Source organism: Marinospirillum insulare DSM 21763 (assembly GCF_000686905.1).
Taxonomy (GTDB): Bacteria; Pseudomonadota; Gammaproteobacteria; order Pseudomonadales; family Halomonadaceae; genus Marinospirillum; species Marinospirillum insulare.
Genome location: NZ_JMLW01000006.1, coordinates 1 through 57,671 on the forward strand (window position 1 = coordinate 1; position 57,671 = coordinate 57,671).

Genomic DNA, 57,671 nt, shown 5'->3' on the forward strand with positions numbered 1-57,671 from the left:
TTCGGCCTAAAACTTTAGATAACCTCAAAGCCATTTCAGTAGAAATGGAACTTTTGCCTTTTATCACCCGATTAAGAGTAGAAGCTGCAACCCCCAGCTGCTCTGCAAGGTATCTGCAACTAATATCGTGCGGCTCCATATAAATGGATTCAATAAATTCACCAGGATGCGATGGGTTGTGCATAGACATTAGTGATAATCCTCATAGTTAAGGATGTACGCATTGCGCAACACGAAGCAATCTTTTCTACTATTCACTTATTAACACTGGGTTGGTCTAACGCCCGCAGCACGCGCGGCTTTGTAGTGGAGGCGAAGCCGCAACGAAAAAGCCGTCGCTGTGACTGCGATTGTTATGTGTTTTTGGCTTCACTGCAGAGTCTCAAAATACCAGAAACTTCAACCCAATTATAATGAGTATTATACCGCCCAAAAGCTCTGCCTTGCTTTCTAGCCATGTCCCACTTCTAGCACCAATAAACACACCAACCAAGCTGAATATAAATGTCGTAACACCAATGATTCCGCAAGCAACTATCGGGTTGACTTCGAGTAGATTTAATGTAAACCCAGCAGCCATTGCATCTATACTCGTAGCAATAGCTAAAATAAGCATCACTTTATGAGTGATTTGTGCAATATCTTCTTCAACACCCTCGCTAATGGCTTCATAAATCATCTTTCCTCCAACTGTTATAAGAAGGAAGAATGCAATCCAATGTGCATAATTCTCAACCCAGCCGAGCACACCTTTTCCACCAAAGTAGCCTATAAATGGCATTAGCGCTTGGAATAACCCGAAATATATTGCAGCAATTATAGCTAGCGACTTTGTCTTCTTGACACGCTTTGATCCAAGCCCTATAGAAACCGCAAATGCGTCCATGCTCAGTGCTACTGCCAAAATTAAGACTTCAATCATTAAAATATCTCACAAATATACTCGGGTGTTTATTGCTTACGAAACTTAACGCCGCGCTCTGTGGCAAGTTTGAAGCGCAGCGGAAAACTTGTCTAGCAGCAGCGCCTTGTTAAATTATTACCGCTCACCTTCCAAGCTATGCCACACCCTAAGAATAATAATGGCACTGGTATGAACCGAATAGCGAACAACGTATTTTCCAAAAACCATATCTCGAATGGAGTCAGGCACCGGCGCCATTTCAACTGGTGTGCCCATTTTGGGGAATTCTGGAAGTAATTCGATTTTGCCAACCAGTTCGGTGGCAATCCTGGCTGCCGCCGACGGGTTGTACATCGCAACGAACTCCCTGAGGCGTTTCAAATCATCAATAGCCTCATCCGTGTAAGCCAGCTTCACTTACTTGACCTTGGCGCATCCTGCTCGTTTTCGGTTCCCCAGCTATTAAGCCAACTGTGAACCTCGCTGGCATCAACAACCTTGCCTTGGGCAGCAGCCTCCATTGCCTCTAACGTTTGTTTCCAACGCTCTTGCTCAAGCTGCTGCTTTTCTATGTATTCCGACAGTGCCTGGTTGATCACCCAGCTTTTGCTACGGTGCAGCCTGCTGGCGATTGCTTCCAAACGCTGTTCAACTTCTGCCTGAAGGCGAACCGTGGTGACGCTCATGACTATGCCCCCTCATACCTAGTGACTACAACGTATTACAGCATGGTCTGCGAGGTTAGGCAAAAAATTTAACGCTTTGCTCACCGGAAAATTAGGAGCGCAGCAACTTGTTAGAAGGCATTAGCCACCAACCTTGTTATACGCCATTGTTATAAATTCTTTTACTGGCTCAAACTCGGCTTCCGAAGAAACGGTAAACTCAATATCACCAGTACCGTAATGGCCTATGGATGTCACATCTCGATAGTTTTTGGTGCCAGCTGGAACGTCCGATGGCTTGAGCTTCAAGAACAGCTTGATGTTCTTACCTTTGACTTCCATACAAGCAATGTTCTGTGAGACTTTGTAAGCAACGTAGAATTTTTTTGGTACTTCTTCAATTGATTCATCTAAGCCAAGAATGAACTCTCGGATCGTCGCAGTTAGCTCATGAATTTGTTCACTTTTACCCTCAAGTCTTTCATCGAACGTATAGGTCGCCGTGGCGCGAGTTAGTGCGGCTTTTTTACCTGCTTCAACCATAACAGGATTTTTATATCCATTATCACTTGGAACTACTGACGTAGACGAAGCTGTTGACTTAGTAGTATGAAAAACCTCTTCAAGATAGAGTGAATTATTGGAAAATAGCCGATATTTCCAAAGTTCTATATTTGCTCCCATGACTTGAACAGCGTGTAAGTCATACTTTTTGTAGTTTGGCGCAATGCAAATTACCCTAACATCAGACCAATCTACTTTGGCCTCATTTCCCAGTTTTTTTTGCACTGCAATTTCAAAATCACCTTTATGATCTTGTATCCAATGCAGATAAAAAAGACTTTGATTGATTAGCTCTGAAGATTCGACTTTTTTGTATTCGATAATAACCGGATTATCTTCTTCTGATAATGCAAGGCTATCAATTCTTCCTGCGTGTTGAGCGCCAGTTGAAAACTCACTCGCAACAAACCGGCAATTGAAGACGGTTTCGAGGTTTTTCTCAATCAGGGACTGCAAGTCCTTTTCCAGTGCGAAGTTTTTCTGTTCTACGGCAGATAACTTGTCACCTGAAATATCGAAAATTGGCACTTGATGATTACTCCATTGTCTCTTTGGCTTCTAACGCCCGCAGCACGCGCGGCTTTGTAGTGAAGGCGAAGCCGCAACGGAAAAGCCGTCGCTGTGCCTGCGTTTGTTAGGCATTGTATTTCTTGATTACAAAATAACACATTGAAGAACACATATTACGCCCTAAGCGAACAAACTCTTCATGACTAAAACCAAGCGGAATGTGTGCTCCATTGCTAATAAAGGTAAATACAGATGCAAGAGCTTTTTCTTCATTTTGATCTATGAAGCTAGCGGTTTTTAGATATGCAAGTGACGGCCCCCATGTATTTCCACTACCTGTAGGGCTAAACCCTTTTGAACATGCAATTTCTCTAACCAGGGTCTCAAGTGCAATACGAATATTCGTTAAGCTCCCATTGTAATCAGGCTGAGCTTTTACAAAATCATCAGCAGAAGCATTAATAGAACGCTTTATATTATCACTATTTTGTAGAGCAGAGTTGTCCAGCTCTTTTAGTAGAGCGTCCTCCACCGGCTCGTGCCCTTTAAAATTTGGGTCAAGGGATTCAATAGCATCATTTTCGATCTTGTAACCATCTAGCAATAGAGATTTTTTAAGAATTGAGTACTGATCATCAAATTTGTACTTCGGAGACGTTTGATTTCTCAATGTTTTATTGGTGTGGGCAATTTCGATAAGCATCTCGGCCAGAACATCTTCTGATGCAAATGTGACTTCATTGCTAATACCGGCAGGCGAAGAAGCCATTTGAGGATCAAAACCAAACTTATCCAAAATCACAGAGACCGTTGGTTTTTCTATCACTCCCAAAAGCTGACTTAATGAAAACTTAGTTCTTCTAGATACCTGCATATGTCCTCAGATCCTTGTGATGCTTAACGCAAAGCACACGGGTGACGACCGCGCAGCGGTTGGCATCCCAGCGGCCGCAGGCCGCGAGTGATGCGCCTTGTTATGAGTTTATTTTCTGAATCCATTGCAGGGCATCCTTGCGAGTTTTCTCAGAAACACGAGGTGAATCAGACGAAACGATAATTTTCAGCGCGGCTTCTGCACGACCTGCATTTATAATACTCCGAGCGTGGCCAGTGCGAGAGATACAAGAGCCCTCAGTATAGTCTGTCTCTGCTCGTAGCTTTTCGACTATATCCTCACGCGATAATGCGTTCGACGAAAACTCACCAAAAAATCTCACGAAACAAGCCTGACCAACCGATTGAAGAGTTCTTGAAAGTTGCTCATCATTCATGGGTTAACTCCTAACCAAAAACTCATAACAGCGTATTAGTAAGCATGCTCATTTTGCAGCTTTTGTTTACTTACTAAAAACTAATATATAACCCTGAATGCTAAAGATTTTACCAGTAAAAACAAGCTAACCTTTAGTTACAATTCAAGCACGCCGCCTATCCCGCTCACTGCATGCACACTATCCTACTCTATAATTCTGTAAGCATCTGTTTCTTAAAGCTTTAAATAAATATCTAGCAGAAGATTGAGCAGGGTCAAGGTTTAAAACAGGCACATTTCAAAACATCAACCAAAATAGACTGTATAAATAAACAGCTATATTAAAAGGTGGTATTTATGTTGAAAAGCCCATTTTTAAACTCGATACGTATGGATTTGCGTCAAAAAGGTTATGCGCTTAAAACTGAAAAAACTTACTTGTATTGGATTAAATACTTTATTTTATTTCATAAAAAACAGCATCCTCAGAATTTAGGTAATTTAGAAATGCTTAAGCTTTTAACCCTAAAAACTCACCTTCACTGCTGCGGCACTTCTACTGGCTTTTTCTTTTGCTGCCTCTAGTGTATCGGCCAGTGCTAAAGCCACGCCCATTCTGCGGCTACCGTTGATATCGGGTTTGCCGAATAAACGTAGTTGGGTGTCTGGTTCTGCTAGGGCTTGTTGCAGGTTGCCAAAAGTGGTGGTGTTAGATTTACCTTCAGGAAGTATCACTGCTGATGCGGCTGGGCCGTATTGGCGAATATTTGGAATGGGCAGATCTAAAATTGCGCGGGCATGTAACGCAAATTCAGATAAATTCTGTGAAATAAGCGTCACCAAACCAGTATCGTGCGGTCTGGGTGACACTTCACTAAACAACACTTCATCACCACGAATAAACAGTTCGACCCCAAACACGCCCTGCCCACCTAAAGCCGTGGTTACTTTTTCTGCTATTTGCTGTGAAGTTTTTAAGGCGGTTTCACTCATGGGTTGTGGCTGCCAAGAAGTACGGTAATCGCCGTCTTCCTGCAAATGGCCGATAGGTTCACAAAAGCTGACGCCACCCACATGGCGCACTGTCAGCAGGGTAATTTCATAATCAAAGTCTACAAAACCTTCAACTATTACCTTGCCACCACCGGCACGGCCACCTTCTTGGGTATATTGCCAAGCCGCCTCTATTTGGTCTGCATTTTTTAGTGTGCTTTGGCCTTTGCCTGAAGAACTCATAATCGGCTTTACCACACAGGGCATACCAATTTGGGCAACTGCGGTTTTAAAATCGGCCAAGTTGTCGGCAAAACGGTAGGGCGAAGTTGCAATGTTTAATTCTTCTGCAACTAAGCGGCGTATGCCTTCACGGTTCATGGTCAGTTGCGTAGCACGAGCGCTAGGAATGACCTTAAAACCTTCTTGTTCTAATTCTGCCAAGGTGTCAGTGGCTAGGGCCTCAATTTCTGGAACTATCAGGTGTGGTTTTTCTAATTCAATAACCTTTCTTAATGCAGCACCATCTAGCATTGAAATTACGTGTGAGCGGTGGGCCACCTGCATGGCGGGTGCGTTTTCATAGCGATCAACTACGATGACTTCAACACCTAGGCGCTGTAGTTCAATCACAACTTCTTTACCTAGTTCGCCACCACCACAAAGCAAAACACGGGTAGCAGTGGATGTTAAGGGCGTTCCTAAGGTTGGCATGGGGCTATCCTTTATAAGTTTTAAACTTATGCATGGCTTTTTTACGCTTTTCTTCAGCACGGCGTGTAAAGAACCATAATAAGAAGGTAATAATAGAAATAAATAGCAGTATTAAGCTGGCAATGGCATTAATTTCTGGTTTAACCCCCATACGCACCGCAGAGAATATTTCCATCGGTAAGGTGGTTGAGCCTGGACCAGATACAAAACTGGCCAATACCAAGTCATCTAAAGACAAGGCAAAAGACATCATCGCGCCAGCCGCTAAAGAAGGTGCAATCATGGGTAGGGTAATTAAGAAAAACACCTTCCAAGGCTTAGCACCTAAATCCATCGCCGCTTCTTCCATAGAGCGGTCTACTTCTCTTAACCTTGCTGACACTATGACTGAAACATAGGCTGTACAAAAGGTGGTGTGAGCTATCCAAATGGTCATTAGCCCTCTTTCTACTGGCCAGCCAATGAGTTGTGCCATGGCAACAAAAAGCAGCAGTAAGGACAAACCGGTAATCACTTCTGGCATAACCAGAGGTGCAGTTACCATGCCGCCAAATAGGGTACGGCCTTTAAATTGCCCAATGCGAGTTAGCACCAAAGCAGCTAAAGTACCTAAAGCTGTCGCAGCTATGGCTGTGTAGCTGGCAATTTCTAATGAACGCAATACCGCATTCATTAGCTGGGTATTATCTAATAAGCCCGCATACCATTTGGTTGACCAACCTCCCCACACGGTGACTAGGCGTGAAGCGTTAAAAGAATAAATCACCAAAATAAGCATGGGCAGGTAAATAAAGGCTAAACCTGCAAACAGCATAAAACGTGAAAAGCGAAAACTGGTCATTTATTTGCTCTCCAGTTCACGTGCTTGGTTACGGTTAAATAAAATAATGGGGATAATTAACAACAACAGCATAATCACCGCTAAAGAAGAAGCCACTGGCCAGTCACGGTTATTGAAGAATTCTTGCCACAACACCTTACCTATCATCAAGGTTTCTGGGCCACCTAAGAGTTCTGGAATAACAAACTCACCCACCACGGGAATAAACACCAGCATACTGCCAGCAATTATGCCGTTTTTAGATAAGGGCAAAGTAATCTTCCAAAAGGCCGTATAACTTTTAGCACCCAAGTCAGAAGCAGCTTCTAATAATGATGAGTCATGCTTAACTAAATTGGCGTAAAGCGGCAAGACCATAAAGGGTAAATAGGCATAAACAATACCGATATACACAGCGATATTGGTATTTAGAATTTGTATCGGCTCGTTAACAATACCCAGCCATATAAGGGTGTTATTCAATAGGCCATTATTGCTTAAAATGCCCATCCAAGCATAAACACGAATCAGCAAGGCAGTCCAAGTGGGCATCATCACCAACAAAAGCCAAACGGGGCGCATGTGTTTATCAGAACGGGCAATTGCTAGCGCCATAGGGTAGCCCACCAATAAACATAGCAAGGTGCTGAAGAAGGCAATTTTTAATGAACCTAAATAAGCCGCTAAATACAAGCCATCTTCACTTAGCAATACATAGTTGCCAAAATTCAGCAGCAGCGTTAATTGGTTATCCGCCCAAGCGGTTAGGCTGGTATAGGGTGGAATAGCAATATCAGCTTCGGCAAAGCTTATTTTTAAAATAATCGCAAAAGGTAATAGAAAAAATAACAGCATCCAGAAAAAAGGTACGCCTATCACTGCATGGCGGCCTTTGGGCAGCAATCCTAGTAATTTATTGCGTAACTTTTTCATGATTGGAATACCACGCCGCTATCATCTACCCAATGCACATAAACTTCATCGTCCCAAGTCGGGCGTTTTACATTACGTTCGGAATTAGCAATAAAAGCCTGCACTAGTGCACCAGAAGCTAGTTTTATGTAATAAACCGAATGACCACCCAAGTAGGCAATATCATCAACACTACCCTTAGCCCAGTTATAATCTTGGTGCTCTAGTTCGGGTAGCTCACTGCTTAACAAAAGCTTTTCTGGACGCAAGGCAAAAGTAACGCGTCTGTTTTCCGCCAAGCTAGTAATACCATGACCTATATAAATAGGACGCTCTAACTGGGTACAGGCAATCACGGCATGATCAGAATCTTCAGCAATAATTTCACCATCAAATAGGTTTACGTTGCCAATAAACTCGCACACTAAACGGCTGGCCGGTGTTTCGTAAATATCCATCGGGCTACCCACCTGGGCTATCCAGCCTTGGTGCATAATGGCTATACGCTCTGCCATGGTCATGGCTTCTTCTTGGTCGTGGGTTACCATTACGCAGGTAACACCCACTCGCTCGATAATTTCGACTAGCTCTAGCTGCATTTGTGAGCGCAATTTTTTATCTAGCGCACCCATGGGTTCATCTAACAGCAATAACTTAGGACGCTTAGCCAAAGAGCGTGCCAAGGCAACCCGCTGACGCTGACCACCTGAAAGCTGATGGGGTTTGCGTTTGGCGTAGTCTGTCATCTGTACTAGCTTGAGCATTTCTGCAACGCGTTCAGCAATTTCATCTTTTGGTAGGCGGTCTTGCTTAAGGCCAAAAGCAATGTTTTGTTCAACACTCATGTGCGGAAATAATGCATAAGACTGGAACATCATATTAATTTGGCGTTCGTAAGGCGGCAGCTGAGTAATATCCACCCCATCCAACCAAATACGGCCTTCACTGGGTGTTTCAAAGCCTGCCAGCATACGTAGCAAGGTGGATTTACCCGAACCTGAGCCACCTAGCAGCGCAAAAATTTCGCCTTTGTTAATTTCAAGAGTGACCTCATCAACGGCTAGGGTTTCATCAAAATACTTAGTAACCTTCTCAATTTTAACTAACACGTTTTTTGGCTTTTTCATGTTCGCCAGTGCTTTTTTATAAGCGCCCGAAGCTAGTGCCATAGAGTTCTCCAAAAAAGAAAGCCCAGCTAAAAAGCTGAGCTTTTAATCTTATAGTAAATAAAACTAACGCCCAGATTTAAAACGTGTCCAGCTACGGGTTTTTATGCGCTGCACTTTGCTTGGCAAAGGCTTAGAAATAAATAAACTGTCTAAAACCGCTTGGGCTGGATAAACCGCTGGATTATTCAGCACGTCTTCATCCATAAAGTCATCAGCATAGCGGTTAGGGTTAGCATAACCCACATAGTCACTGACCTTAGCTATCACGGCCGGCTCTAGTAGGTAGTTAATAAAAGCATGGGCTTCAGCTTTATTACCTGCATCGGCTGGAATGGCCAGCATATCAAACCAAAGGTTAGCGCCTTCTTTGGGAATTACATAAGCGATATTAACGCCCAGCCCTGCTTCATCTGCACGGTCTGCGGCTTGCATTACATCACCTGAAAAACCTGCAGCCACACAAATATTGCCATTGGCTAAATCAGCCACGTATTTAGATGAATGAAAATAAGTAACGTAGGAGCGTACTTTAGCTAGTTTTTTTTCTGCTGCTTTATAGTCAGCGGTTTTGTGGCTGTTAGGGTTAAGGCCTAAATAATTCAAAACAGCAGGTAACATTTCATCGGGCGAATCTAAAAAAGAAACCCCACAACTACTCAGCTTCTGCATGTTTTCTGGCTCGAATAACACCGCCCAAGAGTCGATGCTATCTACGCCTAGCACTTCTTTAACTTTATCAACGTTGTAACCTATGCCATTAGTACCCCAAAGGTAGGGAACAGCATACTGATTACCCGGATCATTATTAGCCACCTGCGCCATTAGCTGCGGCTGAAGATTATTTATATTGGGCAGCAGGCTTTTATCTAGCTTACCAAAAGCGCCAGCTTGCACTTGCCTTGACAAGAAGTGGTCGGAAGGAACTACTAGATCATAACCACTGCGCCCAGCTAAGAGTTTGCCTTCTAAGGCTTCATTAGAATCAAATACATCGTAAACCACCTGTATTTGTGTTTTTTCAGTAAATTCTTCAAGCACTTCTTTACTGATGTAATCTGACCAGTTGTAAACATGCACTTTTGAATTGGCCTGAGCTAGCGTACTTAGAGTTGCTACCAGTAAAAAGCTAGTGATTTTTATAAGCTTTCTTTTTTTTGTTAACACCACACTGTGTATCAATTTAAGCAATAGTACACCCTCCTAGTTTTAAAGGTGGGCCGCCTTTCAACAGCCCTAGTTTGATAGTTATAGCTTCTAGTTAAGCTACAGGCTTATTTTCCAGATTTGATTTTAGTCCAACTACGGGTTAGCAAACGCTGGGTTTTAGCTGAAAAATCAGGAAAAGTGTAGAGCTTGCTCATTAAATCTGCAGGTGGATAAATACCCGGATCAGTCCGTATTGCTTCATCAACCAAAGGTGTTGCTAGGTCATTAGCGTTAGGAAACTGTAGGTAGTTAGTTAAATCTGCCATCACTTGAGGCTCTAATAAGTAGTTAATAAACTCATGGGCTTCTTTAACATTCTTAGCATCTTTAGGAATGGCAATCATATCAAAAAAAGTACCCGCACCTTCTTTGGGAATTTTATAAGCTAAGCTAAGTTTATTTTTAGCTTCTTCTGCACGGGCTTTGCTTTGATACAAATCACCCGAATAACCGACCGCTACACAGATATTGCCACTGGCTAAATCTGAAATGTATTTAGAGGAGTGAAAGTAAGTAACATAAGGGCGAATGCTTAACAATAAAGCTTCGGCTTGCTTAATATGCTCAGGGTTTTCACTGTCGGTTGGCAAGCCTAAATAATGCATAGCCGTTGGTATAATTTCGGTTGGCGAATCTAAAATGGCTACACCACATTCATGCAGTTTTTTGATGTTTTCAGGCTTAAAAATGACACCCCAAGAGTCAATAGACTGGTCACCTAAAGCCGCTTTTACTTTATCAACATTGTAGCCAATACCAATAGAGCCCCACATATAAGGCAAGGAATACTGGTTACCAAGATCACTTACTTCTAGCGTGCGTAATAAGTCTTTATTAAGATTTTTCCACAAAGGAAGCTGGCTTTTATCTAAGGGCTGATAAACACCGGCTTTAATTTGCTTAGCTAAAAAGGGGTTAGAAGGCACCACAATATCATAGCCAGAACGCCCTGAAAGCAGCTTAGCTTCTAGCACTTCATTGCTGTCATACACATCAAAAACAACCTTAATACCGGTTTGCTTTTCAAAGTTGCTGATTGTATCGGGCGCTACATAGTCGGACCACTGATAAACATTGAGCTGACGTTGCTCTGCCTGCACACCTAAACTAACAGCCATGCTTAAAGCAGTGGCCAACAACATTTGCTTAGTTTTTTTCACTTGCACAGCTCCTTTACAGCTTAGGTTAATAACAACAATAAAAAATCGCAGGATAGAAGCTAAAGCTTTTTCCAGTTAAATGAATCAAGTAGTTGAGCTACTGGTAACAAAGCTTGCTGAGCAAGGGTTAGCCAGGTTTAATTTTCAGGACAATCAGGTTCAGAACATTCTTCAAGCGCATCTACAACGCTTTTAAACACTTCTTTATTTCGCTCATTCATTGCCATTAAAGTCAGGTGAGCATCCAGTACCTGGGCTTTTATATGCTCTTCTGAACCTGCTAGCTGAGGTACTTCGTGGAGTTCTTGGCTAGTGGTTAAGGGCTGTTTAAGCAAAATAAAGTACTGACGAAAACCCATGGATTCTAACAAAAGGGTTATGTCTTGGTTAGGTGAGATAATACTCGGTTGTGCCAGCCCATTACTAGAGGCTTGCACCGCTATTTTTGCTAACAATCCTAAAGTAGTGCTATCTAGGTTTTCTGTTTGTGATAAATCAATCACAAAACTGTCAATTTCTTTATCTGCAAAAATGCGTTCTAACAATTCATCTAAGGTACAACAAAGTGTTAGTCGTACATCACCCACTAATTTCAGTATAAAGGTGCGCTGCGATTTAGCCGACAGCAACTTACCTGTATGCATAGTTAACAACCACTTAAAGTCATCAAGGTTACATCATCTGGCCAACCAACCTTTGGGTTAGCCAAGCGGTGTAAAAGGGTTTCTACGTCTCCGCTTGTAGCGGCCACCAGTTGCTGCCATTCCTGTTGCCTAGCTTGCAAACCCTGCCCTGGCAAAACTTCTAGCACGCCGTCACTGGCCATACATAACTTTGCCTTTTCAGGAAAGGTGCAAGTGTAATCCTTGTAGGCGGCTCCTGGGAAGAGGCCAACAGGTAATCCTTCACCTTCTAGCTCTTTTACTTCATTCCCGTCCACAATTAAAGGAACGGGTAAGTGAGCTGCTAAAGTATAAGTGAGTTTTTTTGTAGAAATATCAAGACATCCCAACACTAGGGTTAGGTGTTTTTCTAGCCCTGAAGCCAAGAGCTCTTTATTAACCCTAGCACAGAGTTTGGCAGGGCTTAGTTGACCATGACTGGTGTATTTTTTAAGCAGGTACCTAAGCAGAATGGTCACTAAGGCTGAAGCAGACCCACTCCCCGAAACATCGGCAATGTAAAAAACCAGTTTGTTGGGCTGGGGTGACCAAAAATCTAAAAAGTCACCTGAAAGGTGCAATGCAGGTTGCAAGAGGTAATTTAACCTATAGCCTTCAATTAGCACATGATTAGCAGGCAACAATCTATGTTGCATTTGGTAAGCAGCTAGCTGATCTTGCTCTAAGGCTTCAATTGATCTTTTTAGCTCAGCATTTTCTGCTCTTAGTTGCTGATAATCCAAAGCGCCATTTTGCTCTGGTTTGCTCATGCACACCTCTTTACGCTTTAACTAATAGCCGGTTAATCGGCAAAGTCAGCATCGTCAAAATCAAAGTCATCATCCTCTAAAAAAGGATCAGACTCAAGGCGACCATCGTTTACTAAAAAAGTACGCCTCTGCAAATAGGCATCACGAATAAAAGAATAACGGTCACCTTGAATTAAATGTTCTTTATCTAAAAGACCTTCACGTAGCTGTACAAGCTGCAAAGCACTTAAGCCCCAACGCACCTCTTTGTTATCAACAACATAAGGCAGGGGGTTAAGGTAGTAATAATCAATAGGCAAAGAAACCGTATGGCTCAAGGTTTGCCCACCCAAAAAAGGCCAAACCAAATAAGGACCTTCTGCTAGCCCCCAGGTATTTAAGGTTTGCCCAAAATCTTCATGGCTTCTTTGTAAATCTAACAGGGGGGTGGCTACTTCAAATAAACCTACCACACCCACTGTGCTATTCAGAGTAAAGCGGGTTAAGTCTTTACCAGCGCTAAGTGGCTTAACCTGCAGTAGATTATTTACAAAATTAGAAGCTTCGCCTAGATTAGCAAAAAAGTTTTTAACTCCCTTGCGTACAAATTGAGGGGTAATAAACCTATAGCCTTTCGCTAGAGGTTTAAGTGCCCAAGTATCGACGGTTTCATTAAAGCTAAATACTTTACGGTTCCAGCTCTCATAAGGATCATCGTTGTACCTAACTTGTTCTTTTGGTGCTGATGCTGAACAACCAACTAAACTTAAAAAAACCAGTAAAAACAACCAATTAAAATACTTGGGCAGCCGCATATATTTAAGCTACCTTGCGAACCAGTAAGCAGCCGGCTGAATAACCTGCACCAAAAGAGCAAATAACACCTAAATCACCAGTTTTCAAATCTTGGTTATGCAAATGGAAGGCAATAATTGAACCAGCCGAGCTGGTATTTGCATAGCGGTCTAAAATAACTGGAGCTTCTTCGGCAGTGGCTTCGCGACCCAACACACGACGAGAAATCAACTGATTCATACTTAGGTTAGCTTGGTGTAACCAGAGTCGTGACAGTTGCTCAGCCTTTATATTATTCACTTCTAATTGCTCGGTAATCATGGCGGCAACCATAGGACAAACTTCTTTAAATACTTTGCGCCCTTCTTGCACAAACAATTTATCTAGTTTGCCAATACCTGCTTCGTCACAGCGATTTAAAAAACCAGCATTATTACGAATATTGTTAGAAAACTGAGTGATTAGCTTGGAAGCAAAAACTTCGAAAGTATTGCTTTTTTCTTCGGCTAGTTCGGCGGCTTCTAAAATAACTGCTGTACAAGCATCACCAAAAATAAAATGACTGTCTCGGTCACGGAAATTTAGGTGGGCACTACAAATTTCTGGATTAACCATTAAAACACGTTTTGCCTGACCTGCTTGAATAGCGCTATAACCGGCTTGGATACCAAAGGTGGCGCTAGAGCAAGCCACATTCATATCATAAGCATAACCACCAGCCCCCAAGAGCTGTTGAACTTCAACAGCAACGGCTGGGTAAGCGCGCTGTGGGTTAGAGCAGGCAAGAATGACTAAGTCTAGGTCTGAACCCTTTAAGCCGGCTTTTTCTAGGGCTTCTTTAGCAGCAGTCACTGCCATTTCAGCTTGAATAGAAGGTTCATCGTTGCTGCGCTCTGGTAGGTAGGGCTTCATTCTATCTGGGTTGAGCACTCCGTCTTTATCCATTACAAAACGGCTTTTAATACCTGATGCTTTTTCAATAAATTCTGCGCTAGAAGGCGTTTTAGCTTCCAGATCACCGGCTGCAATAGCAGTGGCATGCTGGTCGTTGTAATGAGTTACCCAAGTATTAAATGAAGAAACCAGCTCTTCATTACTAATGCTTTGCTTAGGGGTAAACAAGCCAGTTCCAGTTATTAATACACGTTTCATAAGTATCTCTTATATATTTAAGGCTGTTTAAGGTAGCTCTTTTAGCCAGTTAAGTAGCAAAGGATAATAATCTTGCTCGGCAGTTTCATGTAAACAGAGTTCCGAGCGCTTGTAATTTTTTTGGTTTCCTACCTGGCGACCTAGCTTAATTAAACGTGCATTATGATCGCCCAAGTCAAACATAAAAGCACGTGCGTCTGTTTCACTACCACGCCAAGACCTATGCAAGCTCGCAAAATAAAGGCTAGGTGGCCAATCTAGTTTTTTTACTTCAGCTAGGTAGTCAAAACCATCTTTACTTTGCCAAGTTCCATTTAAGCAATGTAAAGCTTCTTGATAAAACCCCAGACTTTCGTTGGCACGCCCTAGTTTAAGCTTAACGGCTGGAATATAGCCCAGCACTTTACCTAAAAGACTCACGCCACGGCGATGCACCCAATTAACCCAAAAACTTTTAACCGCACCCGTGGGTTGTGATTCACGAAAAGGACTAAAATGCACTAGGGTTTGTATGGTCGTTAATTTGGCTGGATTACGTGCTAAATAATTAGCCAGCAACAAACTCCCAAAGCCCTGGCCTATCCAAATTTGTTTATCTGGCTGAGCTGTGTTGTCCATTGTTGCAACAAGTTTTTGTAAATCTTGAGTGATGGCCTCTTCTACACCCAGCTCGAGGTTAGCTAGTGACTGGGTATCTAGGTGACGACCCCTCAGTTCTGCTAAGTAAACATCATAACCTTCACGCGCTAAAACATAAGCCAAACCCGTTTGAGTTTTAGCGTCGTGAAAGCAGCTGGCATCATCCATTAAGCCATGTAGCATAAGCACGGCCTGCCCTGAAGATCGTTCTGGGCGAATACGCACTAGGTGTGCAAACTGTTGGTTTGCTACAAGTATATTTAGCCGCTCGGTAACCAGTGTAGCGGCTAGTTTACTTTTATAATTCATTCCTTGTCTCCCTGAGGGTTACTAGGCATATCCTACGCTCTTAGCAAACAATAAACTCATCAAATATAGGCTCTAATTAACTAAAACTTAGGTCACTAGCCTAGCCCAAGCTTCGGCAAGTCTACGTGCAGAAACCACCTGCTGCGTTCCTAGTTGCTGAGCATAAAGAGAAACACGGTATTCCTCAATTAACCAGCGATAATCAGCTAGGGCTTGGCTGACTTCGCCCTGCTGCTGCATTGCAGTATAACGGTTTTCCCAGTCTTGCCAGAGCTTTTCTAGTTCTTCTGCTAGACGTTGATCTCTAAGCCTATCTCGACTTGCCTTTTCTAACCTGACTTCCAAGGCTTTTAAGTACCTAGGATAGTGGGCTAACCACTCACCTGCTTGCCAAATAAAGCCAACAAAAAACAAGCGATTAAGTTGTCGACGCGCATCTTGAAAAGTTAATGCACTGGCTAAATCTAACTTGCCTTTTAGCTTGGCTGCCAAGGGCACTTGTGCTTCTAGTGCTGCTGTAGCTAGTTTTACTTTTTCTGTAGCAGCAGGCACCCAAGCCGCTTGATGTTTTTCTAGCAGGCTTTGAAAAGCTGCCTCATCTCTTGGCCAAAGTTCTGCATTATCGGCTAAAAACACTTCCCTGACACAAGTATTTAATAGGTCGTCTATTAAAGACTGACGCGAGCCTATTTTAGTAAACATTAGGGCAAGCTTTTCTAAACCAGGTAATTGGGTTTGTAGGTATTTATCTTTCTGAGGAAGATTTAAACGTATTAAGCGTACCAAGCCTTTTTCTGTAGCAAACTTCGCTTTGGCTGGGCTATCGAACAGAGTAACACCAACACTTTCACCTTCATCTACCAAAGCAGGGAAGGCTTGAATTTTTACACCCGCTTGCTGTTGCTCTAACACGGGTGGTAATTCGCCAAAGCTCCAATCCGTTGCGCCACTGGCTTTTAGTTGCCCTGAATCTAAGGCTTGAGTGGCTGCTTGCATTTGTCCTGCATATTTTTTGCGTAGTTTGGCTAAATCGCGCCCCTGCCCTAACTCTTCACCCTTATCTGATAAAACACTAAAGTTCATTAACAAATGATCATCTAGCTTAATGTTTTCCCAATGCTGCTCATCAATTTTTACCCCTGTAGTTTTGTAAAAAAACAAACCCAGGGCTTTGCCTAAGGGTAAGTCATCGGGTACTAAGGCTTGCAAGGCAGCATCTATGTAGTCTGGCAAGGGTACAAAGTTTTTGCGCACTTGTTTGGGCAGGCCACGCATCATGGCTAAGCATTTTTCTCGCAATAAACCAGGTACTAACCACTCTAAACGTGTTTCGGGTAATTGGCTGAGCATGGCAACGGGTACTTGCATGGTCACACCATCGTCTTTTTCGCTAGGTGCAAAGTTGTAAGTTAACTGCCAGCTAATACCCTGCCAGGTTAATAAGTCTGGAAACGCATCATCGGTTATCTCGTCTGCGGTTCGCGCCAGTAGCTCTTCTTTAGTCAGTAATAATAATTGTGGATTTACTATTTCTTCTTTTTTGCGCCAGCTTTCAAAACTGGCACCACGGCAAATATCTTCAGGAATCCGCTCAGCATAAAAGTCATACAGCACTTGATCATCGACTAAAATATCACGCTTACGGGCTTTATCTTCCAACACCAGCACTTCATCTAACAAGGCTTGGTTATGCGCCATAAAAGGGGCTTTAGTAACATAGTTGCCCTCGACTAAACCTGAGCGAATGAAAATCTCATGGCAAAGCTCAGGGTCATGTGCCGCATAGTCAACTTTTCTTCCTGTCACTAAGGGCAGGCCAAAGAGGGTTACTTTTTCATAGGCGGCAACCCGTGCTGCACGTTTTTCCCAATGGGGTGATGAATAGTCTCGCTTAATTAAATGGGCTGCTAAAGGTTCAGCCCATTCTGGCTCTATTTTGGCGACTAATCTGGCATACAGGCGGGTGGTTTCAACCAACTCTGAAGCCATAATCCATTTAGGTGGCTTTTTAGCTAACTTAGAGCCTGGGTGAACAAAAAATTTACGATTTCGCGCCCCTAAAAACTCTTTGTTTTCTTGCTGCATACCCATATTAGACAGCAAGCCTGCTAACAGCGCTTGGTGCAAGGCTACCGTGTCAGCTGGCTGGCTATTTTCTTTTAAGCCTATTTCACGTGCCAATAACTTTAGCTGGCGATGGGTGTCTCGCCATTCACGCATCCGCAGCCAGGATAAAAAGTTTTTCTTACAGTATTTGCGTAGCTGGCTGGCGGTTAAATCTTGGCGCTGTATTTCATAGTCTCGCCATAAGTTGACTAGGGCAGCAAAGTCAGAGGTAGGATCAGCCCACTGAGCATGAGCTTGGTCGGCGGCTTGCTGATGTTCAACAGGCCGTTCTCTAGGGTCTTGCAGGGTAAGTGCCGAGGTAATGATTAACACTTCTTGCAGGCTATTGCGCTGTGAAGCTTCTAAAAGCATACGGGCTAGGCGTGGGTCGATAGGTAATCGTGCCAGCTTACGCCCTAGTTGAGTTAAAGCATTTCTAGCGGTTACTGCACCCAATTCAAACAACAAACGAAAACCGTCTTTAATGGTGCGGCTATCGGGTGGCTCGATAAAGGAGAAGTCTTCAATGCTGCCTAGTTTCAATGACAGCATTTGTAGAATAACCGCCGCTAGGTTAGTGCGGCGTATTTCTGGCTCGGTAAATTCTGGGCGACCCTTAAAGTCTTCTTCGCTATATAAACGAATACATAAACCTTCGGCAACTCGCCCACAACGCCCAGCACGTTGGTTAGCACTGGCTTGGGAAACTGCTTCTATGGGTAAACGCTGCACCCCTGCCCTAACGCTATAACGGCTCATTCTGGCAACACCTGGGTCAATCACATAACGAATACCCGGTACAGTTAAAGAGGTTTCGGCGACGTTAGTAGCTAGTACAACTTTACGCTGATTAGAAGGCTGAAAGATTTTTTGTTGCTCACCGGCAGGAAGGCGTGCATAAAGCGGTAATACTTGGGTATGACGAAACTGCCCAAAGTTTTGGGCTTTGCGAATTTCATGTGCCATTTCACGAATTTCACGTTCGCCAGGCAAAAATATGAGCACATCCCTTGGGCCATGTAGCCAGCCTTTGCTTCTTTCAGCCGTTTCAATACTTTCTAACGCCTGCAAAACACCCTGCTGCAAGGTTAAATCGGCTGTGTCTGGGTCATCGGTTAATAAGGGTTGGTATTCTATTTCTACAGGGTAGGTTCGACCTGAAACCTCAATAACAGGGCAGTTATTAAAGTGTTTAGAAAAGCGCTCTAGGTCGATGGTTGCTGAGGTGATAATAACTTTTAAATCAGGACGGCGTGGCAAAATGCGTTTTAAATAGCCCAGCAAAAAATCAATATTAAGGCTACGCTCATGCGCTTCGTCAATAATGATAACTTCATAACGGTTTAGAAATGGGTCTTTTTGCGTTTCTGCTAGCAAAATACCATCGGTCATTAACTTAATCAGCGTGTTATCTGTCTGCTGATCATGAAAACGCACCTGATAACCCACCTGCTCACCTAGCGGTACTTCTAGTTCTTCGGCTAAACGTTGGGCAACTGAGCGAGCAGCTAAACGCCTTGGTTGGGTATGCCCAATTAAACCTCGCGCACCTAAACCTAGCTCTAAACAAATTTTTGGTAGCTGAGTGGTTTTACCTGAACCCGTTTCACCAGCTATAACTAAAACTTGATTTTCTGTTAGCGCAGCAAGAATTTTTTCGCGGTGTTCGCTTACTGGTAGGTCTGGATAATTTATTTTAGGCCAAGCGGCTTTACGGCTTTCTACTTTAGCAGCCGATGCTTGTAACTTTTCTCTTAGCTGATTTTGCTGGCTAGCCGTGGTGGGTTGGGCATTCTTTGCTTTACTAGGTAATTTACGCAGCTTGTGCAGTTGCCTACTAAAGCGATGAACATCTTTTAATAGGCATTGCTGCAATAAATCTTGTTCCAACTTAAACATGGTGGCTCTTTAGTTGCTTTAAAACGAGTTACTTAAAATTAAGTACTGCGAGCCACCTAGTATAACTGAATTTAATTAGCTTCATCACGTAGTTGTCTACGCAGCACTTTACCGACGTTTGTTTTAGGTAGCTCATCTCGGAACTCAACATGGCGCGGTACTTTGTAAGCCGTTAGGCGCTTTTTACACCAACCACGAACTTCTTTTACCGTTAAGTCACCTGAACGAGAAACAATAAACACCTTAACGGCTTCACCACTTTTTTCATCTGGCACACCTACGGCTGCCACTTCTAACACATCGGGGTGAGAAGCGATAACGTCTTCTATTTCATTGGGGTAAACATTAAAGCCCGACATATTGATCATGTCTTTTTTACGATCGACTATACAGGCATAGCCATCATCGCTTATTACCGCTACATCACCCGTATGAAACCAACCATCGGCTGTTAAAACCTTAGCTGTTTCTTCAGCTTGTTGCCAATAACCTTTCATTACCTGTGGGCCACGAATACATAGCTCACCCGCTTTACCTGTTGGTAGTTTCACGCCATTTTCATCTACCACTTTAATTTCAGTGCCAGCTACCACCTTACCAATGCTACCTAACTTAATCGCCCTGAGTGGGTTAAAAGTAGCAACGGGAGAAGTTTCAGTTAAACCATAACCTTCAGCAATATCGCTACCCGTCACTTCCTTCCACTTTTCTGCTGCTGCCTTAGTTAAAGCCATGCCACCAGAAATAGTCAGTTTTAAGCTGCTAAAGTCGAGCTCCCTAAAATCTTCTCGATTGCACAAGGCGACAAACAAGGTATTTAAACCCACAAAACCCGTAAAGTGGTTATTTTTAAGTTCTTTAACAAAACTAGGTAAATCACGCGGATTAGTAATTAACAAAGAATGGTTACCCTGTTCCATCATTACCATGCAGTTAACCGTAAAAGTGTAAATATGATACATAGGCAGGGGAGCTACAACGGTTTCGCCGCCTTCATTAAGTACGCTATCGATTACCCCTCTAGCCTGCAGCATATTGGCGACTAGGTTTTTGTGAGTCAGCATTGCGCCTTTAGCTACGCCAGTTGTGCCGCCTGTGTATTGTAAAATAGCGATATCATCTAGCTTAGCTCTGGTAGGAACCCAGTGTCCTTTACGCCCGACATGCAAGGCTTTACGAAAGGGTATGGCATAGGGCAGATGGTAGGCTGGCACCATTTTTTTAACATACTTGACCACCTTATTAATTGCATGACGCTTAATAAAGGGGTGTATATCGCCCAGTTCAGTAACAAATACATGCTTGAGGTTAGTTAAGCGTAAAACTTTTTGTACGCTTCGCGCCATGTTCGCCAGCACAACTATCGCTCGGGCACCCGAGTCATTAAACTGGTGCTCCATTTCTCTTTCTGAGTAAAGTGGATTGGTGTTAACTACGACTAAACCTGCTCTTAACGCACCAAAAACGGCAATAGGAAACATTAAGGTGTTGGGTAATTGAATTGCAATACGGTCGCCTTCTTTGAGGTCGGTATTATTTTGTAAGTAGGCTGCAAAGTAGCGGCTTTTTTCTTCCAACTGACCATAAGTAATTGTTTTACCCATACAGGTAAAGGCGGGCCGGTCTGCAAAACGCGCACAGGACTCATCAAATACCTGCAATACCGACTCATAACGACTCATATCAATTTCTGTCATACCAAACCTCGCCAGCTTATTATTGTTGATTAGCAAGTGACGTGCTGACTTTAAGCCTAGTTAACCAACTAGTGCACACATCAATTCAAACGCTCGTTTACTATAACCTGTAAAGACAAAAAAAAGCCAGCCCTAAGGCTGGCTTCTACTACTTAAGAATCAAAATATCCTTAAATTACAACTCTTTAACCTGATCTCTCAGTACAAACTTTTGAATTTTACCCGTTGAAGTTTTAGGTAGCTCACGGAAAACAACCGTTTTAGGTGTTTTAAACCCAGCCATATTCTCACGGCAAAAATCCATAATTTCTTGTTCTGTTACTTTAGAACCAGCTTTTAGAGTAATGAAGGCACAGGGAGTTTCACCCCACTTTTCATCAGGACGTGCTACCACTGCCGCTTCAGAAACATCGGGGTGACGATACAAGACATCTTCAACTTCTACCGAAGAAATATTTTCACCACCCGAAATAATAATGTCTTTAGAACGGTCTTTAATTTCTACATAAGTATCAGCATGCCAAACAGCCAAGTCACCTGAGCGGAACCAACCCCCTTGGAAAGCTTCTTCAGTAGCACGTGGGTTTTTCAAATAACCTTTCATCACTAGATTACCGCGCATAAAGATTTCACCAATGGTTTTACCGTCTTTAGGTACAGGAACCATGGTCTCAGGGTCGGCAACCATTAAATCTTCTTGCATGGGTGATTTAACGCCTTGGCGTGATTTTAAACGGGCTTTTTCAGTAGGTGTTTTGCTATCCCATTCGCTATGCCAAGCACAAACCACACAAGGGCCGTAAGTTTCGGTTAATCCATAAACGTGAGTTACTACAAAGCCCATAGACTCCATGCCTTCAATCACTGAAGCTGGTGGTGGTGCGCCTGCTGTCATTACTTTAACTTGATGATCTATACCTGCTTTAAGTTCTTCATCGGCATTGTTTAGCATATTCAAAACAATGGGTGCGCCACAGAAGTAGCCCACTTTATTATCACGAATCGAGTTATAAATATCGTCTGCACGCACATGACGCAAACTCACACTTGTTCCGGCTGTAGCAGCAATTGTCCAAGGGAAACACCAGCCATTACAGTGGAACATGGGTAGCGTCCATAAATACACAGGGTGATCGCCCATATCCCAAGAAACAGCATTAGACACAGCGTTTAAATAAGCACCACGGTGGTGATAAACCACACCTTTAGGGTTACCTGTTGTACCCGAAGTGTAGTTAAGCGTTATAGCATCCCACTCATCTTTAGGTGTTTTATAAGCATAGTCCTCATCACCTGTGGCTATAAATGCTTCATAATCCATTTCACCAATTAATTGGCCACCTTCATAGTAGGGGTCATCAATATGAATAATACGTGGACGATTAGCACCTAGCATTTTAATCGCACGCGAAGCAGTTTCAGAAAACTCACGGTCTACAAAAATAATTTTGGCTTCAGCGTGTTGCAGAATAAAAGAAATAGCTTCAGCATCTAAGCGTGTATTAATAGCATTAAGCACTGCACCACACATAGGTACACCAAAGTGGGCTTCAAATACAGGCACTATGTTCGGGGCTATAAAGGCAACAGTATCACCTTCGGTAATGCCCGCTTTGTTTAAGGCTGATGCTAACTGAACGCAACGCTTATAAGTTTGCGCCCAAGTAATTTTCACATCATGGTGAATTTGCGCAACATGATTAGGAAAAACACTGGCTGAACGCTGTAAAAATGAAATTGGCGTTAAGGCAGCAAAGTTTGCTGCATTTTGATTTAGCCCCATATTATAAATATTGGTGTGCTGCATGCGGTGGCCTCTATTTGTTAATTAACCGGGTGTAATATTACGCTTTAGTAAAAAAACTACATTATGCTATTTAGCCTTAATTTGCAGTGCAAAAGTATAAGACTCTTGTAGAATTGCAACAAACCTAGCAAACGCTCGACTAGTTTTCAATAATGCCAAGAGTTACTGTATTATGCCAACAACTTTAGCTTATCAACCACAAGGAATAACCCATGACCACTTTAGAAAATCGCCCCTACGACACATTAAACATTGGTGATGATGCAGTCTTTGAAAAAACCTTAACTGAAAAAGAGCTAGTGCTTTTTGCTGCCGTTTCAGGTGATGTTAACCCCCTTCACCTAGATGCAGAATTTGCTAAAACTACCATGTTTGGTGAACAAATTGCGCATGGAATGTGGTCTGGCTCCCTTATTTCAGCGGCTTTAGCAACCACCCTACCTGGGCCAGGTACAATTTATATGGGCCAAGATTTAAGCTTTCGTCGCCCAGTAAAACTAGGTGATACACTCACCGTAAAACTCACCGTAAAAGAGAAAAAAGAAAAAAATGTTGTGATTCTTGACTGCCTAGTAACCAACCAAAAAGGTGAAAAAGTAGTTTTAGGTACAGCTACGGTTATTGCTCCAACTGAAAAATCAGTATTAGAAGCACCAGAGCTTCCCAAAATCACCCTTGGTTAATTAAAGCCATAGAAATGAAAAACCCCAGTAGAAGCTAGCCTCTACTGGGGTTAAGTTAAAAGACGTTAAAAGTTATACGTCTAATTCTTTCTTACAGAAGTACCAGTCCACACATTCATAACCTTCACCTTCACGCGCTTCAGCTGCATCAGCATCGGCTGGTGGTGGTACAATCACTTTATCGCCTGGCTCCCAACCTTCTGGGGTAGCAACACTGTGCTTATCAGAAGTTTGTAGCGCTTTAATTAAGCGTAAAAACTCAGGAATTGAGCGACCATTAGTCATGGGGTAATAAACCATGGCGCGTAAAATGCCTTTATCATCAATGATATAAGTCGAACGTACTGCTGAAGTATCAGATGCGCCAGGCTGAATCATGCCGTAAGCATTGGCTACTTTCATCGACAAGTCTTCAATGATTGGGAAAGGAATTTCTACCCCAAATTTTTCTTTAATGTTACGCACCCATGCAACGTGGGAGTAATAGCTATCTATCGATAAGCCAAGTAGCTCACAGTTTAGTTCTTGAAACTGTGGGTGATACTTAGCAAAAGCCATAAACTCAGTGGTGCAAACAGGTGTAAAGTCAGCCGGGTGAGAAAACAATACCAACCACTTGCCTTTATAGTCAGACAACTTTTTAACACCGTAAGTTGTTTTTGCTTCAAAGTCAGGTGCTGGTTGGTTCAAGCCAGGTAGTACAGGATTCGTTACTTCACTCATGTCATTTCTCCAATTGATTTGAGGTACTGGTAATAATACTAGCACAAGAAAGCATTAATTTAGTGAAACCTTATTCAATAGGCTTAATAGCTTTTACTAATCGATTAAACAAAGGCAATAAAATCAACATAAGAGCTAGTTTTGTAAAAGCTTTGTAGCCTCTACTAGCGTTAAATAACCTTCTATCTGTGGGGCACAGATACCTGTTTCTAAGTAGGTTACATTACCTAAACGGGTAGGTTTTTTTACTAGGGTATGACCGCAGGCTACGGCATCTATATTGGCAACTGGGTGATCTAAGTTTTTATGTAAGCGCTTACGTAGAAGGGCTGTTGAATCTAGTAATTCTCGGGTTGGTTCACCCTGCCATTGCCTTAAAATACTCCAATCATCTTGGGGCACTTCTGCATGAACTATTCCTAAGCACTGCTCTCCTTGACTAACCTCAATAGCTAAAGGCATTTTATTGTGAATCAGCCTTACCATTTCTTGTAGCTCTTCTTCTTTATAAAGTGCTGCCCAACCACCGCCATGCTTTTGCCAAGCTTTATAAGCCGCTAGGCTGCCAGCTAAGCTATGCACCATTAAACGCTCATGGTTGCCCTGCACAGAAAAAAACCAAGGCTCATTGACTAGTTGTAAACATTTATAAGAGTCTGGCCCACGGTTAATTAAATCACCCACGGCTAGCAGGCGGTCTTGGGTAAAATCAAAACTCACCTGCTCTAAAGCCTGCATCAGCTCTGCATAATAACCATGCAGATCTCCCACAACAAAATCTCGCCCTAAAGTATTCTTAGCGAGTGTTTGTAACACTTGGATCACTTAATTAACTCCTTCATTGCAGCATCCAAGCCTTCAATAGTTAAGGGGTACATACGGTTATCCATAAGCTGGTTAATCATAGCTATAGATTGTGTATAGCCCCAATACTTTTCGGGTACAGGGTTTAACCAAACACTTTTATTCCAATTATTTAGCACTCGCTTAAGCCACACCTGCCCAGGCTCTTGGTTGAAGTGTTCAACACTGCCACCAGCTACGGCAATTTCATAAGGCGACATGGAAGCATCGCCAACAAAAATCACCTTATAATCAGGGCCGTATTTATGTAGCAAGTCCATGGTAGGTATACGTTCGTTAAAGCGTCTATCGTTATCCTTCCAAACAGACTCATACAAGCAATTATGAAAGTAGTAGTGTTCTAGGTGTTTAAATTCGGTACGGCAGGCAGTAAACAACTCTTCAAGCATTTCTATGTGATCATCCATAGAACCACCCACATCGAGTAGTAATAGAACTTTTACCGAGTTGTGCTTTTCGCGCACCATTTTTAAATCGAGATAACCGGCATTACTAGCTGTGGCTTTAATGGTGCCATCTAGGTCGAGTTCTTCTGCTGCACCAGTGCGTGCGAACTGGCGTAGTCGCTTAAGCGCAACCTGGATGTTGCGATTACCTAAGCTGAGGGAGTCATCAAAGTTTTTGAATTCTCGCTTTTCCCACACCTTGGCTGCGCTGCGGTTTTTAGATTCTCCGCCTACCCTTATGCCTTCTGGGTGATAGCCACCATGACCAAAGGGTGAGGTTCCGCCTGTGCCTATCCATTTACTACCACCTGCATGGCGTTCTTTTTGCTCTTCTAGGCGCTTTTTAAACTCTTCCATTAGTTTTTCAAGGCTGCCTAAGCTTTTAATTTTTTTACGATCTTTTTCGCTTAAAAACTTTTCAAAGGTTTGCCTTAGCCAATCATCGGGAATCACTTTTTCTAGTAGTTCATCTAGGCTGCCGATGCCTTTAAAATAACTGGAAAAGGCTAGATCGAAACGATCATAGTATTTTTCATCTTTAACTAGGCAGGTACGAGCTAAAAGGTAGAAGTCATCAATTTCAGCAAAGGCTAAATCGGCTTGTAAACCTCGAATTAAGTCTAATAGCTCGCGTGGTGTAGCGGGTACACCAGCGGCTCTCACTTCTTCAAAAAAATCAATTAACATAAGTTATCTATTTTGGCGACGCATCATAAAAGCTAGACGCTCTAATAGTCCTGCATCCTGTTCATTTTTAACCAAAGCCCCACTTAAAGGCGGCACACTCGTGCTTGCATCTTCACTCAGTAGTTCACCTCGAGCCATTTCGTCCGCCATAAGTAGCTTTATCCAATCGACAAGCTCTGAAGTGCTGGGTTTTTTCTTTAAACCGGAGATATCGCGTAGGTCATAAAAAACCTCTAGCGCTTTTTGAACTAAGGCTTGCTGTACACCTGGGAAGTGAACGTCCACTATTTGCTGCATGGTGTCTCGGTCTGGAAAACGAATATAGTGGAAGAAGCAACGACGCAAGAAAGCATCAGGAAGTTCTTTTTCATTATTAGAGGTAATAATGACCAAGGGACGCTGAGTAGCTTTAATGGTTTCTTGAGTTTCATAAACATAAAACTCCATACGGTCTAGCTCTAGCAGCAGGTCGTTAGGAAACTCAATATCTGCTTTGTCTACTTCATCGATTAACAATACAGCTGGTTTTTCGCTAGTAAAGGCTTCCCAAAGTTTGCCTGGCACTATGTAGTTGCTGATATCGTGTACTTTATCGGTACCTAGTTGCGAGTCACGTAAACGAGAAACAGCATCGTATTCATACAAGCCTTGCTGTGCTTTGGTGGTCGATTTAACGTGCCAGGTAATCAGTGGCATATCTAAGGCTTCGGCCACTTCTTCTGCTAACAAAGTTTTACCTGTGCCTGGCTCACCTTTAATAAGTAAAGGGCGCTGCAAAGTGATAGCTGCATTCACCGCCAACTGAAGCTCTTCAGTGGCAACGTAGTTTTTTGTTCCAGTAAATTTCATGTTGCTCTCTTTATCAAACGAGGATGACTTAAATACTTGCTTGGGTTGCTTGTATTAAATTTTAGGTAGGGTATGGCTAGGCCTAACAGTTACTAGCTCACCACTTTCAAATACAACTAGCTCACCTGGTTGCATTATATTCCAGGTTTCATCAAGGGTTAGTGGTTCAGTTGCTATAACGCTGACAACATCTTTAGGCGTAGTGCAGGCAGCAAAATCTATTTTTAGTTCGGTATCTTTTAGCTGTGCAGGCCCAAAGGGTGCTCGACGGGTAATGTGCGCTAGCTTAGTTGAACAGTAGGCGTAAAGGTGTTGGCTATCTGAAATAAGCAGATTAAAAACACCTAACAAACGAAGTTTTTCACAGCAGGAATGAATTAAATGCTCAAGTGCTGCTTGGTCTTCGGGTGGCTGAGGAAAGGCTTCCCGAATTTCACCCATCAGCCAGCAAAAAGCCCACTCACTATCGGTTTGGCCAGTGGGCTTATAGTAGGTTAAGGGTAACTGATCTTTAAAGCCAGCTAGCTGGCCATTGTGTGCATAGCACCAGTGCCGACCCCAAAGCTCTCTTGAAAAGGGGTGAGTGTTACCTAAGCTCACACCACCCACATTAGCTTGACGAATATGGCTAATAACAATACGGCTTTTAATGGGGTAGTTCATCAGCATTTTAGCAACAGGAGAGTCTATCGAAGGAAAGGGGTCTTTAAATTCCCGGTAGCCTTCTTGCTCATAAAAGGCAACACCCCACCCATCACGGTGAGGCCCCGTTGCTCCGCCTCTTTGTAAAAATCCTGCCATGCTGAAAGTGATATCGGTTGGTACATTGGCACTCATGCCTAACAATTCACACATTCAGCCTAGCCCTTCTTAATAAACCGTTTATTAAAATACGCTTAACGCTCGTCATCTTCACCAAACTCATCTAGCGCATCATCTAAAGAATCATCTAGGCTTAATAGAGGTTCTGGCTCGTCTTCTTCAGCTGATTTCTGACGCTTTTTGCGCTTATTAATAAAGCTGCGATACATTAAAAAAGCTACCAAGAACAAAATTATATTAGCGATACCTAGAGAAATATAAATCCAAGGCATACGTGGATCATCCCAGCTTTCGATAGGATCAAAGAGGCTGGTCTCTGTCGACTCTTCAGGTGTTTCTTCCTCGACCTCTTCTAGCGGCTCTTCTACCTCTATTTCCACTTCCCCTTCAGTCACCTCATTAGGGCTGGTGGGTGCTTCAATAGGTATAACAGGGCTAGGTATAACTTGGGGTGCAGGGTTGGGGATCACACTGGGTGTACCAGCCTGCTCTTCTGCACTCAAGATAAGCTCTGGCAGCTCAATGCTAACAGGTGTTTTCTTCTGCTTAGTTTCAACTACTACTTTAATGGTTTGAGTCACACTTCTGTCTAGGCTAGATAGGTCTACTTTCCACTCACCATCACCGCGGTATTCAGCAGCTAACTGCTCAGCATTGGCACGAACATCAAAATTCACATCACCAGGTTTTAAGTCTGGATGTTGGGCGCGTAAAATAACTCTAGGACTACTACCATCATCAGGTAGCTGTAAGCTAGCTGCCACAACATCTTGAACATTAAAACTATGAGTTACTTGACGCAAGAAGGTGCGACCATCAACTTCAATTTTTAGTGTCTGCTCCCCCAGTTTAGGGAAGTCTTTAAAAGTAAATTGGTAGTGAGGCTTGCTTGCCGCCAAGGGCATAGCAAACTTACCTAGCAGCTCGGCACTTTTTTGGTTGGTTGCTTTAACATCGAGAAGCGTTAAAAACTCTCGGCGGTCTATAAGCTTGCCTTCTTCAGTAAACCAAGCTTCTACTTTTTGTGGGTAACCACGATAAATAGTGGGTGGCAAGCTAGTAGAGTGGAAGCGTATATCTGAAATTACGGTTACTCGGTTATCTGGATGCTCAGGCGTCTCTATATACCACTCACCCGCTGCTGGTTTTTTTACCGTAATCATGGTGTAGCGACTATTACCATGCCAGCGCATCGTTGAGTTGGATGAACTAGAATCGAAGGTTTCACCTGCTGGATTATGCAGGCTAACTGAGGCACCCGCGCCATGGAATACCAAGAGGGTAAACTCATCAATGGTGGGGTCAATTAAAAAACGATTATTTTGTAAGGGGACTTCTTCACTAGGCACTAGGCGGTTAATTATTTGCAGCAACAAAGGCATTAAGTCTTTAGCTTCATAGGCTATAGCATGCAAGCCACCTGTACGCTGCGCCATGGTTGCCATTAGGTCGTGATCGGCTTCGTCTGATAAAGCTAGGGTATGAATGGTGTAGCCAGCTTTAGCTAACTTAGGAACAATAACTCTGAGCAGGTGATCGCGAGACTTTTGGTTTTCTGCTTCTCGTTGTTCTGCACTCTTAGCTTCTGAGTTATCAATTAAACCATCAGACAATAAAATGATGTGTTTTTCAGTGTTAGCATCTGGTTTATTTACATCCCAGCTAGAGCGTTCTATAGCATTTTCAATATCAGTAAACAGTGCAACTGAGTTAATTTTTTTTGCCTGATTACGGGCATTATTTCGCCAAGCGTCGTTAGCATCACCATGTGCAACTAGCATGTTAACGTAAGCGCCAAAGGTCCAGATACCCGCTTTACTTTCTGCGGGTAGTAGGTCTATCAATAAATTAGTGGCAGGAATGCGTAGGTTGTTGGGATCAGTTCTTTTCATGCTGCCTGAAATATCAACTACTAGGCGTACATCAGGCTGTGCTGAAAAAGCCTGAGTGGCAGGCAACAAGCCAGCTAATAGCACTAACAATAAGAGTTTTTTTATAGTTTTGCGTCCAAACATGCTTCTCTCCACAACCAATAATTCACCCCTAGCCTAGCGAGTGTATGAAAGCTTAGTTACACACTTAGTTCAGCTAAATGACGACCACGCTCGGTTAAGTGCCAACGCAAGCCCCAGCTAGAGTTAACCTTATTAGTTAATCCTTTGGTTACTAAAACATTGAGTGACTTAATTATATCGCTATCTTCTAAGTCTAGTTCTTTTAACAAGCTATCTTGGGTACGGAAAATGTAGCGGCCAGTACCTAAAGCTTTAAGCACCTGAGTAGAAGCAACATCAAGCGTATCTAACACCTCTTGCTCTTCCTCTCTTGCTAAATCCATTTCAGTTTCTGTTTCAATAAGAGGATAAATGGATTGTTGTAGCTGCTTAACCTGCACACGCAGCTCTTCGACATCAGATTTAGCACTGTCGGCAGCCATAAGCGAACGATCCAGTTTATTGGTTACAACTAAGCGTGAGGCAATTGCTGCTATTAAACATAAGCCGGTATAAATAAGTAACTGTCCAGGATCATTCTGGCTTTGCGTCACTATGCTGCTACCTACTAAGTCTAAAATAACGGGCACTAAAAATGCTGCACCCACGCCCACAACAACGCTGCGCAACATAGCGGTTGTATCACGGTTATTTTGGTTGAGTAAATAAAAGTTTACTAACCCACCAAATACACCTGCAATTAACATAACAAAGGTAAGTACTAAGACGAATCCGACCATAGCGCAATTTTCCTATAAGTAACTTAATAAAATTTAGTTAGTTTCTGTGTCTGAATTTTCAGCTTCTGCTGCTTCTACCCGTGAATTAAGGTAGCGCCCTCTCAACCAGCCCCAAAGTAAAGCTATAGGCCAAACTAAAACTAGCGCAGCGATTAAAGGCGCAGCTTTAGTGAGCGCTTCACTTAATGGTAAGCGTGAAAGCAGATCAATGACTAGCACAATAAATGCGGGTGCTTTGGCTGTTTCATTAATTGCAGTAGGCACCAGCAAAATAGCCAGCTGACTTAAAACCACACCCACTTTAAGAGTGAAGGGCAGCCAAAACATGAGCTTCCAGCTTGCCAGCAATAAAAAAGCACAACTTATAAAATAAGCCAACCAGCTAAGAACAATGAGATTATCCATAGATGACAACTTCTACCCTAGGTGATCCTACTTAGTTTAATTGTAAAAGGTTAATACTAGTGGTCTAGGCAGCAGAAGAAAAGCTACAAGGTGTAACGTTTTTTTATGGCTTTTCTAATCTATCCACTGAATAATACGCTCTTCTATTTCATCCTCTTGAATATCTTCTTCAGAAACAACCTGCCCTCTTATACTAATCCCTAGCGCATGCATGGCTTCTGAGCTGCCAGTGAGTAAAGGGTGCCATAAGGGTAGCGGCTTATTTTCATTGCGTAAGCGATAAGCACAGCTAGAGGGTAAGAGTGCATAAACCGCCTGACCTTCTTCACGAATCGACATACAATCAGGCACGTATTGAATTCTGTCAGCGTAATGCTTGCATCGACAAGTCTCTAAGTCTAATAGCTTACAAGCAACATCCGTATAATAAAGTTGATTATCATCTACATCTTGCAACTTGTGCAAACAGCAACGTCCACAGCCATCACATAAAGCCTCCCACTCTAAATCACTTAGCTCTGTTAGTGGCAGCTGCCAAAACTTAGGGCGAAGTTGTGAGGCAAGCCTGACTGTCATTAATAGCGTGCCTCTGTTGGAGCCTTATAAAGATCTAGCAAGTACTCATCTCTTGGTGGAGGCATTTGCAAGTAGAAACCTTGAACCTTTAATTGATTAAAAACCTTGCTGCCTTCAACGCGGGCTAGCTTTTTATTGGGTGTCATTAAAATAGTAAATACGGGTTTAGGCTTACCAAAAATGGTCATTAGTTCTTCTGGCACTGCTTTTAAGCCGCGTTTTTTATCTATATAAAGGTACATTTCATCTTTAAGACTACTGAGGTAAACCTCAGTGATAATTTTCACTAGACTACACCTTTAACATGCAAGTGTTTCATTAGTTTCTCAAGGGGAACCCGTCGCCACTTAGGCCAATTCTCTGGTACTTCTGGGCGTTGTTTTTGTGTTAAAGCCTGCAGCCACTCATCTGTTTGCTTGCGTTTTGCTAATAGCTCTACTGGCACACCTAGCTGGCTTGCTAAATCAACTAAAGATTTTTTAAGCTCTTTGCGAACTGCCTTGTATTCAGGTGATCTAGGCGAAGATAGCGGGGTAGGCAATAACTCTACAGGTGTTCTTAGCGTTTGTTTAATGGCATGAATAACATCATCACCATGGCGTTTAACCCAACCTAAAGCAATTTCATCAATTTGTGAAAAGTCGCTTTGATTTTGCGGTTGTTTTTCAGCTAACAGCTGTAGCTGGGCATCACTAGCTACCCGATTGCGGGGCTTATCTAGCTGGCGGGCTTTCTCATCACGCCAACTGGCAAGAGCTTGCAACACCGCTAGCTGTCGACCGTTTAATCGCCAAGCTTGCTTACACCTTTGCCAAGCATCTTGGGGGTGGTATTCCATTGCTTCTTCAAGCAGCCAACGGCTTTCTTCAGTTAGTATTTCTAACTTGCCTTCTGCTGCTAGCTTTTCTTTTAGCTGATGCCAAATGGGTAGCAGAAACTCAACATCTTGGGCGGCATAAAGCTGCTGTGATTCAGTTAGAGGTCGCTGCAACCAATTGGAACGAGTCTCACCCTTGTCTAACACAATACCCAAGTATTTTTCTACCATGCGCTGATAGCCTATAGCTGAGTCAGCTTCGACTAGGCTAACGGCTAACTGGGTATCCACTAGTGGGTTAGGTAAAACGCCTAACCAATGCTGCAACATTTCTAAGTCTTCTGAGCAGCTATGAAAAATTTTTAATGGCCCCGTCACTAGTAGGTTGCGCAAACATTCTGGGCGGCCCAAGGTTAGCACATCAAGTAAATAACTCGCCTTGCCATCACCAATTTGAAGCAATGCAGGACGAGGGTAAAAAGTATCGGTGCGTATAAACTCGGTATCCATGGCTAGCTCATCAAGTGTTTGCCAGCCAGTACATAGTGTTTCTAGGTGTTGCAGATCATCAACCCAGATACGGTCAAAACTCATCCGTTGGTTTCCTTAACGGAAGCAAAACCCTGACGACCCGAAAAAGCTCGTGACAGAGTACCGCCATCCAGATATTCAAGCTCACCACCCAAGGGAATACCCTGAGCCAGGTGAGTCACTTTAAGTGGCAAGGAAGATAACAGCTCGAGTAAATACTGAGCAGTAGTCTCCCCTTCTAAGGTTGGGTTAGTTGCTAAAATAACCTCTTCTACTGGTTGGCTGCGTAATTTCTCAACCAACTCGTCAAAACCCAAGTCATCAGGGCCGATACCCTCAAGGGGTGACAAGTGACCTAGGAGTACAAAATAGCGACCATCATAAACACCGCTTTGTTCTAGTGCTAGCATGTCTGCTGGTGTCTCTACAATGCAAAGCACTTGGTCGTTGCGCCGCCCACTGGTACAAACTCGGCAGAGTTTTTCTTCAGTTAGGGTACGACAACTAGCGCAATGACCTACTTCACTCATACTAAGCTGCAAGACTTCGGCTAGGTGCTTACCAGCAGCCCTATCTCTTTCTAAAAGCTGTAAAGCCATGCGCTGAGCACTTTTAGGTCCAACACCAGGCAAGCAGCGCAGTGCTTGTATAAGCTCTTCTATTAAAGGGCTAAATTGCATGGTGATTAAAAGGGCATCTTAAAGCCAGGGGGTAAATCCATACCACCCGTCAGGCCTGCCATTTTCTCTTTAGTCATCTCTTCAACCTTGCGAACGGCATCATTAACTGCCGCAGCTAAAAGGTCTTCTAGTATTTCTTTTTCTTCTTGCAACAGGCTGTCGTCTAACTCAACTTTGCGCACATCATGGCGACCCGTCATGGTTACTTTCACCAAGCCAGCACCCGACTCGCCCACAGCAGTTGCATTTGCTGCCTCTTCTTGCATCTGCTGCATTTTACCTTGCATTTCTTGGGCTTGCTTCATTAGCTTACCCATGTCACCCATACCTTTAAACATTCTTAGCTCCTACCTTAAAATTAATGGAGTTTATTTTCTTCTAGCCAAGCTGCAGGTACAAGACTTGCAGCATCTAATTCAGCATCAAAAACTTCTTCTAGTAGCTGTATATGCGGGTGCTGTTGAAAAGACTCAAGGGTAGCCGTTAATAATTGACCGCGTAACTTTTCTCTACGTACAGACACGTTATCGAAGGGTAAAGGGTCTTGTGCTTCAAAAGCCAGTTGTAAATCTTCTTTTAGTAGGTTTTGCAGTTGGCTTAACAGGCTAGCTTTTAGATCGTCATTTATGAAAGCTAAAGCCTGAGCAGGTGCTGCAAAACGTAGACTATTACCTTGCCGCTCTAACAAGCAGAGGTTACGAACTTGTGTGCCAGCCCAACCTTGTAAATTGAGCTGATCAAACATTTGTAACCAGTCTTCATTGTTTTCAAGAGTAGCGAGCTTCTCTTGGTGAACCCTAGGTGGTAGAGCACTCACATTTTGAACTGCTTGAGGCTCATTCACTTGCATGGCAACGGCCGGGGTTAGTGGACTAACTCTTGGTTCAGCTGCTCTTTGTGGCTCACTGGGCTGCCCCTGAACAACTGGCTGAGTAGCTATTTCTGCTGATGAAATAGACTCATGAGCAAGTGTTTCTGCTGTTTCAGGGGCTTGGAGCTTTGGGTCAGTGGCTTGCGGAGTTAAGGGCTGCTCGGGTAACTCAGGAATCCCCTGTGGCCGAAAAGCCAACATACGCAAGAGCGTCATTTCTAACCCTGTGCGTGGGTCAGGAGCTAAGGGTAAGTCTCGACGACCTTCTATAGCTAGCTGGTAATAAAGCTGCACTTCTTCTGCTGGCAAGCTAGCAGCTAACTGAATTAACTCTTCCCGATTAAGTTGATCTTCTGGTAAAGCATCGGGTACAACCTGCGCTAGAGTTAAGCGGTGCAAAAGACTAGCTAAGTCTTGCAGTACAGAGGCAAAGTCAGGCGCTTGTTCAGCCAGTGTTGCAACCACGGCCATTAGTTCGGCAGGATCATGTTTAACCAAAGCACGCAACAAGCCCTGTAAATGCTGGTGATCTAACACACCTAACATGCTGGCAATTTGTTCTGCCACTAGGTTGCCCTGCCCAAAGGCAATGGCCTGATCAGTCAAACTTAAAGCATCACGCATTGAACCATCTGCAGCACGACCTAATAGCCTTAAAGAGGCTTCATCAAAGCTAACTTTTTCTTCTGTTAATAAAAAACGCAGGTGTTCAACCACCCGCTCTGCAGGCATGTTCTTTAGCTGGAATTGTAAGCAGCGTGATAAAACAGTGGCTGGTAACTTTTGTGGGTCGGTGGTTGCTAATAAAAACTTAACGTGGGGTGGTGGTTCTTCTAAGGTTTTTAATAAAGCATTAAAGCTGTGAGTAGACAGCATGTGGACTTCATCAATGAGATAAACCTTATAGCGCCCTTGAGTTGGCGCATACTGCACGTTATCGAGTAGCTCTCGGGTATCTTCAACCTTAGTTCGGCTGGCAGCATCCACTTCGATTAAATCTACAAAGCGCCCAGTATCTATGGCTTCACAGGTTGAACAAATGCCACAAGGCTCACTGGTAACACCTGTTTCGCAGTTAAGGCATTTAGCAAGAATCCGCGCCAGCGTAGTTTTACCTACCCCGCGTGTACCCGTAAACAAGTAAGCATGGTGCAGACGGTCAGTATCGAGTGCATTCACTAACGCTCGACTAACGTGGTCTTGCCCCACCAGTTGATGGAAATTTTTTGGACGCCATTTTCGCGCTAAAACTTGATAACCCATAAGCTTGCTACCGCAGCCACTGAAAGAAAATTTATCGGGTAAGGATAACATGAAGCAACAAAGGATGGATAATTCCTAAAGCAACCACTCAACTGGCAGCCAGCCGATGACCTTCAAGCTGAGGTTGCTCCAAAAACCACTGCCCGGCTCTTTAGTTAAAGGAGACGCAGCATCATTACTAGGGTTAACCCATACCAGCTTTCCGTCTTCTTTTTTAACTTGCCAGGCTGTACCTGCTAAACCTGTATCAAATGCAGTATGCAGCCCACCTGCCAAGCGCTCACTATCTATTAGCAAACCCATTTCAGTATTTAAGCGTGCTGAACGTGGATCAAAGTTAAACGAACCTACAAAAATACGTTTACCATCGACGGCAAAGGTTTTGGCATGCAGGCTGGCACCTGAAGAACCAAAGGGCCCCAGCTTTTTACTCACCTCATCACCACCGTCTACCTGGCGGCGCAGCTCAAAAAGCTCAACCCCGCCTTCTAACATTTTTTTTCGTCGTTTCGCATAGCCCGCATGCACAGGCAGCACATCAGTTGCTTCCAATGAATTGGTTAACATTCGTACTTCTACGCCTCTTTTTTCAAGCCTAGTAAAGGCTTTCACACCCTCTTTACCCGGCACAAAATAGGCAGAAACCCCGTCAAACTGTTGTTCAATGGTGCCAACCGCTTCAGCAATATGCCCACCCAGCAAATCTTCTTTTGGCAAAGCGCCCTGCCCTTTTGCAGGGCTATCACTGACCAGCTTAACCTTAGTCCATTCCAACTCTAGATCGCCAGCAGTAAGCCTAGTAACCATTTCTGTTTCTTGTAAAATTTTTCTATAGTCCGCCATTTGCTGACTCTGATTGTAGCCAGCAATTTTATCTGTAATGGGGGTGCCTTTAGCTGGCTTGGTCACAATTTGACCGGCTGGATAAGCAGAAGGGCTATTCCAATAACGATCAAAGTCTTGTGAAATTAGTGGTACGACTTCTCCTGCAACCAGCACATCTAAGTCAACAAATAAGGGTGTTATGCCAGTACTAAAATATTCATCACCAATATTACGACCACCCAGCACACTGGCATGACCATCGACGGTAAAACTTTTATTGTGCATGCGGCGATTCAGCCGAAAAAAATCAAAGGTGAAAGAAAGCAGTTTGAATTTTCGTAAATTAAAAGGGTTCCATAAACGTACTTCAACATTCGGGTGTGCCTGTAACGCAGCAATTTCAGGGTCTAAACCAGAAGTTCCATGATCATCTAACAACAACCTTACTTGCACACCTCGGTCTGCAGCTTGTTTCAATCTGTCTAATAATAAATAACCCGTTAGGTCAGCACGCCAAATATAGTATTGAGTATCTATAGAAGAGGTGGCTGCATCCGCTAATAACATGCGCGCTGCAAAAGCTTCAGCTCCTTTAGACAAGGGAATAACACCTGTTAAATCTGGGTGTTCAGATTTCATTTCATTAATGGCTACTGCTAACCTACCTTCTGTAGCTGGTGGTAAAGCTGCTGAATACTCACCCTGATTTTTGGGTAGAGTAAAACCACAGCCAGCAATAAAAATAGACAAGGCAAGCACTAATGAGAAAGTGACGGGCAAAATCAAAACACTGGAGCTTTTATTAAAGCGTTTCATAAACATCCTAAAAACAAACCCCATCCTTGGGGTTTGTTTATCACTAGCCTTGAGTGGCATCTTTAGCAATTATATCCTTCCACTTAGCTGGGCCAAGGGTATGGATAGAATCACCAGCAACGTCCACGGCAACCGTTACGGGCATGTCTTCTACGTCAAACTCGTAGATAGCTTCCATCCCCAAGTCTTCAAAAGCCAGCACTTTGGCATGTTTAATTGCCTGAGCAACCAAATAAGCAGCACCACCGACAGCCATTAGGTAAACGGCTTGGTTATCACGAATGGCATCTATACCCATAGGACCACGCTCAGACTTACCTATCATGCCCAGCAAGCCGGTTTTTTCTAGTACAGTGCGGGTAAACTTGTCCATACGCGTTGCGGTTGTAGGGCCGGCTGGTCCAACCACTTCGTCACGTACTGGGTCTACAGGGCCAACGTAATAGATAAACTTGCCTTTTAAATCTACCGGCAGCTCTTCACCTTTGTTAATCATGTCTACCATGCGCTTATGCGCAGCATCTCGGCCTGTCAACATTTTGCCCGTTAGTAAAACCACATCGCCAGGCTTTAAGTCTTTCACTTCTTCACGCGTTACCGTGTTTAGATTAATGCGCTTAACGTCAGCACCCGCTTCACGGGTCACTTCTGGCCAGTCTTCTAACTTAGGTGCTTCTAAAACTGCAGGACCAGAACCATCTAGAGTGAAATGCGTGTGGCGAGTGGCTGCACAGTTAGGAATAAGTGCTACAGGCTTGTTAGCTGCATGGGTTGGGTAGTCTTTAACTTTTACATCTAAAACGGTGGTTAACCCACCTAAACCTTGTGCGCCTACCCCTAGCTGGTTAATTTTGTCGAAGAGTTCTAAACGCAACTCTTCAGGGCGATTACTTGCACCACGCTTTTGTAAATCTTGAATATCAATGGGTTCAAGCAAGGCTTCTTTAGCTAAAAGCATGGCTTTTTCTGCCGTACCGCCAATACCTATGCCTAGCATACCGGGTGGACACCAGCCCGCACCCATTTTTGGAATTTGCTCTAAAACCCAGTCAACCACGCTGTCGGAAGGGTTTAACATAGCAAAATGTGACTTGGCTTCAGAGCCACCACCTTTGGCAGCTACGTGTACTTCAACCTTGCTACCAGGCACCAGTTTTACATGAATAATAGCTGGTGTGTTGTCTTTGGTGTTAGCTCGCTTACCGTCTGGGTCTGCCAATACAGAAGCACGCAAAACATTATCTGGTAGAAGGTAAGCTTTACGAACACCCTCGTTAACCATGTCTTCAACACCCATGGTTGCGCCGTCCCAGCGTACATCCATACCCACTTCTAAAAAGACAGTGACTATGCCGGTATCTTGACAAATAGGACGATGCCCCATAGCACACATGCGTGAGTTAATTAAAATTTGTGCCATGGCATCTTTTGCCGCTGGCGATTCTTCACGCTCATAAGCAGCATTTAAAGAATCAATAAAATCTTTAGGGTGGTAATAAGAAATAAATTGCAGAGCATCGGCAACACTCTGAATTAAGTCTTCCTGGCGGATGACGGTCATAAACGAGGTCCTCTTCTTCATCTGATTTTGTTGCGTGCAAGTATAACACCGCCTTGAATACAGACCAGCCACCTAAGGTCGATAAGTTAAATAGGTTACCTTTACAGCCTTTATTCCTGTAAGCTAAGTTCTCCCGCCTGCAGAGCTAGGCCTTTTCGTATTTTTTCTGTCAGTTACCGAGATTTATCCCCACATGAGTTTTTCTACTCTGGGCCTAAGCGCCCCGATTCTTGACGCTCTTAAAGAGCAGGGCTATACCCGCCCAACACCTATTCAAGCCCAAGCCATCCCCGCCATTTTAGCAGGCAAAGATGTTATGGCAGCTGCACAAACAGGTACGGGTAAAACAGCTGGTTTTACCCTGCCTATTTTAGAGCGCCTAGCAGCAGGCAAACCTGCCACTGCTAACCAAGCTCGCGCATTAATTTTAACCCCCACGCGTGAACTAGCTGCCCAGGTAGCAGAAAGCGTTGCTACCTATAGCCAAGGTTTAAAACTAACCTCTACGGTAGTTTTTGGTGGCGTTAAAATTAACCCACAAATGATGAAGCTGCGTAAAGGCGTCGATATTCTGGTTGCTACCCCAGGCCGCCTAATGGATTTATACAACCAAAATGCTGTGAAATTTTCTAAACTTGAAGTGTTGGTACTAGATGAAGCCGACCGTATGTTAGATATGGGCTTTATTCACGACATTAAAAAGATTTTAAAAATTCTGCCGCCTAAGCGTCAAAACTTATTATTTTCGGCTACTTTTTCTAACGATATTCGTAAACTTGCTAGGGGCCTAGTCAACAACCCAGTTGAAGTGTCAGTCACACCCCCTAATGCCGCTGCACCTAGCGTTGAGCAAAAAATTTATAAAGTTGAAAAAGCTGAAAAAGCTGCTTTATTAGTACAACTCATTAAAGACCATAACTGGTTTCAGGTATTGGTATTCACTAAAACCAAACACGGTGCCAATAAGCTTACCCAACAGTTAGAAGCTTCAGGCTTTCAAGCTGCTGCTATTCATGGCAATAAAAGTCAAGGCGCAAGAACCAAAGCTTTAACTGGTTTTAAAGATGGCAGTGTGCAAGTTTTAGTGGCAACCGATATTGCCGCACGCGGCTTAGACATAGATCAACTACCACAAGTGGTGAACTACGAGCTGCCCAACGTGGCAGAAGACTATGTACACCGCATTGGCCGTACAGGTAGAGCGGGCTCTACAGGTCAGGCTATTTCGTTAGTGTCTAAAGATGAAGTAAAACTATTGCGTGATATTGAGCGCTTAATTAAAAAGGCTCTAACCGTTGAAAGCCTACCTGAATTTAATAAAACACTAGCCAAGTTACCACCAAGAAATCGGTCTAATAATCAGCCTAGAAAAAACCAACCCTCAGCTCCAGGGCAAAAGCCAGCAGCTAGAAAGCCTAGGTCAAAAAGTTTTGGCTCCAAAAAAAACTATCCCAAAAAACCAGGGACAAAAGCCGACAATTAAGAGCTAAAGCTGACAACTAAGAACTAAAAAGGGATACTTCAATCCTTAAGGATTTTTTTGGAGTAGCTATGCAAGAGCAAAGGCAACAACCTAGCCTTTCACTAATTGATGGTAACTACTTACTTTATGGCGATTGGACTACGGCTTATTTAAAGCAGTGGCTCGATCTCCAACCATCGATTGCTGCCTACTCAAAAGAACTTAAAATCGTAACACTAGCCATGGACACTAACGGAGCCATGGCTTTTTTACACATTTTTGGCAAACAAGCTAGCAACTGGCCTGAAGGTTTAACTCCAACACAGCAACAACTACTGCGTCTGGTACTAAAGGAAGGCGAAGAGTCTATTCCAGAGCCTAAAAGCCCAAACTGGTTAGCAGACCTTGGCTTTAGATTTAGTCAGTTTTGGGGGCATGCTAACCAACTGTTAAACTTTATAGGTCAACTCTTTACTGCCTTTTACACCCTGCTATGCAACCCTCGCCAATTCAAACCTAAGCTTTTGTTCGATGTCATCCAACGCGATGGCTTGCATGCTGTACCCATTATTGCACTGCTAGCTTTCTTGCTAGGTGCTGTTATCGCTTGGCAAGGAGGTTTACAACTAAAAACCTACGGGGCCAATGTATTTATTGTTGAATTAGTAGCCCTTACCCACCTAAGAGAGTTAGGCCCATTAATTACTGCTATTTTGGTGGCTGGGCGTTCGGGTTCAGCCTACGCTGCACAGCTGGCTACCATGAATATCAACCAAGAAATTCTAGCCTTACGCAGTCTGGGACAAAACCCTTTTGACTGGTTAATTTTACCTAAACTACTAGGTTTAATTATTACCCTTCCATTATTAACACTCCTGGCCGATTTAACTGGTTTGCTCGGTGGTAGTTTAGTTGCTCACCTACAACTAGAAATTAGTCCCACTCTTTTCTGGCAAAGGCTTAGCCAAGAAGTTAGCGTTAGCCATTTTTTTATTGGCATGATTAAAGCACCTGTGTTTGCCATTGTGATTGTCAGCGTAGGTTGTATGCAAGGCATGCTAGCCAGTGGAGGCGCAGATGCTGTCGGGGAAAGAACAACCCGCAGCGTAGTTCAAGCTATATTTTTAGTCATCATTATTGATGCTGTTTTTTCAGTTATTTTCAGTAATACAGGCTGGTAAAATGCAAAGCCCTAACCTACCCCTTGTTGAACTTAAAAACATTACCACCCAGTTTGGTAGCCAAGTTGTACACCAAAACTTAAATTTAAAAATTAACCGTGGTGAGCGTTTGGCACTGGTCGGTGGTAGCGGTAGTGGTAAGTCAGTGCTCTTAAGCGAGATAGCACTTTTAAAAACACCCCAAGCAGGCAGCGTCACTTTATTTGGACAAGCTACAGATCAGCTTTCTACCAACCACTTGATTCAACTAAGAAAAAAAATGGGCATTATGTTTCAACAGGGTGCTATGTTTACTAGCTTAAACCTGCTTGAAAACATTATGCTGCCCCTAAGAGAACACCAGCGCCTACCCGAAAGCTTTATAAAAGAGCTAGCCATGCTAAAAATAAAGCTCGTTGGCCTAGCAGCCAGTGCAGCAACTAAGTTACCCCAAGAATTAAGTGGCGGCATGCTGAAACGTGCCGCCGTTGCACGCGCCCTAGCCCTAGACCCTAACCTGTTATTGTTAGATGAACCCACTGCAGGTTTAGACCCAGCCAGCGCCAGCGATTTTGATGATATGCTACTGGAATTACATGCCACTCTAGACTTAACACTTATTCTAGTAACCCATGATTTAGATTCACTGTGGCGAGTTAGTAATCAAGTCGCTTTTTTAGGAGACAAACAGGTGTTAAGTAAAGCACCCATGGAAAAACTAACGGTCAATAGCCATCCAGTCATTAAGCATTACTTTGCTAACACCCGTGCTGCTGGTGCACGCACACGCGGTATAGGAGTTAACCAAGGATGAACCCAAAAATTAACTACACTCTTGTAGGTGGCTTTGTTGTTCTGCTTATATTAGCTGGGCTATTTTTTATAGGCTATATGACGCAAGACAGCCGCAATACAGACCGAGTAGCCTATGTCACCTACTTTTATGATTCAGTTTCTGGCTTAAATGAACGTGCAGCAGTGAAGTACCGTGGTGTTCCAGTTGGTTATGTAGAAAAAATTAGCCTAGTGAATGACCCTGAAGAAAGAGTCAAGCTATCACTACGTTTAGACAACGACCTACCCATCCGAAAAAGTACTTTTGCTACCCTACAATTCCAAGGTATCACCGGGCTGTTATTTATTGATCTACATACTAGCGACACTCAGGGAGAAAGGCTTGAAACTAGCGAAAAGCAGCCTGCAACAATTGCCAGTCAAAGCTCTCGCCTAGGTGAAATTACTGAAAAAGTTGATGTGGCTCTACAGAATTTTAATCAACTCACTAAATCACTGAATCAGCTAACCGATCAGCTAAGTGTTTTAACCAATCAACGCATGCAGCAGCAAGTAAGCAGCCTGCTCACTTCTTTAGAACAACTAAGCAATACAGCAGAAGAACGCATCAGCGCTTTTGAACCCCAAGTATTTAACCAGCTAGCCCATGATTTTTCTGACAGCACAAAAGAATTACAAGCAAGCTTAACTCAAGAACTGCAGTTGATGAGCCAACAGTTACAAAATTTGAGTGAAGATACGCAAACCAGTGCTCGACTACTCAGCCCATTACTTTTACAAGCTGAAAACCTTGCAGAACAACTAAGACTTGAAAGCAACACCTGGATACGTAGCAATCAAACCCAACCTGCTGGCCCAGGCGAATAGGCTACAAGGAGAGCAGTATGCGTTATTTTTTTTCCCTAGTATTAACCGGCTGGTTATTAACGGGTTGTACTGATAGCTTGTTAGTTCCCCAGCCAGAAACAGCACCTCAGCAATGGCTACTCAAAACACTTCCTAGCCCACCAGACACATTAACCAACCAGCCAATGAGTTTAGGTATTTCTTTAGCTGTTGAACGCCCCACCGCACCAGCCCCCTTGCGCACAAGAGAAATTTGGTATCGTAGCCAAGAACACCAACTATCACCCTTTGGTAAACAAAGGTGGGCAGAAAGCTTAGACCAACAAGTTCAGCAGCTTATAAGTAATTTTTTGGGCCAGCAGTCATGGTTAGAAACCAGCCTAGTTGACCAGCCTGGTTACCGTTCAACTTATCGCTTACGCATCACCCTGCAAGAATGGTATTTAAATACAGCCAAACAGCAGCTAGATATAGCAATTCAAATTAACCTGCTAGATGCACAGGGCAATAATCTTTTGCAACACCAATGGAATGCTCAGCCACAAGTAACAGAATTAACCACCGCAGCTCTGCTAGCTACCAGCCAAGCCTGGTTAGATCATTGGGCTATAGAAGTCAGTGATTTACTGTATGAACAACTCAAGTCGCCTTGATTAAAATCAAACGACAGCCAGATGGCTGAGTATAATTATCATTTACCAAACTAGCTAAATATGCTATTTTCAAACTAATATTTCCTAGTTAACAATGGCTTACACCCTATGTCTGCACCTTTTGCGACTTACATTTATAGAGCTTGGGGACAAAGGCCACCTTTTTATATTTTAATACCCTCTGTGGTCATTGCGTTTGCCATGGTGGTGCCTTTGTTTTACTTGGGCTTAAGGGCTTTTCAGGCAGACCCTGCCATGTTGCGGGAGCTGGTTTTTCGGCCGCGTAATTTAGAGCTACTTAGCAACACACTCAAACTGACGCTGGGGGTGCTATTAGTGACCACGCTTATGGCCTTGCCTACGGCTTGGTTAGTAACGCGCACTGATATTCGCTATAAAAAAGCCATCACCCTCTTGTCTGTTGTACCCCTTGCAGTACCCGGTTATGTCATGGCCTATGCACTACTAGGTTTAGGTGGACACTATGGTATTTTTGCTCAACTATTTGACTGGCAACTACCACGCGTTAGCGGTTACTCGGGCGCAGTCTTTGCTTTAGCTTTTTACACCTTTCCCTATTTATTTTTAAACCTAAGGGCTGCCCTACTTGGGTTAGATAGAAGCTTAGAAGAAAGCGCACAATCTTTAGGTTACTCACCTACACAAATCTTTTTTAAGGTGCTTTTACCTCACCTAGCCCCTGCACTCATGGCGGGTTGGTTGGTTATTGGCTTGTATGTTATGGGTGATTTTGGAGCCGTCGCTTTAATGCGTTATGACGCTTTTAGCTATGCTATTTTCACCCAGTACTCAGGAGCTTTTGATCGAGTCTATGCCGCTTGGCTGTCACTTATGCTACTCGCCTTAGCGGGTAGTTTTGTATTGATGGAAACCCTAGTTAAACGTAAGCGACTTGCTAGCGTAGGTAGCGGTATAGCTCGCTCTAAAGCAGCCTCTAAACTTGGCTGGAAGGTCATTCCTGCTTGGGTTTATTTAGCTATAGTTTTCCTCTGTTCTTCAGGCTTACCCTTAATGATTTTGGCCTATTGGTTAATTTTAGCTCCACCTGACTTAAGCTTTTTCTTAGCCGTACCTGCTACCTTTTTACGCTCTGCTATGGCTGCCTTTCCTGCTGCAATTTTAGCGGCTGGCTTTGCTTTACCTGTAGCCTACTTATTGGTGCGCTACCCTTCACGCATTTCTACTGCTATAGAACGCTCCACCTACATAGGCTATGCACTACCACCTTTAACGCTTGCTTTAGCTATGGTGTTCTTTTCTTTAAATACCGCTTTCTTCCTTTACCAAACCCTAGCCTTACTAATTATTACCTGGGCTTTAGCTAGCCTAGCCTTGGCTATGGGCCCAATACGCAGCGCCCTCTTACAAACCCGATCTAATTTAGAAGAAGCTTCCTTCTCTTTAGGTCATGGGCCCATCACTACTTTTTGGCAGGTTGTCTTCCCACGTTTAAATCGAGGCATTTTAGCTGCCATTACTTTAGTTTTTCTCTTTTGTATGAAAGAGTTACCTATAACCTTCTTATTAGCTCCTACAGGTTATACTACCCTTGCCGTAACAGTGTTTAGCCGTACATCTGAAGGCCTAATGGCTGAAGCGGCACCTTTTGCAGCGGCAATTGTTATTTTTTCCAGCCTCTCAGTAGGCATGGTTCTCAATCGCGAGAGCAAAAAATGAACAGAGTCACTTCCCAGTCAGCGACTGAACCTTTAATGCGCGTTGAAGGTTTAAGCAAACGTTACAACCTAGCTGATGATCTAGCAGTTGATCAGGTTAGCTTTGAACTCCAGTCAGGTGAAATTTTAGCCCTGCTTGGCCCTAGTGGTTGTGGTAAAACTACCACCCTCAGAATGCTGGCAGGTTTTGAGCACCCTAATGCTGGGCGCATTTATTTACACAACCAAGATGTGACTGAGCTTCCACCACAGAAGCGCAATATAGGTATAGTTTTTCAAGATTATGCGCTTTTTCCGCACATGACTTTATTGCGCAATGTTACCTTTGCTATGCGCCATGTGCCTAAAGAGGAACTAACCGCTAAAGCTATGGAATGGTTAAAGCTAGTGGGCTTAACTGACTACGCAAAGCGTTATCCGCATGAGCTTTCGGGTGGTCAACAACAACGTGTTGCTCTAGCCAGAACACTGGCAGCAGAACCCGAGCTGGTTTTGTTAGACGAACCTTTTTCTAACCTAGATGCTGCTTTGCGTGAAACCACCCGCAAAGAAATGCGTGAGCTTTTTAAAAAGGCTGGCACATCGGTTATTTTAGTAACCCACGACCAAGCTGAAGCTATGACCTTTGCCGACAAAGTGGGTGTCATGCAACAGGGTAAGCTTATTCAATTAGATACCCCACAAGAAGTTTACCAGAACCCAGCTACCGCTTTTGTTGCCAAATTTTTAGGGCACACTAACTTGTTACATGGCCAGGCTTGTGGAAACTTAGCCCACACCCCGCTAGGCACTATTAACCTAAACAATACTTTTGAAGGTGAGGTGCATTTATCTTTACGACCAGAAAACCTAACCCTAACAGCCTGCAACAACCCTAAAGCAGCCAAGGTAATTGACCGTCAATTCCGTGGCCATGACTACCTTTATGTGTTGGAACAAGATGGTTTACAGTATTGTGCCATTACGCCTAGCCATAATTACTTTGAGCTTGATAGCCACGTTGCTATTCAAAGTGCTCGCTGTGCTTCAATTCTTCCAGACTAGCTTCTAGCCAAGCAATGCGCTCAGTTAAAGTTTTATAAGCATCTAACTGCCAACTAGCAAAGGGGTTTTGCCAAGCTTTACACAAGGCATCAAAAAACTGCTGGGCTCTACCCGCTAATTGACCCTTAAATAACAACTGCAAAGTTAAGCGGTGAACATTTAATTCAAAGCTATAAGTTGCACCCGGCTGACCCGTTAAATTGTCGGCACTGATATTAAATTTTCTTCCCGCTGCTAAAGTAAAGCACTGCTCATAAGCTTGAGGACGCACCTCTACTTTTTCAAAGGCACGTTGTTGGGTAGGGTTCCGACCATCGGGCACATACCAATAGCCAAAATCTTCTAATAAACGTCTTTCTGCGCCTGCAACACACCAATGGGCTATTTCATGTAAACCACTTGAAAAGAAACCCCTAGCAAAAACAATTTGGTTAACGGTTCCTGTTCTACTGGCAGGTAGGTAAACTGGCTCGTCACCACCCCTGACCAAACGTGTTTGATGGCTGGCATAAAAAGTCTGCTCAAACACAGCAATTAGCTTTTCACAGGATTGGTACTCTGAATCAAACATGGTGTTCCCAAATAGAAAAAGTTAATACTACACTCGATTTCACTCGTCATTCAGCAATTGATTAGTAAAATCCGTTAAAATAGTCTTTTATCATTTAAGGCATAAAAAGCATGTCTCTGGCAATTTTCAAACAGCATAACAAACCCCTTCTTCTTCTTGCTTTACCCCTTTTAGGTGCTCACTTAGCACAAACAGGGATGAGTGTAGCAGACACCATTATGGCCGGCCGTTTAAGCGCTGTAGACCTAGCCGCCGTTGCTGTTGGCTCTAGTGTTTTTATGCCTTTATTATTACTTTTGTTTGGCACGCTCATGGCAACTACACCCTTAGTTGCTCAGGCTAATGGTGCTGGTAATACCAGTATTCTATCAAGAACCATACAACAAGCTGGCTGGACGTCATTACTGGTTATCTTACCTATCGCCTTAATTTTATATTCTAGCCGTGCGATTTTCGATTTTATGTCGGTAACGCCACCTGTTGCAGCTTTAGGCGCTGCCTACCTTAAAGCCATTGCTTGGGGCTTACCAGCAGTGGCAGTATTTCAGGTATTACGTTGTATGTGTGAAGGGCTTAACCATGCCCGCCCTGTACTGTTAATTAGTGTGGCAGGCCTACTGCTGAACATTCCTTTAAACTACGTTTTAATCTATGGTGAACTGGGCTTTCCTAAACTAGGAGCGGTCGGTTGTGGTTATGCTACAGCCATGAGTTTTTGGTTTATGGCGGCACTTTTAGGGCTTTATGTTCACTTTGAAAAACACTACCGAAACTTTGCTATTTTTAATGTATTTCATGGCCCTAGCCTAAAAGAGATAGCAGCAATTCTTTGGTTAGGTTTACCTATTGGTTTATCTATTTTTGTTGAAGCTTCACTCTTTACTGTCATCACCCTTTTTATAGGTGAAATGGGGCGTTTTACAGTTGCAGGCCACCAGGTCGCCCTTAACTTTACGGGCTTATTATTTATGGTGCCACTAAGCCTAGGTTTAGCCTTAACTGTAAAAGTAGGCCATGCCGTAGGTGCTAAGCGCCTAGCAGAAGCAAGAGAGATTGCTTTTTATGGTATAGGTTTAGCCTTTTTAGTAGCACTGGTATCTTCGCTATTTATGTGGATTGCCGCAGACTGGGTCGTCAAACTCTATTCTCCTAATCAGCAAGTGCAACTTCTTGCAGCCAGTCTTATCCAATTGGCTGTGTGGTATCAAATTTCTGATGCGATTCAAATTAATGCAGCGGGCGCCTTACGTGGTTATAAAGACACGCGCATTATTATGTTAATTACTCTATTTTCTTATTGGATGATAGGTTTAGCTGGTGGCTGGTGGTTAGCCATGACTGATAATTTTTGGGGTGCACAAGGTGTATATGGCTTTTGGTATGGCCTAATAGCTGGACTAAGTGTTGCAGCTGCAATTCTTATGTGGCGCTTAAATTACACCAGTCGTGTTCACCCCTAACGGAGACTTTTATGAACTTAATTAAACAACCTAAATTATTGATAGGTTTGTTACTGCTTGCTTTAAGTAGCAGCCTATTCGCCCAAGGTTGGGCACCCACGCCTCACTTACAGGTAGAGAGTGAAGCACGAATTAGCCTTGATGCTGATCTAGTAGATATTCATGCAAGTTTTAGTGCCGAAAATCAAGATTCTCAATTAGCCATTCAAACCCTAGAGCAAGATTTTCGCTTGTTATTGCGTGACTTAAAACGACACCTACCCCAAGCTTCACAATTAGAAGCAGGGCAAATTTCTATTCAACCTCGCCGAACGCAACGTAATGACACTTGGCAAATTACCGGTTACACAGCGAGTAGAAATTTAAAGCTGATTGATTTACCTGTAGAAGAAGCTGGAGAATGGATAGAAAAAATAACCCAAGCCAAACCTCACCAACTAGGACCTATGAACTATCACTCTAGTCAAGCCAGTAAAAGCCGTAACCCTGCACTAGAAGCGGCCTTGAAAGATGCGCAAGACAAAGCAGTTTTAATGGCTAATAGCTTAGGTCAAAACCTAGGTCGTGCTCTACAAATACAAGAAATATCGAGCCCAGGCGTTCAATCACAGAAACTAATGATGATGGCCGACTCAGCGGTTAGATCGGCTGCGCCAGAGCTAGTGGCAGGTCAGGTAGAAGCCACTGCGCGGGTCAGGGTGATTTTTGAGTTATTAAACTAACAACTCCAACCTTTAATTTTACAATAAAAGTTTACTTTGCATTCAAAGGTTTACCTCCTAGCCAGCAACCTCTACAATACTGTATAGAAAACTAGTGCTGGTTAGCTAGCCAGCTGTGCATTTATTCAATTAGAGGTTGCCATGTTAAAACTCACTAAACGCCAGCAAGAGGTGTTAGACATTGTAAAACGCGCTATGCGCGATAAAGGCATGCCACCAACCCGAGCAGAAATTGCCAAAATTTTAGGTTTTAAATCTGCCAACGCAGCTGAAGAACACTTAAAAGCCCTAGCTAAAAAAGGTGCTATTGAAATTTTAGCTGGTACCTCTCGTGGCATTCGTATTCTTAATGATGAAACCAGTGTAAAAAGTAGCGAGGGTTATCAAGAAGAAGCCGACCTAGGTTTACCTGTTTTAGGTCAGGTAGCTGCTGGTAGCCCGGTATTAGCCTCTGAGAACATTGCCTTTCACTTAAAAGTAGACCCTAACTCTTTTCGTAAAAAGGCTGACTACCTATTAAAGGTTAAAGGCCTAAGCATGAAAGATATAGGCATTATGGAAGGTGACCTGCTGGCAGTACACCGCACTAACGATACGCCTCGTAATGGCCAGCTAGTTGTGGCAAGAATTCAAGATGAAGTGACAGTCAAACGCTTTAAAAAAGAAGGTCATTGGGTTTGGTTATTGCCAGAAAATGCAGACTTTGAACCCATTAAAGTTGATTTAAGAGAAGAAACCTTAGTTATTGAAGGTTTAGCTGTGGGCTTAATTCGTGATGACCTCAATGCTACCTTCCATTAAAATCCCTCATTAAGTAACACATTAAAAACCCCGCTTAAAGCGGGGTTTTATGTTTATTTCTTAGCAGCTGCTTTTTTGGGTGCCGCTTTAGGCTTAGGTTTAGCCTTGGCCTTAGCTTTTGGCTTATCTTCAACAACCCACTTACCACCTTCATAAAAGGCTTTAAAACCAGTTGCCTTACCGTCTTTTTCTGCCTGCACAAACTGCTCTTTATTTTTGCGCGAATAACGTATCACCGTAGGGTTGCCCTCGGTATCGTATTCAGGCGCTTCCAATAAGTAATGGTGCTTAGGATCTATCTCTGCCTTGTGTGGCTTAATCTCATTCACCTGGGGTGGGCGGGTTTCACGCATCTTAGGAAACTGACTAGCCGCTAAGAAAACACCACTGGCACCATCACGCAATACATAATGGTCATCAACCTTTAAGCACTTTAGCTCAGGCATAGGCACAGGGTCCATCTTAGGTGGCGCTGCTTCTCCACTGCGTAACAACTTGCGAGTATTTTTACACTCACTATTGGTACAGCCAAAATACTTACCAAAACGGCCCGTTTTAAGCTGCATTTCATTGCCACACTTGTCACATTCTAAGGTTGGTCCTTCATAACCTTTTAAGCGGAAAGTTCCTTCTTCAACCTGGTAACCACCACAGTCTGGGCTGTTACCACAAACATGCAGCTTACGCTTTTCATCAATGATAAAGCTTTCCATCGCAGTACCACATTTTTGACAGCGACGCTTAGCTCTTAGCGCATTGGTTTCTGCTTGTTCATCATCGTCTTCACCCACAAATTCATCGGCTGAAACAAGGTTAATGGTTGTTTTGCAGCGTTCTTTAGGCGGTAAAGCATAGCCAGAACAACCTAAAAAAGTGCCCGTTGAAGCAATGCGTATTTGCATGTGACGACCACAGCTAGGGCAAGAAATATCAGTATCAACTGGCTGATTAGGGCGCATACCTTCGTTGGTATCTTGTGCCTTTTCTAGCTGTTTCTTAAAACCTGTATAAAACTTATCTAAAAGCGTTACCCACTTTTCTTCACCTTGGGCAACAGCATCAAGTGAGTCTTCCATACGCGCTGTAAAGCTAAAATCTAATAAGTCTTGGAAAGATTCAACCAAGCGGTCGGTAACAATATCGCCCATCTTTTCAGCATAAAAACGGCGATTTTCAACCTTGGCATAACCCCGGTCTTGAATGGTAGAAATAATAGCCGCATAGGTAGAAGGACGACCTATGCCCTGTTTTTCTAGCTCTTTAACCAAAGCCGCTTCAGTAAAACGTGCGGGTGGTTTAGTAAAGTGCTGACGTGGATCTAGGTTTTGTAGGTTTAGCTTTTCACCCACTTTTAAATCTGGCAATACCTGGTCTTCAGCCTGCTTGCCAGTAACTGGTTGAATACGTGTGAAACCATCGAACTTAAGTATCCGACCCTTAGCTTTTAATTCGTAGCCAGCTGCGCTTACTTTTAAACTGGTCGACAAATAACGTGCAGGAGGCATTTGGCAAGCCACAAACTGGCGCCAAATAAGCTCGTATAAACGCTGGGCATCACGCTCAATAGTAGAGCCTAGGTTTTTTCCTTGTACTTGCACACTAGAAGGGCGTATCGCCTCGTGGGCTTCTTGCGCTCCATCTTTACTGGAATAAACTTGGGGTGTTTCAGGTAAATAGTCTGAACCCAGCTCTTTGGCTATCCAATCACGGCAGTCTGCAACTGCATCTTGTGAAAGGTTAGTTGAGTCGGTACGCATATAGGTGATATGACCTGCTTCGTATAAACGCTGAGCTAGGGTCATGGTTTTCTTCACAGAGAAGCCTAAACGTGTACTGGCTGCCTGCTGCAAAGTAGAGGTAATAAAAGGTGCAGAAGGGCGACTACTCGTTGGTTTATCTTCACGGTCTGCAACCGTATAAGTTGCGGGTTGAAGCTCGGCTAAAGCCGCATCTGTTTCAGCTTTACTGTTTGGACGAAAAGCTTTACCAGCCTGCTTAGTAACCGCACAGGTTAAATCTATGGCTTTTTCATTTTGCAGGTGAGCAGTAACATCCCAATACTCTTCAGGAATAAACGCCCGAATTTCACGCTCACGCTCAACGATCAGACGCACAGCTACCGATTGTACCCGTCCAGCCGATAAACCTCGTGCTACTTTAGACCAAAGCAAGGGCGAAACCATATACCCCACTACCCTGTCTAAAAAGCGTCTAGCCTGCTGAGCATGTACCCGATTCATATCAAGCATGCTAGGCGATTCAAACGCTTGGGTAATGGCTTTTTTAGTAATTTCGTTAAACACTACACGGCGGTAACGAGAGTCATCACCACCCAAAGTTTCCCGCAGGTGCCAAGCAATGGCCTCCCCTTCGCGGTCCAAATCCGTTGCCAGATAAATCATGTCAGCATTTTTAGCTAGCTTTTTTAACTCATCAACAACTTTTTCTTTGCCGGGTAGAATTTCATAGTGAGCTGTCCAACCTTCTTCTGGATTTACACCCATGCGCTTAAACAGCTGTAACTGAGCCTTGCGCTTTTTCTCTTCAGGGCTCAACCCTTTAGTGCTAGTTCTAACAGTGGTGCTTTTGCCACTGCCGCTTACAGGCAAATCACGAATATGACCAACGCTAGACTTAACAATGTATTCATTGCCTAAGTATTTATTAATTGTTTTAGCTTTGGCCGGTGACTCGACGATGACCAGTGATTTACCCATTCCGCTTTATATCCCATTGACTTATATAGAAAAGCTTAAAATAACTCGTTAAAGGCTGACTACAGTAACCTAGAGCGTGCAAGGTTTCCAGCCTGCTTAAGTAAAAGGCTAAAAGTTAACTTGGCTAAAAGCTAGCAGTTTTTAAATTTACCCTGCTGGAAATAAACCTCAACCAGTGGTAAAACTAGTTGAAACACAAAACCTATCGAGTTGTTGATCTTATGAAAAAAATACTCTTCGCCCTTGCTCTTTCCTTATTATTACTAACTCAACCAGCTGTAGCTAAAGATAGTAGCACAGCCCAAATGCTGGTTGGCGAGTGGCGCTGCACCCAAAAACTAGAGCCAGAAGAAGGCTTAACCCTAACGGTTAACTATATTCAGCTTTTTACTGCCCAGCGCAACTTTACGCTAGATGGCAGCATGGAAATAGAATTTAATATGCCAGAAATGAAGCAGATGTTTGGTGGCGACACCCTCAACTACCTTTTTGAAGGCAGTGGTAGCTGGATAACTCAGCCTAAACGCCTAATTATAAAAACAGAAAACACCAATATGACACCCAACAGCCCACTTGCACAACAAATGCATGATGCTGGCATTATGGATATGAACGATCTACAAGAAATGCAAAGTGAAGATGAATTTATTATTAATAGTCTTAGCAAAAATTCACTTAAGCTAACTCACCTAGAAGAAGAATTTACTGCCGAGTGCACTCGCTAATAATACTTAAAATAAATTCGACTGTACTTCAGCTTCTTCCGTTAAACTTTCATCCTTTAAAGCCTGTGCTCTAGCACGCATTACCCGCAGCTTACGCTGCTGGCACAGGCGAACTACCTTGCGTTTATCTATAGCGCTCAACTTCAGCCAATAAAGACGCTCTTCTCGAGAACGAAAGCAACCTTTGCAATAGCCTCTATTGTTAACCTCACATACGCCTATGCAAGGACTAGGAATTTCAAAAAACTCTAGTTGCTGCATAATTACACCTATCAATATCAGCGTACAAAATAGTTAAAAAATCAACTTAAAATTTAGTTTTTTTTTAGCTTTTCCACTTGAAATTCTTTAAGAGCTGATAGCATCTAGCTTACAGAATAGAACAAAGTGAATGCAGCCACCTACAGACACCCATTTCACTTTCCCCACTCTATATCGCGCTTCACTTTAAAAAATAACACTATATAATGTGTTATCCAATATCAGAGCACATACATCAGCGCTCGGAAAACTTCAAGCCAAGTTACAAAAAAACACTCGAAGGACTTATCTATGACAGACTTTAATTCCATAAAAGTTACCAAGCGCGATGGTCGCCAAGAACCGATTGATTTAGACAAGATTCATCGAGTGCTTGACTGGGCTGCTATGGGTTTAAAAAATGTCTCCGTCTCGCAGGTAGAGCTCAAGTCGCACATTCAGTTCTACAACGGTATTCGTACTAAAGACATTCACGAAACCATTATTAAAGCAGCTGCCGACTTAATATCTGAAGACACTCCCGACTACCAATACCTAGCTGCACGCTTATCCGTTTTTCACCTACGCAAAATCGCTTATGGCAGGTTTACACCCCCCCATTTGTTTGATCAGGTCACCAAACTAACGCAAGAAAACCGTTATGACAGCCATATTCTGCGTGATTACGATCAAGCAGATTTTGATTCGCTCAACGACTACCTAGACCATAACCGTGACCTCAACTTCTCTTATGCTGCCATTAAACAGTTAGAAGGCAAATACCTAGTACAAAACCGCGTCACTAAAGAAGTCTATGAAAGCCCACAAATGCTCTACATGCTTATAGGTATGTGCTTGTTTGCTGACTACCCTAAGGCAACCCGCTTAGACTATGTTAAGCGTTTTTACGATGCTATCTCACTGTTTAAAATTTCACTACCCACGCCCATTATGGCCGGTGTTCGCACCCCTTCACGCCAGTTTAGTTCTTGCGTACTAATAGAATGTGATGACAGCCTAGATTCCATCAGCGCCACCACCTCTGCCATCGTTAAGTACGTTTCACTACGCGCAGGTATAGGTATCAATGCAGGGCGTATTCGTGCCATTGGCAGCCCTATTCGTGGTGGTGAAGCACAGCACACAGGCTGCATTCCCTTCTTCAAACTCTTCCAGGCAGCAGTTAAGTCTTGCTCACAAGGTGGTGTGCGCGGTGGTGCAGCCACACTTTTCTACCCTATGTGGCATTTAGAAGTCGAATCACTTCTAGTGTTAAAAAATAACCGCGGCGTTGAAGAAAACCGAGTTCGTCACATGGACTATGGTGTTCAGCTCAACAAGCTGATGTATCAGCGTCTCATTAAAAATGGCAATATCACGCTTTTCTCACCCCATGAAGTGCCTGGTCTTTACGATGCTTTCTTTGAAGACCAAGATGAGTTTGAGCGCCTTTATGTGCAATACGAACAAGATAAAAATATAACCAAACGCAGCCTACCAGCTAGCGAACTCTTTTCATTAATGATGCAAGAGCGTGCCAGCACAGGGCGTATTTATATTCAGAACGTCGACCACTGCAATACGCACAGTCCGTTTGACCCACGCGTTGCACCTATACGCCAGTCTAACCTCTGCTTAGAAATTGCTTTACCCACTAGCCCGTTAAACAACATTAACGACGCTGATAAAGAAATTGCTCTATGTACCTTATCTGCCTTCAACTTAGGTGCATTAGAAAGCCTAGACGAACTAGAAGAATTAGCTGACCTAACGGTACGTGCGCTAGATTCACTACTCACCTACCAAGACTACCCCATTGAAGCAGCGCGTAATGCCACTATGAAGCGCCGCACCTTGGGTGTAGGTGTTATTAACTTTGCCTACTACCTAGCTAAAAACGGCCTTAAGTATTCAGACGGTTCAGCCAATGCGCTCACCCACAAAACCTTTGAAGCCATTCAGTATTACCTACTAAAAGCTTCCAACAACCTGTCTAAAGAATTTGGCCCTTGTACTGCGTTTAATGAAACCACCTATGCGCAAGGCATCTTACCTATAGATACCTACAAAAAAGATTTAGATAACATTTGCCAAGAACCCCTGCATTTAGACTGGGAAACATTACGTGCCGATATAGTTAAACATGGCCTGCGTAACTCGACCCTGTCTTCGTTAATGCCTTCAGAAACCTCTAGCCAAATTTCTAATGCTACCAATGGTATAGAACCACCGCGTGGCCTAGTTACCATTAAGCAGTCTAAAGACGGCATTCTTAAACAAGTAGTACCAGGCTATGAAGAGCTAAAAGATAACTACGAACTACTATGGAGCATGCCTAACAACGAAGGGTATTTACACCTAGTGGGCATCATGCAAAAGTTTGTAGACCAGGCCATTTCAGCCAACACCAACTACGACCCCCAGCGCTTTGAAGGTGGTCGTGTACCTATGCAGCAACTATTAAAAGACCTATTAACTGCCTATAAATTTGGTTTAAAAACACTCTATTACCAAAACACGCGCGATGGTGCAGATGATAGCCAAAGCGATATAGATGATGATTGTGCTGGCGGTGCCTGCAAGATTTAAGGGTAAAAAATAATGAAATACAGTACTTTTTCACTAGCTGATAATGATCAACTCAAAGAACCTATGTTTTTTGGGCGACCTGTTAATGTTGCTCGTTACGACCAACAAAAATACCCCATTTTTGAAAAGCTCATTGAAAAGCAGCTTTCATTTTTCTGGCGACCAGAAGAAGTCGACGTGTCACAAGACAGAAGTGATTACCGCAATTTGCCAGAGCATGAAAAGCATATTTTCATTAGTAATCTAAAATACCAAACACTTTTAGATTCTATTCAAGGTCGCAGCCCTAACGTAGCTTTTTTACCGCTAGTGTCTATACCCGAGCTAGAAACCTGGATAGAAACTTGGTCTTTCTCAGAAACTATCCACTCACGCTCTTATACACACATTATTCGTAATATAGTGAATGACCCAGCCGTGGTTTTTGACGACATTATGCGTAACCAGCATATAATTGAACGTGCAACTGACATATCCAAACATTACGACGATTTAATTCAATACACCCTGCTTTACACCAAGCTAGGTGCAGGCACGCATACAGTTAACGGCGAAACGCATCAAGTTAATTTATTTGAGCTAAAGCGTAAACTTTATCTGTGCATGATGAGCGTTAACGTACTAGAAGCCATACGCTTTTATGTTAGTTTTGCTTGCTCTTTTGCCTTTGCAGAACGCCGTTTAATGGAAGGTAATGCCAAAATTATTCGCCTAATTGCCCGTGATGAAGCCCTGCACCTAACCGGTACACAGCACATCATTAATATTATGCAAGAAGGCAAAGATGACCCAGAAATGGCTGAAGTAGCCCGCTCTTGTCGCGAAGAAAGCATTGAAATTTTTAGGCATGCTGCTCAGCAAGAAAAAGAATGGGCCGAATACCTTTTCAGAGACGGCTCTATGATTGGCCTTAATAAAGGCATTTTAGACCAATACATTGAATACATTACTAACCACCGTATGGATGCTGTTGGCCTAGAGCCCATTTTTGAAAAAGCTACCCAAAACCCCATTCCTTGGATAAACGCTTGGCTAGTTTCTGACAATGTGCAAGTTGCCCCCCAAGAAGTAGAAGTAAGCTCTTACTTAGTTGGGCAAATTGACTCTGAAATATCCGCCGATGATTTAGGCGATTTTGAGCTGTAATATGAAAAAAGCGATACAAGTCAGTACTGAAGAGCTAGCCTTTCAGCTAGCCCCTTCAGAAACCCTCCTAGAAGGATTAGAGCGTACCGGCCACCAGGTTGAGTACCAGTGCCGCAGTGGTTACTGCGGTTCCTGCCGTGTAACTCTGCACTCGGGTAGTGTTCATTATGAAACAACCCCTCTAGCTCACCTTAATAAAAATGAAA

Annotated in this window: 56 protein-coding genes (1 of these 56 running past the window's edge); 16 read left to right on the top strand and 40 right to left on the bottom strand. The window is 43.3% G+C overall.

Annotated features, from left to right (window positions below; genetic code table 11):
• The 7 genes from BP27_RS0103145 to BP27_RS0103175 form a co-directional block, all read right to left on the bottom strand.
• The coding region (locus BP27_RS0103145; protein ID WP_036239267.1) for a HigA family addiction module antitoxin at window positions 1–190 on the bottom strand (190 nt) is incomplete at its 3' end.
• A gap of 192 nt (window positions 191–382) precedes the next feature.
• Window positions 383–922: a manganese efflux pump MntP gene (locus BP27_RS0103150; protein ID WP_016390346.1), complete on the bottom strand. Its 540-nt coding sequence runs from the start codon at window positions 920–922 to the stop codon at window positions 383–385.
• 117 nt (window positions 923–1,039) lie between these two features.
• Window positions 1,040–1,321, bottom strand: coding sequence for a type II toxin-antitoxin system RelE/ParE family toxin (locus tag BP27_RS0103155; RefSeq protein ID WP_027848403.1), 282 nt, complete (start codon window positions 1,319–1,321; stop codon window positions 1,040–1,042).
• The gene (locus BP27_RS0103160) at window positions 1,318–1,590 is read right to left on the bottom strand and encodes a CopG family ribbon-helix-helix protein (protein WP_027848402.1); all 273 of its coding nucleotides are present in this window, start codon (window positions 1,588–1,590) and stop codon (window positions 1,318–1,320) included. Before BP27_RS0103160 ends, BP27_RS0103155 begins: the two co-directional genes overlap by 4 nt.
• A 120-nt stretch (window positions 1,591–1,710) precedes the next feature.
• Window positions 1,711–2,661: a DUF5655 domain-containing protein gene (locus tag BP27_RS0103165; protein ID WP_027850311.1), complete on the bottom strand. Its 951-nt coding sequence runs from the start codon at window positions 2,659–2,661 to the stop codon at window positions 1,711–1,713.
• A 106-nt stretch (window positions 2,662–2,767) separates the two neighbouring features.
• The gene (locus BP27_RS0103170) at window positions 2,768–3,517 is read right to left on the bottom strand and encodes a hypothetical protein (protein WP_051610211.1); all 750 of its coding nucleotides are present in this window, start codon (window positions 3,515–3,517) and stop codon (window positions 2,768–2,770) included.
• A gap of 100 nt (window positions 3,518–3,617) precedes the next feature.
• On the bottom strand, window positions 3,618–3,914 hold the full coding sequence (locus BP27_RS0103175) for a hypothetical protein (protein ID WP_027850313.1): 297 nt from the start codon (window positions 3,912–3,914) through the stop codon (window positions 3,618–3,620).
• A 338-nt stretch (window positions 3,915–4,252) separates the two neighbouring features.
• Here BP27_RS0103175 and BP27_RS16920 point away from each other — a divergent pair, with 338 nt between their 5' ends.
• The gene (locus tag BP27_RS16920) at window positions 4,253–4,480 is read left to right on the top strand and encodes a phage integrase N-terminal SAM-like domain-containing protein (RefSeq protein ID WP_084324492.1); all 228 of its coding nucleotides are present in this window, start codon (window positions 4,253–4,255) and stop codon (window positions 4,478–4,480) included.
• Here BP27_RS16920 and purT read toward each other — a convergent pair.
• From purT to BP27_RS0103245, 14 genes are all read right to left on the bottom strand, one after another.
• Complete coding sequence (gene purT, locus BP27_RS0103180) at window positions 4,421–5,602, bottom strand: formate-dependent phosphoribosylglycinamide formyltransferase (RefSeq protein WP_027850314.1); 1,182 nt, start codon at window positions 5,600–5,602, stop codon at window positions 4,421–4,423. The two genes, BP27_RS16920 and purT, sit on opposite strands and share 60 nt — an antisense overlap.
• 4 nt (window positions 5,603–5,606) lie before the next feature.
• Window positions 5,607–6,443 carry an ABC transporter permease subunit gene (locus BP27_RS15015; RefSeq protein WP_051610213.1) on the bottom strand — a complete coding sequence of 279 codons (837 nt, stop codon included), beginning with the start codon at window positions 6,441–6,443 and terminating at the stop codon, window positions 5,607–5,609.
• Window positions 6,444–7,355, bottom strand: coding sequence for an ABC transporter permease subunit (locus tag BP27_RS0103190; protein ID WP_027850315.1), 912 nt, complete (start codon window positions 7,353–7,355; stop codon window positions 6,444–6,446). It abuts the gene before it with no gap.
• Window positions 7,352–8,503: an ABC transporter ATP-binding protein gene (locus BP27_RS0103195; protein WP_027850316.1), complete on the bottom strand. Its 1,152-nt coding sequence runs from the start codon at window positions 8,501–8,503 to the stop codon at window positions 7,352–7,354. Before BP27_RS0103195 ends, BP27_RS0103190 begins: the two co-directional genes overlap by 4 nt.
• Before the next feature lie 63 nt (window positions 8,504–8,566).
• Window positions 8,567–9,691: a polyamine ABC transporter substrate-binding protein gene (locus tag BP27_RS0103200; RefSeq protein ID WP_281172122.1), complete on the bottom strand. Its 1,125-nt coding sequence runs from the start codon at window positions 9,689–9,691 to the stop codon at window positions 8,567–8,569.
• An 83-nt stretch (window positions 9,692–9,774) separates the two neighbouring features.
• Complete coding sequence (locus BP27_RS0103205) at window positions 9,775–10,869, bottom strand: polyamine ABC transporter substrate-binding protein (RefSeq protein WP_027850318.1); 1,095 nt, start codon at window positions 10,867–10,869, stop codon at window positions 9,775–9,777.
• A gap of 137 nt (window positions 10,870–11,006) precedes the next feature.
• Window positions 11,007–11,513 carry an STAS domain-containing protein gene (locus BP27_RS0103210; protein ID WP_027850319.1) on the bottom strand — a complete coding sequence of 169 codons (507 nt, stop codon included), beginning with the start codon at window positions 11,511–11,513 and terminating at the stop codon, window positions 11,007–11,009.
• A 2-nt stretch (window positions 11,514–11,515) separates the two neighbouring features.
• Window positions 11,516–12,301, bottom strand: coding sequence for a PP2C family protein-serine/threonine phosphatase (locus BP27_RS15020; RefSeq protein ID WP_051610215.1), 786 nt, complete (start codon window positions 12,299–12,301; stop codon window positions 11,516–11,518).
• 32 nt (window positions 12,302–12,333) lie between these two features.
• Complete coding sequence (locus BP27_RS0103220; RefSeq protein WP_027850320.1) at window positions 12,334–13,095, bottom strand: MlaA family lipoprotein; 762 nt, start codon at window positions 13,093–13,095, stop codon at window positions 12,334–12,336.
• Between the two features lie 4 nt (window positions 13,096–13,099).
• Window positions 13,100–14,227: a beta-ketoacyl-ACP synthase III gene (locus BP27_RS0103225; protein ID WP_027850321.1), complete on the bottom strand. Its 1,128-nt coding sequence runs from the start codon at window positions 14,225–14,227 to the stop codon at window positions 13,100–13,102.
• Window positions 14,228–14,254: 27 nt separating this feature from the next.
• Window positions 14,255–15,175, bottom strand: a complete 921-nt coding sequence (locus BP27_RS0103230; RefSeq protein WP_027850322.1) for an alpha/beta hydrolase — start codon at window positions 15,173–15,175, stop codon at window positions 14,255–14,257.
• An 87-nt stretch (window positions 15,176–15,262) separates the two neighbouring features.
• Window positions 15,263–19,180: an ATP-dependent RNA helicase HrpA gene (gene hrpA / locus BP27_RS0103235; protein ID WP_051610217.1), complete on the bottom strand. Its 3,918-nt coding sequence runs from the start codon at window positions 19,178–19,180 to the stop codon at window positions 15,263–15,265.
• Between the two features lie 71 nt (window positions 19,181–19,251).
• The gene (locus BP27_RS0103240; protein ID WP_051610219.1) at window positions 19,252–20,877 is read right to left on the bottom strand and encodes an AMP-binding protein; all 1,626 of its coding nucleotides are present in this window, start codon (window positions 20,875–20,877) and stop codon (window positions 19,252–19,254) included.
• Between the two features lie 175 nt (window positions 20,878–21,052).
• The gene (locus tag BP27_RS0103245; RefSeq protein ID WP_027850325.1) at window positions 21,053–22,684 is read right to left on the bottom strand and encodes an acyl-CoA synthetase; all 1,632 of its coding nucleotides are present in this window, start codon (window positions 22,682–22,684) and stop codon (window positions 21,053–21,055) included.
• 212 nt (window positions 22,685–22,896) lie between these two features.
• Here BP27_RS0103245 and BP27_RS0103250 point away from each other — a divergent pair, with 212 nt between their 5' ends.
• Entirely contained in the window at window positions 22,897–23,367 is a 471-nt protein-coding gene (locus BP27_RS0103250; RefSeq protein ID WP_027850326.1) for a MaoC/PaaZ C-terminal domain-containing protein, read from the top strand.
• 72 nt (window positions 23,368–23,439) lie between these two features.
• On the opposite strand, the gene BP27_RS0103255 is transcribed toward BP27_RS0103250, so the two are convergent.
• The 16 genes from BP27_RS0103255 to BP27_RS0103330 all read right to left on the bottom strand — a co-directional run bounded on the left by BP27_RS0103255 (window position 23,440) and on the right by BP27_RS0103330 (window position 38,837).
• Window positions 23,440–24,090, bottom strand: coding sequence for a peroxiredoxin (locus BP27_RS0103255; RefSeq protein WP_027850327.1), 651 nt, complete (start codon window positions 24,088–24,090; stop codon window positions 23,440–23,442).
• 135 nt (window positions 24,091–24,225) lie between these two features.
• Entirely contained in the window at window positions 24,226–24,915 is a 690-nt protein-coding gene (locus BP27_RS15025) for a metallophosphoesterase (RefSeq protein WP_051610221.1), read from the bottom strand.
• Window positions 24,912–26,087 carry a vWA domain-containing protein gene (locus tag BP27_RS0103265; RefSeq protein ID WP_027850328.1) on the bottom strand — a complete coding sequence of 392 codons (1,176 nt, stop codon included), beginning with the start codon at window positions 26,085–26,087 and terminating at the stop codon, window positions 24,912–24,914. Before BP27_RS0103265 ends, BP27_RS15025 begins: the two co-directional genes overlap by 4 nt.
• Before the next feature lie 3 nt (window positions 26,088–26,090).
• Window positions 26,091–26,936 carry an AAA family ATPase gene (locus BP27_RS0103270; RefSeq protein ID WP_027850329.1) on the bottom strand — a complete coding sequence of 282 codons (846 nt, stop codon included), beginning with the start codon at window positions 26,934–26,936 and terminating at the stop codon, window positions 26,091–26,093.
• A gap of 54 nt (window positions 26,937–26,990) precedes the next feature.
• Window positions 26,991–27,791, bottom strand: a complete 801-nt coding sequence (locus BP27_RS0103275) for a class II glutamine amidotransferase (protein ID WP_027850330.1) — start codon at window positions 27,789–27,791, stop codon at window positions 26,991–26,993.
• A 41-nt stretch (window positions 27,792–27,832) separates the two neighbouring features.
• A complete protein-coding gene (locus BP27_RS0103280; RefSeq protein ID WP_027850331.1) occupies window positions 27,833–29,773 on the bottom strand; it encodes a VWA domain-containing protein in 1,941 nt (646 codons plus the stop codon).
• 56 nt (window positions 29,774–29,829) lie between these two features.
• Window positions 29,830–30,492 carry a YEATS-associated helix-containing protein gene (locus BP27_RS0103285; RefSeq protein WP_027850332.1) on the bottom strand — a complete coding sequence of 221 codons (663 nt, stop codon included), beginning with the start codon at window positions 30,490–30,492 and terminating at the stop codon, window positions 29,830–29,832.
• A gap of 33 nt (window positions 30,493–30,525) precedes the next feature.
• Window positions 30,526–30,897 (bottom strand): hypothetical protein, encoded by a 372-nt coding sequence (locus BP27_RS0103290; protein ID WP_027850333.1) that lies wholly within the window; start codon window positions 30,895–30,897, stop codon window positions 30,526–30,528.
• A gap of 114 nt (window positions 30,898–31,011) precedes the next feature.
• Window positions 31,012–31,473: a YcgN family cysteine cluster protein gene (locus BP27_RS0103295; RefSeq protein WP_036239272.1), complete on the bottom strand. Its 462-nt coding sequence runs from the start codon at window positions 31,471–31,473 to the stop codon at window positions 31,012–31,014.
• Window positions 31,473–31,760, bottom strand: a complete 288-nt coding sequence (locus BP27_RS0103300; protein ID WP_027850335.1) for a YcgL domain-containing protein — start codon at window positions 31,758–31,760, stop codon at window positions 31,473–31,475. Before BP27_RS0103300 ends, BP27_RS0103295 begins: the two co-directional genes overlap by 1 nt.
• Window positions 31,760–32,884 (bottom strand): ribonuclease D, encoded by a 1,125-nt coding sequence (rnd, locus tag BP27_RS15030; RefSeq protein ID WP_051610223.1) that lies wholly within the window; start codon window positions 32,882–32,884, stop codon window positions 31,760–31,762. Before rnd ends, BP27_RS0103300 begins: the two co-directional genes overlap by 1 nt.
• Window positions 32,881–33,501: a recombination mediator RecR gene (gene recR, locus BP27_RS0103310; protein WP_027850336.1), complete on the bottom strand. Its 621-nt coding sequence runs from the start codon at window positions 33,499–33,501 to the stop codon at window positions 32,881–32,883. The genes rnd and recR overlap by 4 nt, the downstream gene beginning before the upstream one ends.
• Before the next feature lie 5 nt (window positions 33,502–33,506).
• Window positions 33,507–33,839, bottom strand: a complete 333-nt coding sequence (locus tag BP27_RS0103315) for a YbaB/EbfC family nucleoid-associated protein (RefSeq protein ID WP_027850337.1) — start codon at window positions 33,837–33,839, stop codon at window positions 33,507–33,509.
• A gap of 20 nt (window positions 33,840–33,859) precedes the next feature.
• Complete coding sequence (dnaX, locus tag BP27_RS0103320; protein ID WP_027850338.1) at window positions 33,860–35,635, bottom strand: DNA polymerase III subunit gamma/tau; 1,776 nt, start codon at window positions 35,633–35,635, stop codon at window positions 33,860–33,862.
• A 75-nt stretch (window positions 35,636–35,710) separates the two neighbouring features.
• Entirely contained in the window at window positions 35,711–37,276 is a 1,566-nt protein-coding gene (locus BP27_RS0103325) for a phospholipase D family protein (RefSeq protein ID WP_051610226.1), read from the bottom strand.
• A gap of 43 nt (window positions 37,277–37,319) precedes the next feature.
• Complete coding sequence (locus BP27_RS0103330) at window positions 37,320–38,837, bottom strand: fumarate hydratase (protein WP_027850340.1); 1,518 nt, start codon at window positions 38,835–38,837, stop codon at window positions 37,320–37,322.
• Between the two features lie 193 nt (window positions 38,838–39,030).
• Here BP27_RS0103330 and BP27_RS15035 point away from each other — a divergent pair, with 193 nt between their 5' ends.
• From BP27_RS15035 to BP27_RS15050, 7 genes are all read left to right on the top strand, one after another.
• Window positions 39,031–40,320: a DEAD/DEAH box helicase gene (locus BP27_RS15035; RefSeq protein ID WP_084324493.1), complete on the top strand. Its 1,290-nt coding sequence runs from the start codon at window positions 39,031–39,033 to the stop codon at window positions 40,318–40,320.
• Between the two features lie 68 nt (window positions 40,321–40,388).
• Window positions 40,389–41,480, top strand: a complete 1,092-nt coding sequence (locus tag BP27_RS0103340; protein ID WP_036239275.1) for an MlaE family ABC transporter permease — start codon at window positions 40,389–40,391, stop codon at window positions 41,478–41,480.
• Between the two features lies 1 nt (window position 41,481).
• Window positions 41,482–42,273: an ABC transporter ATP-binding protein gene (locus BP27_RS15040; protein ID WP_051610228.1), complete on the top strand. Its 792-nt coding sequence runs from the start codon at window positions 41,482–41,484 to the stop codon at window positions 42,271–42,273.
• Window positions 42,270–43,121, top strand: coding sequence for an MlaD family protein (locus BP27_RS16655; RefSeq protein ID WP_027850342.1), 852 nt, complete (start codon window positions 42,270–42,272; stop codon window positions 43,119–43,121). The genes BP27_RS15040 and BP27_RS16655 overlap by 4 nt, the downstream gene beginning before the upstream one ends.
• A gap of 17 nt (window positions 43,122–43,138) precedes the next feature.
• Window positions 43,139–43,753 (top strand): ABC-type transport auxiliary lipoprotein family protein, encoded by a 615-nt coding sequence (locus BP27_RS0103355; RefSeq protein WP_027850343.1) that lies wholly within the window; start codon window positions 43,139–43,141, stop codon window positions 43,751–43,753.
• A 108-nt stretch (window positions 43,754–43,861) separates the two neighbouring features.
• Window positions 43,862–45,451, top strand: a complete 1,590-nt coding sequence (locus BP27_RS0103360) for an ABC transporter permease (protein ID WP_051610230.1) — start codon at window positions 43,862–43,864, stop codon at window positions 45,449–45,451.
• Window positions 45,448–46,494, top strand: a complete 1,047-nt coding sequence (locus tag BP27_RS15050) for an ABC transporter ATP-binding protein (protein ID WP_036239278.1) — start codon at window positions 45,448–45,450, stop codon at window positions 46,492–46,494. Before BP27_RS0103360 ends, BP27_RS15050 begins: the two co-directional genes overlap by 4 nt.
• Here BP27_RS15050 and BP27_RS15055 read toward each other — a convergent pair.
• On the bottom strand, window positions 46,454–47,065 hold the full coding sequence (locus tag BP27_RS15055) for an elongation factor P hydroxylase (RefSeq protein ID WP_084324494.1): 612 nt from the start codon (window positions 47,063–47,065) through the stop codon (window positions 46,454–46,456). The two genes, BP27_RS15050 and BP27_RS15055, sit on opposite strands and share 41 nt — an antisense overlap.
• A 110-nt stretch (window positions 47,066–47,175) precedes the next feature.
• On the opposite strand from BP27_RS15055, the gene BP27_RS0103375 reads away from it, so the two are divergent.
• From BP27_RS0103375 to lexA, 3 genes are all read left to right on the top strand, one after another.
• Window positions 47,176–48,525 carry an MATE family efflux transporter gene (locus BP27_RS0103375; RefSeq protein ID WP_027850345.1) on the top strand — a complete coding sequence of 450 codons (1,350 nt, stop codon included), beginning with the start codon at window positions 47,176–47,178 and terminating at the stop codon, window positions 48,523–48,525.
• 11 nt (window positions 48,526–48,536) lie between these two features.
• On the top strand, window positions 48,537–49,247 hold the full coding sequence (locus BP27_RS0103380; RefSeq protein ID WP_027850346.1) for an SIMPL domain-containing protein: 711 nt from the start codon (window positions 48,537–48,539) through the stop codon (window positions 49,245–49,247).
• A 141-nt stretch (window positions 49,248–49,388) separates the two neighbouring features.
• On the top strand, window positions 49,389–50,048 hold the full coding sequence (lexA, locus tag BP27_RS0103385) for a transcriptional repressor LexA (RefSeq protein ID WP_027850347.1): 660 nt from the start codon (window positions 49,389–49,391) through the stop codon (window positions 50,046–50,048).
• Window positions 50,049–50,101: 53 nt separating this feature from the next.
• On the opposite strand, the gene topA is transcribed toward lexA, so the two are convergent.
• Window positions 50,102–52,765, bottom strand: a complete 2,664-nt coding sequence (gene topA, locus BP27_RS15060) for a type I DNA topoisomerase (protein ID WP_036239280.1) — start codon at window positions 52,763–52,765, stop codon at window positions 50,102–50,104.
• 188 nt (window positions 52,766–52,953) lie between these two features.
• Between topA and BP27_RS0103395 the strand changes: the two genes are divergently transcribed.
• On the top strand, window positions 52,954–53,490 hold the full coding sequence (locus BP27_RS0103395) for a hypothetical protein (protein ID WP_150112016.1): 537 nt from the start codon (window positions 52,954–52,956) through the stop codon (window positions 53,488–53,490).
• Between the two features lie 6 nt (window positions 53,491–53,496).
• Here BP27_RS0103395 and BP27_RS0103400 read toward each other — a convergent pair whose 3' ends face one another.
• The gene (locus BP27_RS0103400) at window positions 53,497–53,751 is read right to left on the bottom strand and encodes a DUF1289 domain-containing protein (RefSeq protein WP_027850349.1); all 255 of its coding nucleotides are present in this window, start codon (window positions 53,749–53,751) and stop codon (window positions 53,497–53,499) included.
• Window positions 53,752–54,042: 291 nt separating this feature from the next.
• Here BP27_RS0103400 and nrdA point away from each other — a divergent pair, with 291 nt between their 5' ends.
• The 3 genes in view from nrdA to yfaE are tightly spaced (at most 12 nt apart) and all read left to right on the top strand, a layout consistent with a single transcriptional unit that may run on beyond the window.
• Window positions 54,043–56,319 (top strand): class 1a ribonucleoside-diphosphate reductase subunit alpha, encoded by a 2,277-nt coding sequence (nrdA, locus tag BP27_RS0103405; protein WP_027850350.1) that lies wholly within the window; start codon window positions 54,043–54,045, stop codon window positions 56,317–56,319.
• A gap of 12 nt (window positions 56,320–56,331) precedes the next feature.
• Window positions 56,332–57,465, top strand: coding sequence for a class Ia ribonucleoside-diphosphate reductase subunit beta (nrdB, locus tag BP27_RS0103410; RefSeq protein ID WP_027850351.1), 1,134 nt, complete (start codon window positions 56,332–56,334; stop codon window positions 57,463–57,465).
• 1 nt (window position 57,466) lies between these two features.
• Window positions 57,467–57,671, top strand: the 5' portion of a protein-coding gene (yfaE, locus tag BP27_RS0103415; RefSeq protein WP_036239282.1) for a class I ribonucleotide reductase maintenance protein YfaE. 80 nt of this gene lie beyond the right edge of the window; the window shows 205 of its 285 coding nt (coding positions 1–205); the start codon lies at window positions 57,467–57,469; the stop codon falls past the right edge of the window.

Excerpts from the sequence above, each read along its gene's own strand:
- rnd (WP_051610223.1), bottom strand. The coding sequence starts at position 32,884 with ATGAGTTTTGACCGTATCTGGGTTGATGATCTGCAACACCTAGAAACA.
- BP27_RS15050 (WP_036239278.1), top strand. The coding sequence starts at position 45,448 with ATGAACAGAGTCACTTCCCAGTCAGCGACTGAACCTTTAATGCGCGTT.
- BP27_RS0103220 (WP_027850320.1), bottom strand. The coding sequence starts at position 13,095 with ATGCGGCTGCCCAAGTATTTTAATTGGTTGTTTTTACTGGTTTTTTTA.
- lexA (WP_027850347.1), top strand. The coding sequence starts at position 49,389 with ATGTTAAAACTCACTAAACGCCAGCAAGAGGTGTTAGACATTGTAAAA.
- BP27_RS0103315 (WP_027850337.1), bottom strand. The coding sequence starts at position 33,839 with ATGTTTAAAGGTATGGGTGACATGGGTAAGCTAATGAAGCAAGCCCAA.
- BP27_RS0103230 (WP_027850322.1), bottom strand. The coding sequence starts at position 15,175 with ATGAATTATAAAAGTAAACTAGCCGCTACACTGGTTACCGAGCGGCTA.
- BP27_RS0103255 (WP_027850327.1), bottom strand. The coding sequence starts at position 24,090 with ATGAGTGAAGTAACGAATCCTGTACTACCTGGCTTGAACCAACCAGCA.
- BP27_RS0103380 (WP_027850346.1), top strand. The coding sequence starts at position 48,537 with ATGAACTTAATTAAACAACCTAAATTATTGATAGGTTTGTTACTGCTT.
- nrdA (WP_027850350.1), top strand. The coding sequence starts at position 54,043 with ATGACAGACTTTAATTCCATAAAAGTTACCAAGCGCGATGGTCGCCAA.
- BP27_RS0103190 (WP_027850315.1), bottom strand. The coding sequence starts at position 7,355 with ATGAAAAAGTTACGCAATAAATTACTAGGATTGCTGCCCAAAGGCCGC.
- BP27_RS0103340 (WP_036239275.1), top strand. The coding sequence starts at position 40,389 with ATGCAAGAGCAAAGGCAACAACCTAGCCTTTCACTAATTGATGGTAAC.
- BP27_RS0103400 (WP_027850349.1), bottom strand. The coding sequence starts at position 53,751 with ATGCAGCAACTAGAGTTTTTTGAAATTCCTAGTCCTTGCATAGGCGTA.
- purT (WP_027850314.1), bottom strand. The coding sequence starts at position 5,602 with ATGCCAACCTTAGGAACGCCCTTAACATCCACTGCTACCCGTGTTTTG.
- recR (WP_027850336.1), bottom strand. The coding sequence starts at position 33,501 with ATGCAATTTAGCCCTTTAATAGAAGAGCTTATACAAGCACTGCGCTGC.
- BP27_RS0103375 (WP_027850345.1), top strand. The coding sequence starts at position 47,176 with ATGTCTCTGGCAATTTTCAAACAGCATAACAAACCCCTTCTTCTTCTT.
- hrpA (WP_051610217.1), bottom strand. The coding sequence starts at position 19,180 with ATGTTTAAGTTGGAACAAGATTTATTGCAGCAATGCCTATTAAAAGAT.
- nrdB (WP_027850351.1), top strand. The coding sequence starts at position 56,332 with ATGAAATACAGTACTTTTTCACTAGCTGATAATGATCAACTCAAAGAA.
- BP27_RS0103355 (WP_027850343.1), top strand. The coding sequence starts at position 43,139 with ATGCGTTATTTTTTTTCCCTAGTATTAACCGGCTGGTTATTAACGGGT.
- BP27_RS0103330 (WP_027850340.1), bottom strand. The coding sequence starts at position 38,837 with ATGACCGTCATCCGCCAGGAAGACTTAATTCAGAGTGTTGCCGATGCT.
- BP27_RS0103270 (WP_027850329.1), bottom strand. The coding sequence starts at position 26,936 with ATGAAATTTACTGGAACAAAAAACTACGTTGCCACTGAAGAGCTTCAG.
- BP27_RS0103210 (WP_027850319.1), bottom strand. The coding sequence starts at position 11,513 with ATGCATACAGGTAAGTTGCTGTCGGCTAAATCGCAGCGCACCTTTATA.
- BP27_RS16920 (WP_084324492.1), top strand. The coding sequence starts at position 4,253 with ATGTTGAAAAGCCCATTTTTAAACTCGATACGTATGGATTTGCGTCAA.
- BP27_RS0103240 (WP_051610219.1), bottom strand. The coding sequence starts at position 20,877 with ATGACAGAAATTGATATGAGTCGTTATGAGTCGGTATTGCAGGTATTT.
- BP27_RS0103290 (WP_027850333.1), bottom strand. The coding sequence starts at position 30,897 with ATGGATAATCTCATTGTTCTTAGCTGGTTGGCTTATTTTATAAGTTGT.
- BP27_RS0103245 (WP_027850325.1), bottom strand. The coding sequence starts at position 22,684 with ATGCAGCACACCAATATTTATAATATGGGGCTAAATCAAAATGCAGCA.
- BP27_RS0103325 (WP_051610226.1), bottom strand. The coding sequence starts at position 37,276 with ATGAAACGCTTTAATAAAAGCTCCAGTGTTTTGATTTTGCCCGTCACT.
- BP27_RS15035 (WP_084324493.1), top strand. The coding sequence starts at position 39,031 with ATGAGTTTTTCTACTCTGGGCCTAAGCGCCCCGATTCTTGACGCTCTT.
- BP27_RS0103360 (WP_051610230.1), top strand. The coding sequence starts at position 43,862 with ATGTCTGCACCTTTTGCGACTTACATTTATAGAGCTTGGGGACAAAGG.
- dnaX (WP_027850338.1), bottom strand. The coding sequence starts at position 35,635 with ATGGGTTATCAAGTTTTAGCGCGAAAATGGCGTCCAAAAAATTTCCAT.
- BP27_RS0103195 (WP_027850316.1), bottom strand. The coding sequence starts at position 8,503 with ATGGCACTAGCTTCGGGCGCTTATAAAAAAGCACTGGCGAACATGAAA.
- BP27_RS0103175 (WP_027850313.1), bottom strand. The coding sequence starts at position 3,914 with ATGAATGATGAGCAACTTTCAAGAACTCTTCAATCGGTTGGTCAGGCT.
- BP27_RS15020 (WP_051610215.1), bottom strand. The coding sequence starts at position 12,301 with ATGAGCAAACCAGAGCAAAATGGCGCTTTGGATTATCAGCAACTAAGA.
- BP27_RS16655 (WP_027850342.1), top strand. The coding sequence starts at position 42,270 with ATGAACCCAAAAATTAACTACACTCTTGTAGGTGGCTTTGTTGTTCTG.
- BP27_RS15015 (WP_051610213.1), bottom strand. The coding sequence starts at position 6,443 with ATGACCAGTTTTCGCTTTTCACGTTTTATGCTGTTTGCAGGTTTAGCC.
- BP27_RS0103170 (WP_051610211.1), bottom strand. The coding sequence starts at position 3,517 with ATGCAGGTATCTAGAAGAACTAAGTTTTCATTAAGTCAGCTTTTGGGA.
- BP27_RS0103265 (WP_027850328.1), bottom strand. The coding sequence starts at position 26,087 with ATGTTAATTGATTTTTTTGAAGAAGTGAGAGCCGCTGGTGTACCCGCT.
- topA (WP_036239280.1), bottom strand. The coding sequence starts at position 52,765 with ATGGGTAAATCACTGGTCATCGTCGAGTCACCGGCCAAAGCTAAAACA.
- BP27_RS15055 (WP_084324494.1), bottom strand. The coding sequence starts at position 47,065 with ATGTTTGATTCAGAGTACCAATCCTGTGAAAAGCTAATTGCTGTGTTT.
- BP27_RS15040 (WP_051610228.1), top strand. The coding sequence starts at position 41,482 with ATGCAAAGCCCTAACCTACCCCTTGTTGAACTTAAAAACATTACCACC.
- BP27_RS0103285 (WP_027850332.1), bottom strand. The coding sequence starts at position 30,492 with ATGGTCGGATTCGTCTTAGTACTTACCTTTGTTATGTTAATTGCAGGT.
- BP27_RS0103250 (WP_027850326.1), top strand. The coding sequence starts at position 22,897 with ATGACCACTTTAGAAAATCGCCCCTACGACACATTAAACATTGGTGAT.
- BP27_RS0103295 (WP_036239272.1), bottom strand. The coding sequence starts at position 31,473 with ATGACAGTCAGGCTTGCCTCACAACTTCGCCCTAAGTTTTGGCAGCTG.
- BP27_RS0103280 (WP_027850331.1), bottom strand. The coding sequence starts at position 29,773 with ATGTTTGGACGCAAAACTATAAAAAAACTCTTATTGTTAGTGCTATTA.
- BP27_RS0103150 (WP_016390346.1), bottom strand. The coding sequence starts at position 922 with ATGATTGAAGTCTTAATTTTGGCAGTAGCACTGAGCATGGACGCATTT.
- BP27_RS0103160 (WP_027848402.1), bottom strand. The coding sequence starts at position 1,590 with ATGAGCGTCACCACGGTTCGCCTTCAGGCAGAAGTTGAACAGCGTTTG.
- BP27_RS0103275 (WP_027850330.1), bottom strand. The coding sequence starts at position 27,791 with ATGTGTGAATTGTTAGGCATGAGTGCCAATGTACCAACCGATATCACT.
- BP27_RS0103225 (WP_027850321.1), bottom strand. The coding sequence starts at position 14,227 with ATGAAACGTGTATTAATAACTGGAACTGGCTTGTTTACCCCTAAGCAA.